The following is a 57,671-nucleotide window of genomic DNA, read 5'->3' as shown; positions in this document are numbered from 1 at the left end:
CCTCCCGCCGCGGTGGGTGGCCAATGCGCTCTTGCATTATTCCAGCAATGAGCGGCAACAAAAAGCTTTCCGTCTTTCCGGAGCCGGTGCCCGACGTCACGACAACGTTACGGTTCCCAAGCTCGTCGCCCTTCGTCGCCGTTTCGAGCGATTGCGCCTGATGCTTGCGCAGCTTAATTCCCTGTCCACCAAAAACAACATCGCCAAGGTACCGCCCAACCTCATCGTCGAGGCCAGCGCGCTTGCACACCTCGGCCATCGGTTCGATCGAGGGATATTGCGGGACCGCCTCGATGAGCGGTTCGCGCGCCATGACCCCGTCCATGAGAAGGATCTCCTCACGCTCCGCCATGACGGCGGGGTCGCGAATCCAGAAGGCGGTGTTGTAGTAGCGACGGTAGCCCTCGCGAACATACTCAATGACGCTGATAGGATTTGCGTTTTTCATTCTCCAGGCGTTCCTCGGGATAAAGAATTTTCAAGACCGATGCGGCGACCTCGCGAGGCACGTCCTTGTAGATAGCCGTGCCGCGCCCGCGAGCCGGAAGCTCACCGGAGCAAGCGACAAGAGCGCGCTCGAGCAGCCCCGGTGGCTCGCATCCGAGGGTCGAGAGGAATTCATGCGTACTCTGGTCGTAGTGGTGGAGCTGCACGCCGGCGGTCCGTGCGGCAAGCAGCTTCGTGACTTGGTAGGGAGCCGCCACGGCGTGCCCCGCCAAGTCAATGTAGGCATAGACTTGCAGGCCGTCATTCCAGCGGTATGCGCCTTCGCCCAAGGCGACTTGCACATCTTTCCAACGCACGGATGCGAAGTCAAAGCGCTGCAGGTTGCGCACGCGCCCCACGGAAATCGGCTGGACGAATTGGCCCATGCCTTCGAGGAGCCCGAATGCAAGGGCAAGCTCCTTACTTGCGCAGGCGTTTACCGTGATTGGCCGCCCGAGCGGATCGCGCACTTCATTCACGGCTTTTGCCGTTGCTTCAGGGTCGAGGCCTTCAATCCAAATACGCGCGGGCTGGCCGGGCACCGCCTCGGTACAAAACTTCGCGAGGGGTTCCACGGCACCTCTGATTGCTAACAAGAGGGAAGGCGAGCGAAAGCCAGAAAGGAACGCCCTTCCCCTCGTCGTGAAGTTCAAGCTTGGCGGAGGCACGCACCATGCCTTTACCGAATTGCTTCCGGGGCGGAGCTCTAAGTCAAGGTAGCCCAGCAAGAATAGCTCGTGCGCCACCTGACGTGGATGCTTTTCGCCCTCGCCCCATGATTCCAAGAGGGATTGGAATCTCCCCCACGAGCCGTGGCCAATGAAGCACAGCGCATCAAGCAGGATGTCGACATCGACCGGGCGAGTCGCACCGCTTGCTGGCGGCGAAAACGGTGAAAGTTGCACGCGCGGAAGCACTGCAGCCTTGTCGCTCGCATCTTTGCACTTAGCGCGATAGATAATCACTTCCCTCCGTTGACAATCGGAGCAAGTGCCCTCGAAGGGCTTACCGGCAGGCGTCTTCGGGGGGACCATCGGGAAGACCGTGACGTGGTAACCTCTTTCAATGCACGTCTTGCTGGAAGCATGCGCTGCAAGTGGCGCTGCGAGCGTTGCCACCTGGCCATCCTCCAAGGCGCCTTCGAGGACCCTGCTACCCGGCATGGGGAGGTCGTGCAGCGCGGCGGGCTGGAGCTTGCCTTTCGTCGTGCAACCCTCAACGCAGGTTGCTGTTCCTGGAATTAATTGGCTTGCGGAAAGCAATGAAAAATATGCAAGCCGGCCTCGGCCATCTTGCCTGGGCGGATGCGGTTGGTCTGCGTTACGGAAAAACAGGTCCCTCGCCACTGGGTTTTCGCTTCCCCGCCATCCACGGACGACGACGCCGCCGCTCGCATCGGCCATTCCTCGCAAGTCCAACGCGCACTCGGACTGCTCGCTCCCCGCGCTGCCAAGGACGCGATCTTCATTGCCTACCGCGATCGCCTCCACGTAGGTGGGGCCAGTCCCCGCGATGAACGTTGCTATGGGGGGCATCCTAGTATGGAAGAAGCCGGGCAGGAGTTGCAGTCCGCCCCTAATCGAAAGCACCCCTTCGTCGCCGAGGGGTACGAGGCATTCGAGCTCCTTCCTTGGCGGCTCGACGAGTTGTCGAACCTGAACGTCTTGATAGAGGACCCAGCCCGGCGGCAGTCCGTCCAGGCCGCTCGATGCCTTCGTTGGCAGCGTGGCGCATGCAGATGCAAGATAGCGATCCACTTGCTGGGGCAGGTTGTTGGCGTCCCGGACCAAGAGCAGGTGGCGAACTGCGAATGCTACGCGTGCAACTTCCATCCAGGCATTCGCCTGCGGGTTCATGGCGAGCGGTATGATGAGTCGTGGTTCCCATGCGATTCCCGGCTCATTGCTGCCTGCGTTGGCTTTGAGCTGCAGGGCACTTGCTAGCTGCCTGTTGCTCTCGCCGAATGGATTCGGCGAGAGCGTCGCGACGTTGCCAAACAGGTCATTGGCTAGGAAAAACCTGCTCGACGTCCCGTGCAGCGAGAAAGGGCCGCGCTCCCCAGGCTCCCCAAGCCGTCCCAAGTGGAGTTCAAGCGAATGACGTGGAAAACTTGGTACTAGGTTGGCGACCAAGGATAGGCGTATCGGGCGGGCGCTCGCTCCATCGCTGGGTCTGCCTTCACGCACGCTCCAGTCGTGGAGTTCAGCGATGGCGGCCTCTGCGACGCGCTCGCGCAGTGTTGGATCGCGCCAGACGCGCTTGAGCCGCGCCGATGGCCCTGATGTCTCCATCCAATGCGCGAGGTAGTGCTCCATGTCCCGGGGTGTGATTGCCTCGCTCCCCGAGAACCCGAATCTTTCGAAGAGGTCGTGGAAATACGGACGGTCGGATGCGCGCACGATTGCTTGCGACATCGCCTTGCCGACATAGCGCCATGCATTCGTTGCCCGTGCCGTGGGCTTGCCCAGCGCGTGGTTGTTCAGTAGCAGCCAATCCGCAAGGCCGTCCCAGAACATGTCAGTAGCGACCCTGCTGCCAGAGAGCACGCCGGGCGGAAGGCCCGTCAGCTGCGAAAGACGCCGGTAGTAATTGTTAGAGGCGAATTCCCCGTCGGCCGCCATGATCGCCGCGGCATGCGAGAGGCAGAAGAGCATCGCCGTGCAAGGCGGCGGCGTTTCCATGCCCGCGCGCTTCCAAGCACGCATGTCCGAGATCAGCCGGGAATACGGATCGTTGCCAGGCCTGAGATAGGATTTGACACAGGCACAAATCTTCTCCTCAACGGCCTCCAGCACGCAGTTAAGCTCGCGAGCAAGGTCGCTCCGCATCTCGTTGTCGAGCGATAGATAGACTGGTTGCCCGCCGAAACGGCCGTCAAAGAATATGGCGTTCAGCCGTGCGTTCACGTGGTAGTATGGATGAAGCGCATCCATAGCGCCTTGCCCCCGTTCCTCACGGGCAAGCCTCGGCCAAATAGCACGAAATGTCTAGGTGAAACCTTGAGTTGATCGCGCCGAGCTAGAGTGACCTGAAGGATTCATAAATACGACGTGCCGTATCTTCCAAATACTTCGGTGCAAGCTCGCATTCCCAAACGATCTTGACGCGCCAACCTAGGTTTTCGAGGGCCTTTTTTACAGCGAGGTCACGCGCAACGTTCCGCTCGAACTTTGCCTCCCAGAATGCGGTGTTGGACTTCGGCATGTTGGCAACCTTGCACCTTTCATGCCGATGCCAGAAGCAGCCATGTACGAACAGAGCGACCTTGTGGCGCGGGAAGACTAGGTCGGGCTTTCCGGGGAGGTCCTTATTGCCGAGCTTATAACGGAGACCAAGCCGGTGGAGTGCTTTGCGTATGGCTATTTCCGGGTTCGTATTTGATGAGCGGATCAACGACATCCGTCTGGAGCGTTGCTGGGGTGTGAGAGTATCAGCCATAGGGGTTCAACACTGTCCGGCATGGCGGGTTCCGTTGTATTGCCTTACGCGAAGAGTTAGGCTTGAGGGTAGGACCGTAGAAATCCCTCAGGTGCATTGCGGACGAACAATCCTCGACGCGAACAGTCTGCCTGCGGGCCACCTTGACTGTTTTTGAGGGAAAGCCGGCGGCCGCTAGTCTACCCTAGTAGTTCCGCTGGAAAAGGGCTTCGTACCCCAGGCGGCCAACGTGCTACCTGCATGCAGCTATGGGATGGTGTTGGCCCTCTTGGCCGAACGCCTCCCTCGCAACCTCAATCTCCTCGAGCGCCCTGCGAAGTGCAGCTCCGATCGCGCGGGCTAGATACGGCGGCACAGCATTACCAACCTGAGTGTATCGTGGACATTCCTTTGTCCGCCGATCGCCGCCCGTCGTAAACTTGCCTTTGAATTGAAACCAGTCGGGAAACGATTGGAGCCGTGCGCTTTCGCGAACTGTAAGGATGCGTGGCTCGGAGTAGTGTAGCACGTCGTCTGGTAGCGTCGTGATGGTTGGCGCGGGGCTAGTCGCTGAAAGCGGATATATGCGGTGCTTCTTCAAACCGTAACCGCGACGCGACTCGTCATCCATGCGAACACCTCGCCGGCATTCCGCAAGGATGCGGGCAAAGCGATCGCGCACATCGTCTCGGTGTCTAGCAAGGCGCATGCTGTTGGGCAACTGGTTGGCGCCGCCGCGCATCAGTCGCTGGTACCCTGTCGTTGCCTCACCGCGGCGCACTTCCAGAAACCCGCGCGGCGATTCGGGATCTTCGCAAGCGTGGAGCGACGCGCCGGTGGTCTCCAGATCTGAAATGGCCTCGGAGGCGGAAATCGTCTCGGCTAGCCCAAGCTCGATAAGCTGCATCTCGCGGGCCTGCTCCAAGAGCGTGAAGACGCGATCAATACCACCATCGAGCCACTGGAGCAGATCTCTCCGCACGCCGATAGCGATGAGTCGCGACCGCTTCTGGGGCACGCCGAAGCGCGACGCATCAAGCAGTACGGCCTGAACGTCATATTCGATCAGGTCCAAGCTTTCCACGAGTTTGTCGTAGAAGGAACGTTTCGTTGGCGCCGGCCCCAACGGAAGTTCCACCACATTAGATGGTCGATGGACGACCCGCATACCGGGTACGTTTTCAAGAATCAGCACATTGGGCCGGATCGCATCAACGGCTTCCACATACTTCTGGAAAAGGAGATTTCTTGGATCATCCGCCACTCGCCGCCCAGCGAAACTGAATCCTTGGCACGGAGGACCACCTGCCAAGACATCAACGATGCCGCGTAATTGCTTAAGCTGGGACAGATGCTCCTCAAGCAACTCCTCAATCCCCCAGGCCCGCTGCTCCAGCCAAGATGGCCATTCGAATTCGAGATCGGCCAGCGGACACTCAGACCTGAAATTTGCTGCAAAGGTTTCAAATGCCATCGCGTCCCGTTCAATGGCAAAAAGGCCTCGCAAGCCGGCTAGGGAGAGTCCCAGCGATAGGCCGCCGCAGCCAGCGAACAAATCTACGAACTTATGAGTCCTCATCCCCCTCACACATCCAAATCCCTGCCCAAACCGCGGCGCGTCAGAAAGGACAAGAGATCCACCCGCCGTTCGTCTATGTGTGGCAACTTACCCATCGCCCTAACTCATATCAACGAACTCCCGTCACTTCGTTGGGGATTGTTGACACTGCTGACTGCGCTCGCGGTGCTGCAAAGACGCGCCCCGCGTAAGGACAGCAAGCTTCTGGGGGCATATCGGTGAGCATGGGAACGACGCCTGAAGGGCGCGCGCAATCGTGGTGACCGGCGCGATCTGAACAAGGAGCTCCGCTGCGGCGGACGAGGACCGGTGCAGACCAAGGACGACGGGACGTACGCTATCTTGCCTGTGGCCGGACGCCGGACGGCGTCACCGGACCACGCCGGAGTGCCTGTGATGCTGCCCCGTGGGTCCGATGGAGAGATGCGCCGCGGCGGCAACGGCGCTGCCAACGAGCAGCCGAAACACCCCGTCGCTGAGCGCGGAGGACTGCACGGCGCACCGGACCTGACGCCGCACACGGACACTCGCGCTGCGGGATGCTGCGAAGTACAATTTAGTAGAAAGAGAAGGAAGCGACGATGCCGAACAGAACTGCGAAAGCACAGCCGATTAGGACTGCAGGATAAAGGGCCGCGAGGTGTGGCTCGGTCGGAGGGCGGGAGAACAAGGCGGCACTGCGAGGTGCACCAAAATAGTGCGAGGTGCACGCGCGTGATTTTCTCAATTCTTCCAAGGAAAGCTGCACATCGCGCGAGATGACCGGCATTCGACTCGGTTGTGGAAATCGATTCGTTAAGCCTTCAGTCTCTGGCGGCATCCCGCTATTTCAGCGTCGCCCGCGCGAGCCCAGCAGGCTGATCTGAAGCCAAGCTGTTCGCGCTTCCCGCCAGTCGTTCTTCAACCCGATGACAGTTTCCAACCATTCGACCTTCTCTCGGATGATCTCCGACTTCGTGCGGTCCCGGGCGGCCATGGTTCTGCCGCCGCGCGAGCTGGAGAATCTACGTCTCTACCTGCTAAGGCTCATCGAAGAGGAGCTGTTGCCGCCGAGGCGCGGGCAGGCGGTCGACTGGGCCCTTGTCGGCGATGAATGCGAGATCGAGCCGAACGTGCTTCTCGCCGCATCCCGGGTCCTGCAGCCAAGCTTCGATGCCATCACGCGTTACCTCGGGCGGCGCCCGAGCAGCGGGAGAACCAGAGCAGCGCCAGCGCGGCACACGAAGAGGGGGCGAGCTAGCGCCCCGGTAGAAGCGCGGCCCGAGGCAAAGCCGGAGAACGTGCGAGCTGATCCGCCTGCCCGCCGCCCCGGCGGCGCGCGCAGAGGCGCGAAGCCGAAACCCATTGTTGAATTCCCAGAGCCGAAGTGGACGAGTTGGCAAGACCCGGAAACGTTTCCTGAAGCCCTGCGGCTACACATGGAACGGCATGGCGACAACTGCTGGTATTTGTACCGGGCCGTGGTGCGCCCCGGGGAATTGTTCGACAGGAAGACGCTGCTGACGTGGATAAGGGGAACTCGGGCGCCGCGGAGCGTTGAGAGCTTGGAGGTGCTCGGCCGGATCGAACGGCGATACCGGCTGCCACCCGGCTATTTCAAGAACAAGCTGCCGAACAAGCAGCACTCCGCATCCGGCCACCAGCCCGCCGGAATCTCCAGCGCTGAGCGGCGGCGGCTGGCGTGGCACCTGCCAGACGATTTCGAGAAGCGATCTTCCGCGGAGCAGGAAGAAATCCTGAACTGGTTCGCTAGGTGATCATCTCGGGTTCGACCGACTACCGCCGCTTCGAGGCAGCGGCCATGAAGCACCGTTTCGCGGTGCGCTTCCCGGGTTTGTTGCAGGACGGACAGGGGCTCGCGCGGAGGCAGGAGCGCTCTGCTCGACCTTGACAACGATGGGGAAACCGACGCGTCGGTCATGACAAGGACGGTCGACGCGCCTGCACGGCTTCGCAGCGAGATGGCGGAGCTGTTGAGCTTCAAGACGGCAACGCTCGCGGCATTCGGGTATCAGCGGCTGGGCGTCTGGGGCCAGGAGACGGCCTCGCAGAAGGTCGAGCATCTCGGCTTGCTCTTTGGTGCCCTGACGGCATCTCCAGGTAGCGCCGTTCGCGGGCGTGGCGTGCCATTGCAATCGCTCACCTTCGGCCTCCTGGTATTCCCGGCCGTATGGGATTGGTATCTGCAGTGGCGGGAGCAGCGGCGCGGCTTCTTCACTGCTTGGGAGGTCGACATGCTGCGGATCGCCATGGCGCTGACGCGGACTGAGACCGGCTGGTTGCGGCAGAGTCCCCATCTCGCCGATCATCTCGTTCCGATTGCAGGGCTGATCTCGCGCGAGGAAATCACGGCCGCCCGGCGTGACTGGAATGCGGCATGCGACGTCTGCCACAAGCATTGCGCCGGCCGCATCAAAGAGGTTCAGCGCGTCGCCAAGGTGCACCGCGATCCGTTCGAGCCGATTCTGGCGGTGCTTGAGGCGGAGAGCCCGGTGGGCGAGTACCGAAAGATCGCGGACGAGATTATGCGATTGATGCCCGACGAGCGGCGCTATCCGCGCAGCGCGGCAGAAGCAATCCGCTCCTTCCTCATGATCCGCCTGGGCCTGCATCTCGGCGTGCGCCAGAAAAACCTCCGGCAGCTGCTGCTATGCCCGAGAGGCGGCACGCCAAGAACGGAACGCCAGCTTATGGACATGAAGCGAGGAGAAATTCGCTGGAGCGAGCGGGAGAGCGGCTGGGAGGTGCTCATCCCGGCAATCGCCTTCAAGAACGCCAATTCATCCTATTTTCGGCAACAAGCCGTTCCGGCTGGTCTTGCCGGATATCGGCGATCTCTACTGCCACCTGGAAGCCTATGTTGATCGCCATCGCGCGCGTCTTCTGGCCGGCGCGGCGGACCCGGGGACCTTCTTCGTGAAGACCGTCAAGACGAGCAGCGCGACGGCTGAGTACGACCAGAACACGTTCTATGAAGCCTGGCGGCTGATCATCCAGCGCTACGGCATCTACAATCCCTATACCGAAAGAGGCGCTATCAAGGGTCTGCTTCCTCATGGGCCACACAACGTGCGCGATGTCCTCGCAACGCACATCCTCAAGAAGACGGGCTCGTACGAGCAGGCCAGCTACGCGATCCAGGACACGCCCGAGACGGTCGCGGAACATTATGGGCGCTTCCTCCCGCAGGACAAAGCTGCGCTCGCGGCCAAAATCCTGAACGAAGTGTGGCTGGCGGCCTAGCAGTGATTTGTTGCTCCCCGTCCAACGACCACATTGTCGATCAGACTGGCCTCTTCAGCCTTACGCCTGGCCCACCGCCGTTTTCTGGAATGAATTCAATTCCAGCATTCTCGAAAGCCAAGCGAATAGCTGAGACTGTGCTCTCCTTCAGGCGCTCACCGCGTTCAAGCCGCGCAATAGTGTCGGGCGAAACATCAGCAAATCGAGCTAGATCTCGCGTCCCCCACCCAAGTGCCACACGTGCCATTTTACATTGGATCGCATTCATTTCGTAGCAGTGATACGATTTCTGTTGATCTAGCCGTCCACTCGGATTACCGTATCTATGATACGATTTGTGCGCGGCTGCTGACGGTGTTGCGACCACCTTCAGCAGCCTGACCACAACCCAAGCTATAAGGAGCTCGGATCAATGGCTGATTCCGACAATACCACGACTTTGCCTTTCGTCACCCGCAGGCGAGTGCTTGCTGGGACGGCAATTGTGCCAATCGTTCTGGCGCCCTCTCATGGCGCGAACGCCAATGCCGTGGCGGAATCAGCCGATCCCGCTGTGGCGCTGTGGCGGCGGTGGGATGCAGCCCAAAAACGGACCGAGCGGCTTTGCCGCAAGCAGCAACGGCTTGAGACCAGGCTTGCAAGAACAATTGGCTTTCCTTGTGCCGTTGTCCGCATTCCCGGCGAAGACGACGTTACGGTGCACTCGCTCGAGGCGCTCAACTGGGTGCTGGGTGATAGGCTGGAAGCCGAAGACATCCGCAACAAGGCGGAGGCGGAGTTTGCGGCACATCAGGCGCGCTGGGATGCCGCCGACCATGAGATCGGTTATTCCGCTGCACTGCAAGCGGAGCTGCGGGCCGGCAAAAGGGCGCAGCATCTGCTGGAAGAGCTGGCTGCGACGGAGGCTCGGTCACTCATGGGGGTGGCGGGCAAGCTCGACGCCGTGCTGCGAACCGGCGAAGCGTGGGAAGAGTGCGACGAATTCCCATGGCCGCTCATCCGTTCCGCACTCGATGACCTGCTGCAGATCGGTGAGAAGACTGCGTCCGCAAATTCCTTCCCGAGCTCCCGGCGCAGACGCACCGCAACATAAGTGGTGGATCTCCCGGCGTGGCAGCCTCTGCTTGCCTCAGGAGGCCGGACGAGAGCCAGCCCGTCAAGGCCGCAGCCGCTTCGCGGTGGCGCGTTCCGCGCCAGCCTTGACCGGCTGCCTCCCGTCCGGCGTATGCTTTGGAAGCAGAAGGTACCGGCGCGAGCGATGTCGCTCCATCTTCGGCGAGCGGTGCCTCCTCGCCTGTTGGCGAGCGAATTGCGCAGGTATTTGCACGCCGCGGTACGACGCGTTGTTTCTGAGACTTCCCGGCCAGCCGCTTTCGCGGCTTCATTCCCGTTCCACCGCAAACGGAAGTGAGGTCGCGATGGAAGAACAGTTGCAGTCCAGTGATGACAGGAACGATCATTCCGACAATACTGCATCAACACCCGGAGAGAAAATCAGGAATGCCGTGCTCGCCCTTGCCCGGCTGATCGGTCGCCGGATCGCGCGCGAGGAGTTCGAGAAGCTTGTCGCCGCAAACGACAACCGGCCAACGCAGCCGCCGGAGGGGCGCCCGCCAGGAACCAACGAGAGCAACACGCACAATACAAGCTAGCCAGACGCAAAGGACGGAACGAGATGCCCGGCGCAGCCCTTTACGCCCGCTACTCCTCGGACAACCAGCGGGAAGCCTCCATCGAGGATCAACTGCGGCTATGTCGCGAGCACGCGGCGCGCGAGGGCTGGCAGGTTGCGGGCACCTATCAGGATGCGGCGATCTCCGGGGCGAGCACAATTCTTCGCCCCGGCATTCAGAAGCTGGTCCGCGACGCGCAGTGCGGGCAGTTCCAGGTCGTGCTGGCCGAAGCGCTCGACCGCATTTCGCGCGATCAGGCAGACGTCGCCACGCTCTTCAAACACCTGAAGTTCGCCGGCGTGACCATCGTCACGCTGGCGGAAGGTGAGATTACCGAGCTGCACGTCGGCCTCAAGGGCACGATGAACGCGCTGTTTCTCAAGGACCTCGCGATGAAGACGCATCGCGGGCTGCGAGGCCGGGTCGAGAAGGGCAAGTCCGGCGGAGGCCTGTGTTACGGCTATCGGGCGATCCATAAGCACGACGCCAACGGCGAACTCATTCGCGGCGATCGCGAGATCGTGCCGGAAGAGGCCGAAATCGTCCGCCGCGTCTTCCGCAAGTTCGCGGCTGGTATGTCACCCCGCGGCATCGCGCGCGAACTCAACGAACAAGGCATCGCCGGCCCTGACGGAAACCTATGGAATGACACAACAATCCGAGGTCATGCCAAGCGCGGAACCGGCTTAATCAACAACGAGCTCTATATCGGCCGGCTGGTCTGGAACCGGCAGCGATATGTGAAGGATCCGGCGACAGGGAAGCGCGTCTCGCGCCTCAATCCTCCGGAGAAGTGGATCGTTACCGAAGTGCCAGCGCTGCGCGTCGTCGATGACGCGCTCTGGCAAGCGGTGAAGGCGAAACAGAACGAGATCGCCGAGAAGCACGCCAAGGTCATCGCCGCGGTACGCGAGCATCACAGGAGGAACCCGCTCGGCAGCATGCAGCGGCCGAAAAGCCTTCTGTCCGGTCTGGTCCATTGTGGTGTCTGCGGCGGGCCATGCTCGTTGCGTGGCCAAGCCCGCTTCGCCTGCTCGGCGCATATCACGAACAGGTCCTGCGGCAACGGCCATACGATCGCTCGCCAAGCCCTGGAAGAGCGCGTGCTCACCGGCCTCAGAGACCGCATCATGGCGCCCGATGCTGCCGAAGCAGCCCTGCGCGCCTATGCCGAAGAGACCAACCAACTTAACCGCGAGCGCCGCGCCAGGCTGGAACGTGCCCGCGCGGAGCTGGCGAAGGTCGATCGGGCAATCAAGGAAATCTTGGATATCATCGAGGGCGGCGGGTATACGCGCCTTCTGATGGATCGTTTACGGGACCTTGAGGTAAAGCAGGACGCGCTGCGCGATGAAATGGCAGGCGCCAGCAATCCACTTCCTGAAATTCATCCAAACGTTGGGCAAATATACCGGCGCAAGGTCGAGCGCCTCGCGGCGGCTCTGCAGCACCCGGAAGATCAGCTGGAAGCGGCCGAGGCGATCCGCGCCCTCATCGAACGCGTGACGCTCATTCCTGGCGCAAAGCGGGGCGAGATGGAGATCACGCTGCACGGCGAGCTTGGCGCGATCCTGGCCTGGCTTGGGGCTGAAGGCGTTGAAAAACCTGGAAACAAGAACATTCCCAGAACAAAACGTTCGGGAGTGTCGGGATCAATGGTTGCGGGGGCAGGATTTCAACCTGTGACCTTCAGGTTATGAGCGTGAAGCCTGCAGCCGTTGCCTCAGCACACAAACTCAGTGGCAGGACTGTATTGGCGGTAGCCCTCCTCCGCTACCACGCGTCCCCCACTATAGCGCGCCTGGGGAAACGCCTTGCCTCCAATCAAGGCGGCTAGCTTGCCTTTGACTTCGATTTCAAAGCCTTCCCGGGCGCCTTTTGGATGTACAGTCACACTATTAACCAATGCCCGAAAGCTCTGGACGAGAGGCCCGCGCTCCTCTGAGGCTGCCGCGTGATCGGCCAATGCCCCGGCAAGCGCATCGACAGTCTCGATGTATCGCTCCAGGGTCGCGGGATGCAGCGTGATCACCGGAGGCTCTGCATCGACTTGGGCGAGCTCCGCGTCGATCTCTTCTCGCTGCTGCTTGAGTTCTGCGATGCGCATTCTGGCATCGTCGTCGCCGATGACACCCCGGATGACGAGATCGACCGTGCGCTGCCGCTCGCCTTCGACGCGTGTCCGCTTCGTCTCCAGCCGTGAACGCCTGTCGGCGGCTTCGCCCGCGAGTCGTCGGCGTTCCTCGTTGTATTTGCGCGCGTAGGCTTCAATCAGGCGGGGGTCCTTGAGCTGCTCCCGCATGCCGTCGAGGACCGCCTTTTCGATTTCCGGGAGATAGATGATCCTGCGATTCGAGCAAGTGCCGCTCTCGCGGACGGCCGAGCAGCGAACCCGTGTCTTGCCGGTCTTGTCGCGATCGTGCACCGACATGCCCGATCCGCAGCAGCCGCAACGCAGCAGCCCCGAGAGGAGGTGCGGTGGCCGGCGCTTCATGTGAGAACCCAGACGTGCTTTCTCGGCCTTGATCTCCTGCGCGCACCGCCAGGTCTCGTCATCGACGATGCGAAGCTGCGGCACCTCGATTACCTGCCACTGATCTTTCGGGTTCGGCCTGGAAAGGCGCTTGCCGGTGTCGGGGTTCTTCACCATCCGCACCTTGTTCCAGACGATGCGCCCGGCATAAAGCTCGTTGAAGATCAGCCCGGCGCCGCGCTGCGCATTACCGTTGATCGTCGAGGCGTTCCAGCGCGCCCCACGCGGCGGCGCGATCCCTTCACGATTGAGCGCCCCGGCGATGTCGCGGGGTGCCTGGCCGGCGGCATAGGCGGAAAAAATGCGCCTGACGACGCGCGCCTCCTCTTCAACAATCTCCAGTTCGCCCGGGCGGCCCGGAACAGGCCGGTAGCCGTAGGCCCTGCCGCCGGCATGTCGCCCGCTGCGCACGACGCCCGCCATACCGCGGCGCACCTTCTTGGCGCCGTCCTCGCGCTGCAACTGGCCGACAAGGCCGCGAAGCCCGACCAAGATCGCATCGGCAGTCCCATCGTGCACGGCCTGGATCTCGATACCGAGGAACGACAGCCGTTTGTGAATGCCGGCCAAATCCTCCATGTCGCGCGACAGGCGATCGAGTGCTTCCACCACCACGACCTCGAAGGCACGCTGGCGCGCCGCCTCCATGAGGCTCATCAGCCCGTCGCGGCCAAAGACGGACGCACCGGAGCGCGCCTTGTCCTCATAGACGGCAACCACATCCAAGCCGCCGCGCCGCGCGTGGGCTCGGCACAGGGCGATCTGGTCCTCGGTGGACTTTTCATTCTGCAGTTCGGTCGAGAACCGGGCATAAATGGCAGCACGTGTCATTTGTCGATCATCTCGCTTGTTTGGCCGGCGCTTTCGGAAGCGGGATCGCGCGGCGCAGGATGGCGGATCGATGCAAGATGATCGCGTCTGGCGTCGGCGACTGCAAGAGCTTCAACGAACGCAAGCATGTCTTTGTCCAACGCGGGCAGCGCGGCGGGTGCCGCAGTGCTGTCCGTCGAACGAGGATCGTTTTTGCCTGACGCCGACTGCATGGCGCCGAGCATGATGATGGCAGAAGGCCAGGGAAGTGGCTCCGCGCCGCCATCGTGGAGCGCGGGTGCTCCGGCGTGCGCAACGGACAACCTGCACGAAGCCACAGAGAGCGTGCTGCCATTGCGGGACCGCAGTGACCACAGCAGTCGCAGAGCGCCGAGGTCGAGAGCGATGCCGCTCGGAGGGGAGCCTTGTCTGCTTCCCCAGCCTTTGCCGGGCCGGAACCAGCCGGTCAAGGCTGGCGCGGCACGCGCCACCGCGAAGCGGCTGCGGCCTTGACGGGCTGGTTCCGGTCCGGCCTGCTGACGGGAAGCAGACAGCGCTCATCCCCGAAGGAGCCCCAGCCTATCCTTCGGAACATTGCCGCGCACGCCGCCTCCGCGCACTGGGAAAGAATTGGCCCGGCGCCAAATGTTCGCCCACGCGAACCAAGTCGTTGAGCGCGGATCTGATTTGTGGCCAGGGAAATTCGGAACAATCCTCCCACGCCTCTCCCGAGCGCAGCACGGCATCCAGCTTGCCGGCAATGCCCGCGAGCGATGTTGCGGGTGTTACTGCCAACGCCTCCAGCAGCTCCGCCGCCTGCTCTCCAGCTTCCCGCTCGGCGCGGAGGGCAGCGGAATAGCCAACCTCCGCGTCGGCGGCGTCCCATCGAGCCTGGTGAGCCGCGAATTCCGCTTCTGCCTTCGCACGGATCGCGTAGAAACCAGGATTCTGGTCAAACAGCTCATCGAGCTCATCGACAGAATGGACGGTGACGCGCTCACCGTCAGGCAGGGAGACGATAACCCGCGGAAAACCGATGCTCCTCGCCAGCTTCGTTTCCAGACGCTGTTGCTTGCGGCAAAGCCGCTCCGCGAGCCTGTGCGCGATCTCCCATTCGCGCCAAAGCGCAAGCGCCGGGTCCAAAAGCTCCTGCTCCACCGCGGAGAAGTGGGCAAGTGCATTGCCCGGAGACGCCCATGTACCGGCCGCGATAACCGATCCAGCAAGCACTCGCCTGCGGGTGACGAAAGACAAACTCGTGGTATTGTCGGAATCAGCCATGATCCGAGCTCCTTGAAGCTTGGTTGTGGTTAAGCTGCTGGCGGTGGTCAGAACACCTTCAGCAGCCTTTTCGCATTATAGGCAGATTTGCGCTTTTTGTGCAAACGAGATCACGTGGACAATGAAAGTGACCCCCGCTCAAATTCGCGCTGCCCGTGCACTTCTCGATATTTCTCAGCAAGAATTGGCGGATCTATCGAAGGTAAGTTTGCGGACTATTGTGCAGGCAGAGCGGGATGCAGGATCGGTATCCGCATCGATCGTCCAGGCCCTTGTGCTTTCTCTCCAGGCGGCTGGTGTCGAGTTCATTCCAGAGAATGGCGGAGGGCCAGGCGTGCGGCTCGCACGCCGAGCGTGAGACAAAGATCCGCCGATCAAGACGGTAACGACCGCTTCGCGCCCGAAGTCAGACACTGATCGGAGCACAACCGCAACCCAGAAGCGGACAAGCGGACGTGCACACACACTGCGGATCCTGCACGTTTGCGCCACAAGCGGACGCCTGTGACCCAGACGGCTTTGCCGACCAAACTATCCCTACTCGGAAGCGAGACCGACGTATTTTAGTAGATGCGATCGCATGTCGGTTGGCGACCAAACAATTTACAGGGCAAACACCGACGCTTCGGTACCGTCGAACCACCCGCGCGAAATGACGGTGTTCACCAGCCCCTGCGGATTCGAGGTGTAGCACACAATGGCAAGGCTCTCTTCGGCACGGCTGCAGGTGACGTAGAAGAGCCGCCGGGTCCGATCGATACTTGTTTCCTCGCCGCTTGCTTCTCGCTTCAGATCGGTAGCGCTTTTTTGCTCGAGGCCGAAAAGCTTATCGTACTTGAACAGGAACCCTCGTGCTTCATCGTCACTGATGACGACCATGACCCGAGGAAACTCCAGCCCCTTGACCCCTTGATGCGTGCCGAATGGCGATCGCCCGCTCACGTACTGGTCATAAGCCTCTATCTGGTCGAACGGCGAAGCCAGCATGCTCCGCCACGCGGCTGTCTCGGAGGTATCAAAGACCTCGGGCGGCCCACCATCGCTCGGCTCTTGATCCACAACTCCGGGATCGTCGGGCTGCGCAAAGGGAAGCAACGCGTCCGGAACGGTGAAGAGACCGGTTCGAGCAACTTCCTGGAGTACGTCTCGGAACGTTGGGTTCTGCGCGCTGTCTACGATGGCTTTCAGGCTACGGGCCGCCTCGTTGGCGCGCTTTAGCTGCTCCATCTGCTTTTCCTGGGTTGCCTTGAGCGCGGCGGGATCGAGCAGTGGCGAAAACTTCCGCACCACCGCTGCCACGGCGAAGTCATCCTCGGCACGGAGCGCCTTGACGAGCGGCAAGACCTCCTTGCTGAAGAAGCGAAGAGTGCCGATGTTCCCTCGAGCAGCGACGTCTGCAGCCTGTCCTCGGCATAGATCGGCTCGAACATCCGGGCAAAGCCGAAGCGGACGGCCGCCATGTGGTGTTCGAGTGTGAGTGTCTTGAAGTCACGCTCCGCTGAGGCCCAGGCCGGGTCGCCAGTCACTTCCGACATCTTCTGGGCGATCAGCCGTTCCGCCATCATCTTGTCCGGAACGGATGCGGGAAGAGCGAATAGCCTGACAAACCCTTCGGGCTTTTCGCGCCGCCCTTCCTGCACGAGGCCATCCGCATCGGCACGAATTCGATTGATGAGCCTGATGACCCGGTGTGGACAGCGATGGTTCATAACCTTCTGGGGAAATACCCAGCCCGGCAGGTTCTTGCCCAGATCGACCTTACCGTCCGCATAGATACGCTGCATGGTGTCACCAAGCAGGCCCAGCGCGAATGTCCGGGTATGCGCGGCCTGTACCGTGAGCAAGGCGTTCATAAGGTGCCGGTTGGTGTCCTGGCTCTCATCGACCAAGAGGAACGGATACCTCGAGATGAGTAGCAACTGCAGGAGCCGCTTATTCGTCAGGAACTCCGAAGTAATCGAGATGACCTCGGCGTGATTGAGCGCGTCGCGCGTCTGGTTGTCACCGGTAGGGCTGTAAATGAACTTTTTCACTCCCGACAGGGCAGCTAGCCTCCGGCGCTTGCTCGCGAGGGAGCGGACGCGGTCCTGGTGCGTCTTTGTGGCTTGATTTTTCGTGCCGGCAATCTGTTGTTCAAGCTCAGCAATCCGGGTTTCGAGATTGGCCTTGACCCACATCCGGATGTCATCGTTGTATCCGCTAATCATCGACCATGCGAAGGCGTGGATGGTCGAGATGTCCACCCGCGCGTCATATTTGAGACGGCTGGCAATCTCGTCGCATGCAGCATTCGTATAGGTGATAACGCCAACCTTCTGCCTCGCCAGTGCTAAGCGCTTGCCGCTCGGGGTCGACAGGACATGATTGACCGCATCGACGAGCGACCGCGTCTTGCCCGAACCCGCGCCTGCGAAAAGGAAGAAGCTTTGCGGCGTGTCCAGGTTTAGGCATCCCCGGATAAGCTCATCCGCCCTCTTGTCCCGCTGACCGTCGTCCAGCTGATCGGCAATCATTTGTCGCCTCCCAGGTCAGTGGACAGCACCTCGATCTGCTTTTTCTCGAGTTGCCCGTTCAGCCACGCAAGTCCGTCGGCGATGTAGGCAGGCACAGCGAGCTTGTCGAAGCCCTCTGCCCCCAGTACGTTGAGCGCGAACTCGGCCTTTACGCCTTTGCGAAGCGCCTGGAAGAGCTTCGCCCCGGTCTCGGCCACACTTGCCGAACCGGATATTGCCTCTCTGAACTTGGCGACAAGGCCGATACCCTCGAGCTCGGAGAAGAACTTCATGTTGGTGAACGCGAGCGCGTCCTCGAAGGTGTAGGGCATAGCCGTCTGGGTTGGTGCGCCTTCGGGCCAGACGACATCGATCGGCGTCTGGTAGGCCACGCGCACTTCATGCAGGGCAGTCTGCTTTAGCACCTTGTCGATACCAGGCGCGAGTAACTCGTCGATCTCGGTTTTCTTGGGCCACCACGATTTGAGCGTATCGTTGTTGGTGACCTGGCCTTCGCCGACCTTCGGCTGCACGGCCTCGCCCAACTGGGCGTCGAGGTCGGTAATGATGAGGGTGGTAATACCGAGAAGATCGATCAGTGGCTTCAACCGATGCGCGTGGCTGCCGCCGACCTCCAGCATGCTCACATAGCCCTGGTTCACGCGGGCATAGTCTCGCGCGATGAAATTGGGCAGGAACATCCGCTCGGCGGAGCCTTCAACCAGTATCACGGCGTCGGCAAAGAACACATCGGAGGCTGCGCCCTAAGGTAGCGCGTGACGAAGCGCTTGGTTTCACTCTCGTCGCCGAACGCATTGGTCAGGTTGATCACCACGGAGGTCGGGATCTGCACCTTGTTCACACCCGCCGGCAGGCGCCGGAAGTAGCGCAAGCAGTCGTAGGAGGTCTCATGGGCGACATGGCTCGAATGCGTGCTGACGACTAGTTGCGTACACAGCGCTGGGTTGTCTCCCAAGTCTACATGCGCTCGCAGAACCTCGTAGGCCTTCTTGATGAAGACTTGCTGGACCTGGGCGTGCAGATGTGCCTCCGGCTCCTCGACCAGAACGAGGTGCAGGGGCTCCAACTGGCCCGCATCCGGTGCCTTGGCAGCTTTCCCCACCCGCATCCAGGCGGCCCGGAAGCTCATCAGCCGGAAGATCATCGAGATGAGGTTTTGGTACCCCAGGCCGTTGTTTCCCTCGGGCAATCGCAGCACCGGCACGACCGCGCCATCCCCCTTCACTACGTCCACCTGGAAAGAAATGGCGGCCTGGTGGTTGAGGCCATCGACGGGTTTCAGCCGGGTTGAGACATGCGGCTTGGGATCGGTGATCCCTGGATAGCCCATCGTTTCAACTTCGGTGAAGGCATCCTTGAAACTCTCCGTAAGCTTCAGGTCGAACGCGTCCTGCGCTTCTTCGATCGCCTGCAGCGCGCCGATATCGGCCGGATCGGGGTGCTCCGATGGATCGAGGTGCCGCCTGTAGTAGGCACGTACCTGATCGGAAAGCCTTTGGCCTCCGGGCGATGATACGCCCTCTTCGTCGTCGCCGCGATGGGCTTCGCCAATTCCCCGCTGCGCGCTGATCTCATCGACCCGGATGAGGCCGGCAAGCGGGTCGCCTTCATGTGGCGGGATGCCGGCAATGAGCTGCTGGGGTTGAGCCAAGGAGTTAATGGGCTCGACAAGTTTATCCGGATCGAGCGTGTAAGCTCGTACCTCGAAATGCGCGTTGAGGCGTCGCTCCAAGAAATCCATCAGCGACCTCGGCCACAGGGTCAGCTTCGGGGCACGTGCGGGAGCCGCGCTGGGCTCGGCGCTCGGGGCTGGGATCGCGGCCTTCATCTTCTGCGCGTTCGCGAACGATTCCATGAATTCCTTATGGAGCGCCGGAATATCCTTCGGCTCGAGCCGCAACCGCACGCCGAGTCTGCCGCCGGTCCAGTCGAGCTTGGGTACCAGCTTGCTTACGAAGTGCAGTTCGTTGGGGGCGACGTTGAACCAGATGTCGAGGACAGGCAGGAACGGTACCCAGGCGTCCATCTCAAGGTCCGGAGGCTCCGCTCCCTCGGCGTCGATCCAAGTTTGTCCAAGGGCGTCGATGCCGGCCCAGTGGCAAAGTGTCAGGTCGTACTTCTCGAAAGTCCTGCCGCGTTTGGTAAGAAAGCGGCGGAGCGCAAGCATGGCCGAGGTCTTTCCGCTGTTGTTTGCGCCAACAAGAAGCGTGGTCTTGTCGGCCAGGTCGATCCGTACCGAAAGCAATTTTCGAAAATTCGCGATTTCAAGATGAGCAATATGCATCTCAGCCCCTCAAACCACAGCTTAGTGTAGCATTTAGCCTGACTCACACGAAAACAGTAGCCCGCCTTAGCTGCTGAAAGTTGCCGGTCCGCAGCCGGCCCCAAAGCGAACGCTGGTCCGCAGGCTAGACCTCGCTTCCGATCGACTTGCTCAACGAGCGTCCGTCTTCAAGGTCATTTGGGTCGCCAAGGGCGTCTTGCGCGCGTCAGTAGCGGTCGGCTCAATATCGGGATGGCCATACCGTCAAGGTGGTCTCTTGTTTCGAAATAGCTGCTGTCAGCTTCTGATCGCTTTCTTAACCGCCTCGGCGAGCGCGCACATTGGATCATGCGACGCTGACGGGTAAAGCGCGCTTCGGACGACCTGAGGAAAGCGGCCGCTCTTCTGCCAAAAACGAACAGGATCGAAGCTGAACTTAGCAATGAGGCGCCGCCCGAAATCCATTTCCGCGTGTGAGTAGAGAAGCTTCTGCTCGGCGCTCGCGCACTCCGGATATTCACCGAGGAGATATCCTTCCTGGATATGCGGACGCACCGCCGACGGCGGGCAGACGCTCGCGAGCCGAACGATCTGTAGACCTGCCTCAGCACTCGCAGTGATCGCACCGCTGATGCTCGGGATGCCGAGGACGAAAACATAAGCTTCGCCTTCGGCATCGAGCGAGGCAAAGGATGCAGCAATGCGCAACGACTGCGTCACATCCAGGAGCGGCGTCTTGCAGATTTCATAGTGCTGCAATATGGCCCAACGAAGGATACGTTGGCGCGCGAGGCGCTCGCGGCCAAGCAACTGTCGCTCTTCATATTCCTCGATCAGCGCTTGCTCGGCAACAATCAGCTTTGCAAAGCGTTTGTCGATCACGGTGTGAGTCGGAACCACGTTCGACTGCGAGCCCCTGAGCAATGTCGGCTTAAGGGAAGTGTATCTGAGGCGGTTCTTATAATCGCCTGATTGGCCGCGGAACATCAGGACAAAATCACGATTTCGAAATTGAAGCTCGGCTACCTTGGTTGCGAGGTCCATATAGTCACGCACGCGGTGAGCCGGCGCTTTCCGAATGGCGCTGCAGGTTAGACTCTCGACATCGCCTCTCGAAAAAGTCCAGATTTCTGAGTGCCGATTATATCCATGCGAAGAGCCTTGATTCGACCATCCAACGGGAAAAGACCTACCATAGAGCGATGCCTACGACTGGTTCGTAGGCACAGTAGGGACCCTTTAGCGCCGAATTTACACCGCAGCGGTTGCCCAGCTGAGCGGCGCTTACCGGGACTTTAACCGAAGAGCAGACCGGCACCTTATGCTCCCGCTCTGCGTCCGGAGCAAAAAGAACGGCAGGTTTTCGGGCTGTGTGAGAAATAACCCAAGCAGCGACAATGAGGTCGCTAGCCGAACGGCAGCTATCTCTTAATCCGAACCAAAACCGGACGGCCTGCATTCGGCCCCGATCCGGAATAAAGCTTCGCCTGGTGATTCCTGCCCTTGGCCCAGGTGTTCACGGACCGAGAGCGAACATGATCGGTCAAACGGTCACGACGATCTTGCCGAGCTGTTCGTTCGACTCCAGGAAGCGGTGCGCCTCGACGATCTGGTCGAAGGGAAAGGTCCTGGCGATGACAGGCTTAAGGGCGCCCGTTTCCAGTCCTTCGAGGATGAAAGCCTTGGCGGCCTCCAGCCGCGTCCGATCGCCGACGACCTCGTGAACGAGGTAACCACGCAACGTCAAAGTCTTGCTCAGCACGGCGAACAGCGGGAAGGGCGTAGGCTCGGCGCTCAAGCCGCCATATTCGATGAGTATGCCACCGCGTGACATCGACGCCGTCAGAGGTTCGAAGATCGGGCCACCCACGGCATCGAACACGACGCGCACACCTTGCGTGCCGGCGATGTCCTTCAGCCGGGCTTCCAAGTCCTCCTCCTCAGAAACGACGACATGGGTAGCGCCGAAATCGAGCAGAGCCTGCTTTTTGGCAGATTTCCGTGTGACTGCGATCGCGGTCGCGCCGATCACATTGGCGATCTGGATCGCGGCAAGACCAACACTGCTGGATGCCGCGGTGATGACAACAAAGTCTTCACCGTGAAGTTTGGCGATATCGATCAATGCGCCGTAGGCGGTGAGATATGGCATCCAGACTGCCGCGGCCTCTTCCCAGGTAAGGGACGGCGGGTGCCTGACGACCAGTTCTGCGGGAAAAGTGGCAAGCTCACCATAGGCCGGCCAGCGAGCCATCGATATCGGCGGCACCACGCTGACGGCGTCGCCGGGCGCGAAACCGCCCACGTTCTCGCCCACCGTTTCGACAACGCCAGCGGCCTCGAGGCCGAGGCCGGACGGGAATGTCGGCGTCTCGATATAGGTCCCCCTTCGCAGCAGAACGTCGGCCCGGTTCAGACCCAGCGCCTTGACCCGGATCTGAACCTCCCCTCGACCGGGCCCTGCGACAGCGATATTTTCAATGCGCAGAACCTCCGGACCACCATGTTCGTGAACGCGAATGACGCGAACCATCGGGCTACAACTCCAAAATGATTGAATTGAATGAACGATCTATGCCGGCAGGAAAAAATCAAATAAACAGCTGAAGCCGCAAGACAGTCGGAACCATTGGTTTTGAATCATGGATCGCCTCGCCAGCATGGCTGTGTTCGTCAAAGCCGCCGACCTCGGCTCGTTCGCGGCGGCTGCGGCGGCGCTCGATTTGTCGGGACCGATGGTCGGCAAGCATGTCCGTTTCCTTGAAGAGCGGCTCGGCATGCGTCTCATCAACCGGACCACGCGCCGGCAAAGCCTCACTGAGTTTGGACGCGCCTACTATGAGCGCTGCCGGGTGGTGCTCGCCGAAGCCGAAGCTGCTGACGCACTCGCGGCCGATCAATTCGCCGCGCCGCGCGGAAAGCTACGTGTCACCATGCCGGTGCACTTCGGCCGGCGCTGCGTTGCCCCCGTCCTGTTGGAACTCGCGCGGCAATATCCTGCACTTGAACTTGACTTGTCCTTCAACGATGGCATCGTCGACCTTGCGGAGGATGGCCAAGATCTTGCCATCCGGACCGGCAGCCTGGAGGACAAGGCTGGGGTGATGGCGCGTCGCGTCGCGCGCCAGTGTATGGTGGTCTGTGCGTCGCCGGCGTATCTTGAGAGGCATGGCCGGCCGCAGCAGATCGAGGACTTAAGCAATCATCATGCTGTCGTCTACCGACGGTCGGGCCCTGTTCCGCCGTGGCTGTTTCCGCGCGACGGCCAGCCTGCGGTGGCGGTTACGCCGCCCAACCGGTTGCGGCTCGACGATCTCGACGCCGTCGCTGATGCCGCAGCTGCCGGTATGGGGTTGGCCTGGCTGCCCTATTGGCTGGCTCGTGAGCGCATTCTGGCTGGCGCGCTGGTCGAACTACTGCCCGAGGAGCCACGATTTCTTTACGATGCCTACGCACTTTGGCTGCAGACAGCTCACTTACCATTGAAGGTCCGCGTTGCCATTGATGCGCTGGCCGCAGCATTGCCCAAGTATATGACGCGAAATTCAGAAGAGCGACCGTCGAGATGACAAGCTCGAAAGGGCAGCTTGGGGGCCGGTAGCGGATGGTCAGCTTCCTGTGGCCGGAACGGGACAGCGGACGTTCGAGCCGCCTTGTGCAGCCCGAATAATCTCCGCCGCATCGCGACCTGCTAGGACGAGCTGGCCGGCGGCGTACCAGGCCAAGCCAGGCGAAGGTCCCTGGCATCGTCTTGCAAGCGACTCGGCGGCCCTGCCGGTGTTCGGCATTGTTGCGGCCGGCGAGGTTGCGTTGAGAAGGAACTTGCTTTCGTTTTCCCATGATTGAAATATTTCATTGAAGGATGACCGCGCTGCCGCTAGACGTGCCGAAAATGAGCAATTGCGTAGATGACCAGACGTCGTAGCGACAAGAAGGGTTCCCGAAGGGGCGAATGGGGCGATGAAGGCGTCGGCGACTTCCCGGAGCCCAGCTTCTTCAGCCACCGGCTAGAATCGGCTCGGTCGGTAGCAGCCCAGCCAGATCCTGTTGAAGCTGACGTACTTTGGTTCAACGCCCCAAAGGGATTTGGTTTTGTTCAGCCACTGGGCGGCGACAAGGCCTTCCTTCACGTCAAGCAGTTGGAAGCTGCCGGCATCAGCGACATCGCTGAAGGCGCTCGACTTCGCGTCGTCATCGAACCCGGCCCGAAAGGGTTGAGCGTCACCAGAGTTATGGAAATCCTGTCAACGCCTGCCGCCCCTGCCGGGCAGGAACGAAACCGGAGTTTCGCCAGCCACAATGGCACGGAAGGGGAGGCTTCTGGCACGGTCAAATGGTACAACGCCGAGAAGGGATTTGGCTTCATCGGACGCTCCGACGGGGGGCCGGACATCTTCGTTCATGCAACGGCGCTGAGCCGATCGGGCATCACCACCCTGGAAGAAGGCCAAGCGGTGACTGTCCGTTATGTCGAAGGGAAGAAGGGGCCGGAGGCGAGGGCGCTAGACCTGACCTAGTCCTGCTGAGCTCATCAACTAAGCGGTTGGACCTGTTAGCCCCACATCCATCTTGAAGCTTCAACGGACGTTGTATGATGGCCGTTCCGCATTCCAGCTTAAGCTTCCAAAAGCCATTCACGACTTTTCCAGCTTGGGGCCGTTTGCGGTCAGTCCGCTACCAGCCGGCATTGGCTGAAGCTGCCATTCCGCTCCCGGCCCCGATCCGGCCGGACGGCAACGCGCCCTCGTTTCGGCCGGAAAGGCCGGTGGGGTCACTTCCCAAGAGCAGACGTTCCCCGAGGCGAGTTTCCCGACCTGCGCTACTCGCCTATGCTGAAAGCAACTCGTCGAGCTGCTCCAGCTGCTCCGGCAATGCAGCCGCCCCGCCCTGTAGTGCTTCCTCAAGCGCCTCCTTGGACGGATAGACTTCGTGGAAGTTCAGCAGTGTCCTCCCGCCCTGATCCTCGAAGGTCACGGTCGTGACCGCGCCCTCTTCGCCCTCGTCGTTGGTCCAGACGATGCGCTCGTTCGGCACCACCTCGAGATACTTGCCGTAGAAGGCCATAGTGTCCGAACCGCCGGCGCTGAATTCCAGCCGATATTTGCCGCCGGTACGGACGTCCATATCGCACGATACGAGCGAAACGCCGGTTACCGATTTTGGCACCCACCAGCGCCGAAACAGCTCGGGCTGGCTCCACGCCCTGTAAACCGTGCTCGGCGGCGCATTGAATGTCCGCGTTATGACGAGTTCGCGATCCCCTCTGCGCTCGACTGACGTGCGGTTCTGCGCACCACCTGCACTGTCAACTTGCTGATTCATCGCTTCCCTCCTGTTTCATTTCGCTGATAATTTCGTCCAATGCTTCGAAGCGGGCCTCGAAGAACCTGCGATGCGCCTCGATCCACTCGGCCTCCGCCTGGAGGCCGCGCTTCCCAAGCTTGCATGTTCTCACCCGTCCGACCTTCTGTGTGACGACTAGCCCCGCCCGCTCGAGAACCTGGACGTGCTTCTTCATGCCGGTCAGCGTCATCTGGAACTTGTCCGCGAGACTGGTGATCGACGCGTCCCCTCGCCCAAGCTCATCGATGATCCCGCGGCGGGTCGCATCGGACAGCGCCGCGAATGAGAGATCGAGGAGAGGACCAACACACTGAACCATCTAGTTCAGTGTGTAACCTGCTCGCGCAGGAAGCGCAAGCGTCCCGAACTTCCATGCCGTAGACCGCATTGAGGTTATGCAGCGCGGCGGCGGCAGCAAAAATCGTCTGCTGCGGGTCAAGTCAGGACATCGGATCCCGGAGATTAGCGTTCGCTATTGTTCTTCCCTGCACGAAAAGCGGACCGACTGCTCCCGGCCCCGGAACAGACCGTCCGTAGGGAGCCGAATGAATGGCAAGTTTCGGGCGGCGACGGAAGCACCCCGAACGGCGACAATGAGGTCGTTGGCCGAACGTCGGCTTTCTTAGTATTTCAGCCAGAACCGGACAGTCCGTAGTCGGCCCCACCCTTGCCGTTCAACACACATCAGGTCGCGGGATGACTGACATGGCCTTTAGCCGCAAGCTGTTTGGGTGATCACAGGCCGATCCCGCGCTTCCTGCCGAAGCTCCATTCGATCCCACCCCCGTCGCGCATGACACCAGTGATATGCTGCCCGATGCGGTTGTCCAGCAAAGGCTGCCAAGGCACGAGCTGGAACCCGAGACCGTCGTCGAGCATGGCAAAGCGGCCGGAGGCGAGACTAACGGCACCGGAGAGCCGGCCGCTGACATACTCGCCCGGTTTGGCTTCGATGAAGGTGAGGCCACGCTCGGCCGCCATTGCACGGCCGACGCGCGCAATCTCAGCCTGCTCCAGCCGTTGGAGAATATCGCGCGGCGCGCGCACGGAGCCGTCGGGTAGCCGGGTGGCGTAGCCCATGTCCACGAGGCTCTGCCGGCGTCGGTCGATCGCCTCCGTCACCTCGCGGCCGAAGCCGACTTCGGCCAGCGGCATTCTTTTGGATAAAGCCAGTTCCCGGTCGAGCCAGGTCGCCCCATCGCTCGTAATCTGCCGGTCGAGATCGATGAAGGAGAGCATGCGCACGGCGAAGTCCTTACCGCGATTGCGCGCGTCGTATGCAGCGCCGCGCTCGACGATATCGTCTGGGATTGTCCAATGGTCGGCATCGATCCGCTCGACGATGCCGGCCCGCCGCAACGCTTCCAGGCGGCGAATGTGCGAACTGATGAAGGCATCGGGATCGCCGCCGATGCGGTCGATCTGCCGCTGTGCCGTTTCCAGGTGCTCGCTCGGCCGATAGATGCCGCCATTTGAGACCGCGATGTCGCGGATGTTGAGATCGGCGGCGCGCGGTTCGGCCTTGGACGGGATCGGATCGAGGGCGACGATTTGGCCGCGCCTCACCTCCTCCAGCTTCGCCGCGTCGGCGGTCTCGACATAGTGGGTGCGACCGTCGACACCGTCGACAACGAGATAGAGCCTGTCGTCCATCTCGTCGCCCGCAAGCCCCTTGGCGAGTATGCGCCCGACAACAGGCTTGGCAAGTTCCCTTCCGTGGTTCACGTACTGGGTCGGGCCGCGCTCGTCGGCAATGCCGTGCTCGGCGAGCGCCCGGTGCATGGTTTTGATGATGTCATTGCGTATGCCGAGGTCGTGCAGGACGCGCTCGGCATTCTCGGCCAGTGTCCAGCGGCCAGGGTCGATCTCGGAGGCAAGGCCATATCGCTGCAGCCGCTTGGCCCGATCGATCAGCAGGTGGCGATTGGCGCGCACTGTGTAGCTGTCGCCGGCATGCGGACACAGATCGATGATCCCGTGCTCCTCGCTCTCGGCGATCAGCATCCGGTCGAGACGGGTCAGCCGCTCCGCCTCCACCTCGACGCTGAGCTTGCGGGTAAGATCGGCCTCGGTCTGGGGACCCAGCTCCAGCGTCACCAACTCGCTCGCGCGATGGCGGATACCGTGGGCGATGTAGTCGCCGGCAATGTTGAGCACCCTCCCTTCCTCGGTGACGCCGCGCACCAGGATGTGCGTGTGTGGATGGCCTGTGTTGTGATGATCGATAGCGATCCAATCCAACCGGGTGCCGAGATCATCTTCCATCTGCCGCATGAGATCACGCGTGAAGGATCGTAGGTCGCGCATCTCGACGGCATCCTCCGGCGTGACGATGAAGCGAAACTGGTGCCGATCGTTCCGTCCGCGCACGAGGAAAGCTTTGCCATCTGCCTCGCCCTCGACGGCGGAATAGACTCGGCCCTTCTCGCCGTCGCGCGTCACACCATCCCGTTCCAGATAGCGCAGGTGTGCATCGACCGCGCCGCGACTGACGGCGAACTTCGGACCACGGCCACGGCGCCCAGGGTTGAGCTTCACCACCCGTGCCTTCACCACCACCCGGCGCGATCGGCTATCGGTTCCGTTTCGGCTCAAGCCGCCACTCTCGCGTGGCAAGCCGGCCATGATCTTCGCACCCCGGCCGCGAGCATTGAATCGGCCACTCCCCTGCCCTCCCGAGCCAGCGATGCGGTCCGGGTTGCCGCCTGCCTTCTGCACGGCGATCTTCACCTGGGTGACGAACGGCAGTGAGCGAGTGTTGACCCGCGTGCCACGGCTACGCACCCGGCCCGGCCTGACACGAAAATTCTCGGCATCGCGATCCGCCATGGCGGCAAGATCGAAAGCCGATTCTGCCTTGGCAAGAGGCCTTTGCAGCGTATCGCGCTAAAGTGCAGAAAGACCTACCTCGGCGTGCACAATGCGGAGCGCACATCGCACCAACGCCAAGGATGGCTGAGCCACCGCCAAAATTGCACCTCACGCCACCGTGGCTCAAGGGCGTTTTCGCGCAGCGAAAACAATGTGCAGACAATCACTTGGCGGGCATAGCTCGCCGCGAGCGCAGACTCGCTTTATCTTGCAGTCCTAGTCGCCAGGCCCAGGCGCCAACACAAAGACGGGCGTTTGCCTGTCGCGCCAAAGGCAGATCGGAGCTTGCCACCGTGCGGAAGAGCAATGGCTCGTAGCTAGGAGGCATTCGTGCTCTCCTGATGCTGAGCAGGCGCTGATCCTATTGTTGATGGCTTCGATCGTGCTCTCGAGGCGCTCGATGCGATCTTCCTTGAACATTTGTTCGGGGCCGGTTGGTGCAAGGTCTGTGAATGGCGCCTGATACAGCATCGCTGGGTCCATCGAGCCCTTTTCCCGTCAGATGTTCGATCACCAAGCTGATGAATTCGATCTGCTGATGTGTCGCCGCGTCGTGAGAGATGAACTCTGCGAAGGCATCGTTGATGGCTTTCCGATCCAATCCGACGAGCGAGCGGACGAAGCGTCCGAAGCCGTGGCTCGTCTCTTTGACGCGCTCGATTTCTGCAGGTCCCGCGATACCAGAGTCCACGAGCAACCGCTCAAGTTCCGTCATATCATATGCCGTCAACGGCCGTCCCTGGCGCAGCTTGTCGAGCACCTGATTGCCGCTCAGGCTGCGCAAGAAATGCCGCGCCTTTGCCTTGAAGCGCACGAAATCCGCTTCGCCCACCTGCGGCAGGTGGACCTCTTTACCAGTGCCAATCTCGTCGGCGAAGTGGGACTAGACGATCTCCTTAGGGCCTTTTTCGATGTGCTGGACGAGATCGCGCAGCCGCAGCCGGACGAGCTCCAAGAGCGGCACCGTCACGCCTTCCCAGCACTCAGCGGTCCGTTATTTTCTTAGATCAAGACTGCGCGCGCGGCGATGCCAGGACTCGCGGTCTGGCTGTGGGCGGATAGATCGCGCAATCCGCGCTCTGGAGCGGCTCCTGGCGAGGCTGAACGATTCACGGCAGGAGAGCGAGTTCTCCATCGCCCATCTTCACAGCTCGGCGCGCAGCTCCTGACCTATGTGATCGAACCGTAGCGCGATCGTCAACTACGGCAAGCGCTACCTAGCCGGCCTTCGCGCCGCATGCTGGCTGAGCAGCGGTGAATTCACTCGTCGGCAAGCGGACGGTCAAGAAACAGCAGATACGCTGGTCGCTTCAGGCGCTCACATGCTCATGCAGGTCCGGACAGCAGAGATCAACGGCGAACTTCGCGATTGATTGCGGCGCCGTTCCGACAGCCAGAGCCGAATGTCACATCACTATTCAAGCCCAAACCGCCTCTCCTGCGCGCCGGCTAACCCGGAGAAGTTACCGTCTCGGCACGTCTGCTACTTTCAGCAGATGAAATTGCAAGTGAGCTGCGTTGTGCGCGGCCTATCTCCATGCAAACATCACTTCAACATCAACTGGTAGCCATGGCAACGGTTAACCCCGGCGCCTCTGGCGGCAGCGATGGCTGGTTTTGCCGTGGCGCGAGTTGGGGGTCTAAATAGAGCGGAAGTGGATTCCTCGAAAAGCAGCACGGAGGAAGAACAGGCGGTAAACGTCACGCGCTCGTTCCGCTGCCGACCGCGTGAAGGGTCCGAACTGCGTCGGGATTATCACCATGCTCTGCTGACCCAGGGTGCCAATTCGCTGACTCCGACAAACCGCCCCTGCAGATAGATCAGTGTCTCCAATCTCGGTGAGGAGTCAGATGGACTACATCGAAGTTAACGGAACTTCCCTCCGATATCATCTGCACGGAACGAGTGGACCGATACTCGTGATGATCCACGAGATGGGCGGTTTGATCGAGAACTGGGACGAGGTCATGCCGCGGTTCTACGACGGCTTCAGAGTTCTGCGCTACGATGCGCGCGGCTGCGGCCTGTCAGAGAAGGTACGCGGCGAGCTGTCCGTCGAATTGTTGAGCGACGATTTACTCGCGCTGCTCGACGCGCTTGACCTCAAGGAGCCTGTGGCACTTGCAGCTTGCGCCCTGGGCGCCGCGACGGCTTTTGCTTTTGCTGCCCGCTTTCCCGAGCGGACATCGGCCGTAATCGCGATGAGCCCTGCGATCGATATGAAGCCTGAAGATCGGCCCGCGAGACGCGCCATGCTCGAGAATGTTTTGCGCGACGGAATGAAATCCATCGTGGACGGCGCCATGGCAAGCGGATATCCGCCGGAGCTGCGCGCACGCAACCCCGAACGGTTCCGTGCTTTCCGGGCGCGCTGGCTCGGAAACGATCCGGCGAGTTTCGTCGCGCAGTATCGGCTGCTTATCGACATGGACATCGAGCAATTCGTCAAAGCGGTGCAATGTCCAGCCCTCGGCATCGGCGGAACGCTGGATGTGTTCCGCTCCCCCGAATATGTGCGCAGGGTAATGAGTCCGATTCCGGACGTCGACTTCGTCACTATCGAGACAAGCCATCACCAGACCGTAGAAACGCCCGAAGAGATCGCTGAGGCCATCCACACCTTCCTCACCCGTCGGGTGCTGAGCATGGAAGCCTGACCGACCAAAGGGGTGAACTTATGAAGCTCTATTATTCCCACCGCTCACCTTACGTGCGACTCGTCATGGTAGCGGTACACTGGGCGGGTCTGGCTGGACGCATCGAACTTGAGAATACGGTTGTCGATATCTACCGTCCGCTGCCGAACCTCATGCGAGACAATCCACTCACCAAGATTCCGACGCTGGTGTTGGATGATGGTAGCGCACTTTACGATTCGCGCGTCATCTGTGAATATCTTGATGGCTGCCATGATGGCCCGCGGCTCTTTCCTGAAAATGGGGAAGCGCGACTTGAGACCTTGCGCCGCTTGGCACTCGGTGTTGGCACCATTGACCTGCTGCTCGGCTGGTTCACAGAAAGAAACAGGCCAGGCGCCTTAAGGTCTTCGGAATTCATTACCGCCATGGAGGCTAAATACCTGAACGTTGTCGACCGGATGAACGCCAACGTTCCGAATCTTATCGATATCCCCTTCACAATCGGCCATGCGGCAATAGGCACGGCTCTCTCCTATTCCGATTTTCGATTTGGCGCACTCGATTGGCGCGCGGGACGCAAGGCGCTTGCTGATTGGCATGCAGATTTTCTGAAAATACCCGCGGTCGCGGCGGATCCGTTTTTCGACGATCTTGCCGCCGCTGCAAGCCGTTGATGCTATGGCCAAAGCATTGAAATGATCGTTTCCACCAGCTTGATCCGCCGTCGCGGCGACGTTTCCCTTCCGGCCTTCAGGGAGCATTGGCTTGATCCTCACGGTCCGTTGACCGCCAAGCTGCCGGGCACCCGCAAATACGATCAAAATCATGTAGTGCCTGATGCGCAGGGAACGAACTCTGTTGCACGTCGAATGCGCATCGATGGCTTTCCCATGCTTACATTCGACAATCCCGAAAGCCGGCGCGCCGCACACCATTCAGAAGAGATGGCAGCCTGCAACAAGGATTCGCTTCTATTCATCGGCGCCGTGTCGCGCGTTATCAGCGACGTCGGCGATGCGCGAGAACCTGCTGGAGCCGGGGCTGCTATCAAGCAAATCCTTCTGGTTCTGCAGATGGTAGAATACGTCGATTTGCCCGCCGTCGTGGACGGTCTCGACGGGATCGTCGGCGCCATCAATCATCGCATCCTCGAACAAGGAGCGGCTCCAAACAGCGCAGTGCCGTTTATCGGTGTGGAAGTTGCCGCTCTAGCGGAGGTATGGACTCGGGATGAACGCGCTGTAGCTGCAAACGCGGACCGCCTGCAGCGTGAGGCGCCCGAGATTGCAACATTTGCCGTCTATGTCCACAGCTTCCTGTAAAGCTGCACGATCACAGCGCTATACGATATCGGTCACTCAAGAACGACGACATCACTTGGCTGGACGCGCAAAGTGATCGGGCGGCCGCGCTCGGTTGCGCGGAAATCCCGGGTTGTCAGCCGGCGCACATTAATGGTCTCGGCATTGTCCAGGCGAACTTGAATGTCGACCACACCGCCAGCGAGCGTTATGTCTTCGACCAGGCCCGTCAGCGTATTGGGTTCCTTGTTTCCGTCCTCTGCCACGATGAGAGACTCAGGGCGGATCATCACCTTCGCCACAGGTGCGGACAGGGACGTTTGCACTCCCTCAATCTGAAAACCACTGCGCGTGGTAAGTTTGGCTTGCTTTCCGTTTGATACCACGGAAACATCAAGGATGTTGGAATCCCCCAGGAAATCGGCTGCAAATACCGTTCGCGGCCTGAAATACAGTTCGTCCGGGGTTCCGATCTGCTCGACCTTGCCGCTGTTCATGAGACAGATCCGATCCGACAGGACCAGCGCCTCGCTTTGGTCATGCGTGACGTAAAGAAGGGTCACACCCAGGGTCCGGTGAATTCGTCTGATTTCAAGTTGCAGTTGATCGCGCAGCTTCTTGTCGAGCGCGCCCAACGGTTCGTCCATCAGGATCAGATCAGGATTGTAGACAAGGCACCTGGCTATCGCCACGCGTTGTTGCTGACCGCCAGACAGCTCCTTCGGCTTGCGGTTTGCGTATCCTTCAAGCCGGATCACCTCGAGGACCTCGTGGACCTTCTTCCTGATTTCGGCTTCAGAGTATTGTCTCACCCTGAGAGGAAAACCTATATTCTCGAAAACGCTCATATGGGGCATCAAAGCATAGTTCTGAAACACCATGCCCAGCTCGCGGCGATTGGACGGCAGGTGCGTGACATCGCGCCCCCCGATCCAGATTTTCCCACCGGTGGCAGCGACCGAACCCGATATCAGGTTTAGTATCGTGGTCTTGCCGGAGCCGCTCGGCCCCAGCAATGTCAGGAATTCACCCCTGGCGATCTCAAGCGAGGTCGGAGCTAGTGCGTGCACTGCGCCGTAGCTCTTCTCGACAGCCTCCAGCCGGACCATTGTCTCTGTCATTGATCGTTCCTCTGCAACAAGGACATGGCCACGCAGGCGCCAAAGGACAGCACCGTCAATAGGCTGGAAATCGCGGCCAGAACCGGAGAAATTTCCCAGTGTATGCTGCTGTACATTTTCACCGGCAGTGTTTCGGATTGTACGCTTGAAATGAAATAGGAGATCACGACCTCGTCGAATGACAAAAGGAACGCAAACAGACTCGCCACGATGATCGACGGCACGATCAGGGGCAACACCACCTTCCAGATGATACGAAGTCTGCCTGCGCCCATCGTCGCAGCGGCGAGTTCGAGGTTCCGGTCCACGTAGCGAAGGCCGGCGAATGCCGTGACTATGACAAAGGGCACCGTGACCAGCGTGTGGGCTGCCACAAGGCCGAATGTGGTGCCAACCAGCCCTAGCCGCGAAAGGTAGAGATACATTGCAAGTGCCATGGCTATGTGCGGCATGAACATCGGGCTGAGCAGAAATACCGTCAGCAGACCCTTCCCTCTGAAATTGGTCCTACTGATTCCGTACGCAGCAGAAAATCCGAACACCAGCGAGACTGCCATCGTGGCTAGACCTACCTTTACACTCTGGCCGGTGACGGCCATCCAGGTCGATTCCTGGAAATACTGCCGGTAAAGCTCGAGAGAATAGGATCGGGGCGGGAATACCAATTCGCTTCCCGTGCCGAATGACATCGGGATTACGATCAGACTCGGCAAAACGAGGAAAACATAGCCGAAAATGGCTGCAACAATCCCCAATGCCGGGAACCAGTGTTCCGCCAAGGAAGGCCTCTTCAGCGTGCGCTTACCCATGGCTGCCAAGACCACCTCCCCGGACATGAGAAATGATGGCACTCAGCGCTCCGGTCATAATGATGAGCAGGACCGTGAGGGCGGCGGCCAGGCCCCAGTCCAGTGTCTGACGAACATGCATCTCCACAAGGTTCGCCAGCATCATATCCTTGGGGCCTCCAAGCAGCGCTGGGGTCACGAACATGCCGAGTGACAAAACCAGGCAGATGAGGCAGCCTGCAACGATGCCGGGCATGCTCAGCGGCAACGTAATGCTCCTGAATATCTTGAGCCGGCCGGCGCCCATGACTTCCGCTGCCCGCCGCAAATCGCGATTTTGTGCCAGGAGGCTTGTGAGTATGGCAAAGATCATGAACGGCAGAAGGTAGTGCGCCATGCCTATTATGACGCCCGGACGATTGAACAGGAGCTTCAAGGCGGTGTCCTGGCCGAACAATGCACGGGCAATATTGTTGATGATGCCGTCCTGACCCAGCAGCACGGTAAATGCGAAGCTCTTGACCAGAATGCTTGTCCAGAACGGCAGCAGTACCAGCGTCATCAACAATGTGCGCCGCCGCGGCGGCTGTTTATAAAGGTGATAAGCCACCGGGTAGGCGATCAGCAGCGTGGCGACGGTCGACAGGCCGCTGATCTCGAGCGTCGAACGCAGGACCCGAAGATACAAGGGCGATGTGAACAGTTCTTGATAGTTCGATCCGGTCAGTACCGGATCGAACAAGCTGGCCAGAACGACCAGCGCCAGTGGCAGCACGAAAAAAACGGCAAAGAAAACTGCAAGAGGAACTATGAATGCAATCATCCAGCCGCACTCTCCCGAACGCTGCTCACCACCCGGACACCCAAGGGCTTCAAGTCAGCCGCCACTCCAGGAACCGGCGGTTGATCTCCGCGTAATTTTTCGCCCACCAGTCGACGTCGACGAACATAACCTCGGGATCGTCGAACTTCGGCTGATTTGCGCGGACTTCTTCCGTCATGAGCGGAATCGCCTCAGGGTTTATCGGCGTCGATCCGGTCTGATTGCAGAATTCGGCTTGCAGGTCCGGTCGAAGAAAATGGCCCATCAACTGCATCGCCGCATCCCGCTTTTTCGTCCCCTTGGGGATTACGTGGGTGCCAGGAGTCAGGAAATTTGGTCCATATACAAAATCAACGGATGATCCCTGTTTCCGAGCAGCTTCGATCCGCGAGCTGTATGTGAATACGAAGTCGACCTCGTTGTTCTGCAAGAGAGAGACTGTTTGGGGGGTTTCCGTGATCCAGTGCGCAACACTTTGCTTGATCTTATCGAGCGAGGCAAAGGCGCGGTCGACATCGATGGGATAAACTTCCCGGGCGGGCACGCCATCGGCAATCAGCGCCATTTCCAGGTTGTCTTCCGGTCGAGCGCGCAGGCCGCGCCTGCCGGGAAAACGCTCCACGTCCCAGAACTCCGCCCATCCGGTCGGATGCTTTCCCGCCGGGAATTTCTCTGGATTGAAGCCGATGCCGCCTCGCGAGAAATAGTAGGTGTTAAAGAACTTCGACTGGCCGCGCTCAACTGGCCCGTGTCTGTGAACCACCGAGTAGTCTATCTCCTCCAACAGCCCGTCGGTTCCGGCTGCCGACGCCTGCGGCCCGATGAGATTAAGAAGATCCCATTCGATATTTCCAGTCTGCACTTGCGCCCGCAATTTCGCGAGGTCAGCGCCAGGACTGGAGATGATTTTTATTCCCGTTTCCTTTGTGAAGGATTCAATAAATACCTTGTTGATTACATCCTGCGTCGAGCCGCCATATCCGATGTAGACCAAGGTTTCTTCAGCCCAAGAGCGAGTGGTCCAGACCGCGGGGGCGGCCAAACCCAAACTCACTGCTGCGGAATTCGTTAGAAATCGCCTGCGCGTAAAACCACTGCGCCTCGCATTCTTCGTCTCTGTCGACATTGCATTCCTCCCGGTGACAAGAATACGCTAGAAAGCTCCCCCTGATTGTTTGAGGATCATATCAAGCGGTATAGTTTCACCGCGCGCAAATCTGGTCGATTTCAAACATTGAAATTTGACGGGCTAAGCGCAGTTTGGGACAAGGCGTGGCTTTCAACGCCTGACGTTATCCAACTCGGCCAATGCGCCGCGTCGTGATCAAAGCGGGATCTCGTGCAGCGGCTTCGACTTCCATGACGCAGTTTCGCCATGAAACTGTCCCGTCGGCGCTTTGCTGACCTCAGCGATTATTCAGCAAGCCCATATCGCCGGCTATATCATGGACAAGGAGCTTTTTGCTGAACAGCCATTGCCCATCGATGCGTTTAAAGAGATCCTTGTAGGTGCCGCCCATTACCGGAATGAGTCCGGACTCTGACTCTCGTATGATTAGATAATCTGAAACAGCGTATGCTTCATCGCACGATAGTTCTATCACAGTATTGCAGATGTAGTGCTTTCTCTGGGGCCCGTTTCCCCTGGTAGGGACAACGGTTGCCAGGAATGCCGCAATTTCGGCGCGGCCCTTGGCATTTCCATAATCGGTGCCCCACTCACCATCCTCTGCAAACAGGGCGGCCACGCCCGAAAAATCACAGGCGTCCAGTGCGTGGCAGTATTTTGCCATGGTTTCACGAATGGCATCCTTTGCCAAAAGGACGTCAAGTGTGCTCATTTCAATTCTCCACCGGTGGCCTCTAAAGAGCTGCCCCATTCCCGACGTGACTAGGAGCCTCAGTCAGTGGATCAGCCGATTCCAACTGTAAGCGCAGATGCGACAACTTCTGGTCAATCCGCTCTATGGCATCCGCGCCGAGGATAAGGTGCGAAGGTGGATCATCCATTTTCGACAACTGCCAAACCGCTGCCGCGACTGCCTCTACATCGCTACCCCTCACCCCGGCATTTCGCTTAAGTTCGTCCGTGCGCGTGCCTGCTGTCGAGTGGTAGGCTTCAATTCGCACGCCAGCCTGCCATATCGAGGAATTGTTGAACCCCGTCCGCATTCCGCCAGGAGCGATCATGGCCACTTTGATGCCCATGCCTTCAACTTCTTTGCGGAGCGCCTCGGTCAGAGCCTCCAGTGCGAATTTCGTGGCGCAATAGGCTCCGGTTCCAGGATTGGCAACGAACCCCCCGACGGAACCTATGTTAATGATCAGCCCGCGGCCACGTGCACGCATAGACGGCAATACTCCCCGGATTGTCGCTGCGACTCCAAAGAAGTTCACGTCGAACAAGGCGCGGAGATCTTTATCGGACGTTTCTTCTATTGCGCCATGTATGCCTTGCCCGGCATTGTTCACCAGAACGTCGATCGGTCCGCCCCACCCCTCCACCTTGCAAATCGCGTCACCGATACTCAGAGGGTCGACAACATCCAGTGTGATGGGCAGAGCGGCGTCCGGGAACTCGGAGAATATTGGGTCGGCAGGAGACATGTAGCGTGAGGCGAGTGCAACGCGGTCACCACGCATCAGCGCGGCGCGCGCGATAGCCGCGCCCAGTCCCTTGCTGGCGCCTGTCACTAACCACGTACGCATGCTGCCTCCAAAGGTTCAAAGCCGAGGAAAGGACAAGGCATCTCGTAGGCCCAAGCCCGCGAACAGCTCAGGACAATCGATATCGCTTTACAGCCGCGGCATCGATCTCGAGGCCCAAGCCGGGCGCCTTTCCCGGTTGTAGAAAGCCTTGCCTTGGCCATGGCACTTCCTTGAACATGGCAATCGACCAAGGCATGTATTCGACCGTATGACCATTGGGAGCCGCCGCGATCAGATGAACCTGCACTTCGGGCGCAAGGTGGCTGACGACGGGCCTGCCGCGCGCGTGCGCGAGTTCCGCAATCCTGAGCCAAGGAGTAATCCCGCCGGCCCGGAAGGGATCGATCATAACGAAATGAGGAGCCGCCGCATCCAACAGCTGCGAGAAGCCACCGAGGCCATAAATATACTCGCCGGTCGCGATCGGCACAGGCTGCTCTCGCGCAACCGTCGCTTGCCCTGGCAAATCATCGTGGGCAACGGGGTCTTCCAGCCAGCAAAGACCAAATCCCGCGATAGCCTGTCCCATCTCGACGGCCTGCTGAACAGTCCAGCGCTGGTTCACGTCGCACATTAGGCCAATGTCGTCTCCCAATGCGGCGCGAATGTCGCCAATGCGTTGGATTTCCCTTTCGCGATTGTACTCCCCAGGCAAAGCAAGCTGCATCTTCACGTGCCGATGGCCGGCCTCGACCAGACGCCGGCATGCCATTGGAACCACTTCATCGTCGAATTCCCGCATCAACGCGCCGCTTGCGTAGGTGGGCACCGGCTTGTCCTTGCCGCCGAGCAATCGCCATAGCGGCTGTCCCGAAACCTTCCCCCTGATATCCCAGAGGGCGATATCGATCGCCGCCAGTGCGAGTGTGTAAATGCCGGCCGGCCCCGAACCTCCCGCAAGGGCGCTGATCTTCGCGACCAGCGGTTCCGGGTCGAGGGGATCATGGCCGATGCACATCTCCGCCATGTCTTCGACCGCCACCTTCAGAGCGCGGGACAGCGCCGCACCAAGAAACGTGAACCCGATGCCCTCGACGCCTTCGTCGGTGCGCAGCAGGAGCAAGATTGTCGGCCTGTTCCTGCTGGGGTCGGATGGTCCACCTGCAAGGGGTTCGTCGACCGGCAGACCAAGCAGGATTACCTCATGGCCCGTGATGACCATGGCCGTTCAGTCCGCCAGCGAGTGGGTGACGAACTTCGAAACCAGATAGGGTTCCATTGCCTCAGACCCGCCTTCAGACCCGTAACCGCTGTCCTTGACGCCACCGAAGGGCGTTTCCGGGAGTCCGAGCCCATGATGATTGATCGAAACCATTCCGCTTTCCATCGCCTCGCTCACCATGGCTGCCGTACGTGCGGAGCGCGTGTAGGCATATGCCGCGAGACCGTAAGGAAGCCTGTTGGCTTCCTTCACCATGCTTTCAAAGTCGGTGAAGCGCTGCAGAATCATGACAGGGCCGAACGGTTCCTCGTTCATTATCCGCGCAGTCTGGGGAACGTCCTCGATAATCGTGGGCTCGAAAAAATTCCCCTGATTGCCGATGCGGCGGCCTCCCGTGGCGAGAGAAGCATTGTGGGCAATGGCGTCCTGGACGAACGCTTCCATCGCCTGCACCCGCCGAGGATTTGCCAAAGGACCCATGTGAGTTGACTCATCCGACCCATTGCCGACGTTCAACCTGGCCGCCCTATCCACGATCTTCGATTTGAACTCGCCATAGACCGTGTCCTGAACGAGAATGCGCGTTGGCGAGGTGCATACCTGGCCGGCATTCCGGAACTTGAAAGCCGTCAGCAGGTCGGCTGCGCGCTCCAGATTCGCATCCTCGAAAACAAGCGTGGGCGAATGTCCGCCCAACTCCATGGTTGCGCGCTTCATATGCGCTCCCGCCAATGCGGCGAGCTGTTTGCCGACAGCGGTCGAGCCGGTGAAGGAAATCTTGCGAATGAGCGGATGCGGGATTAGATAGGATGATATGTCGCCCGGCACGCCGTAGACGAGATTGACGACACCGTCGGGTATCCCTGTGTCATGCAACGCGCCAACAAGACGGGCGAGCGCTTCAGGTGTTTCCTCGGGTCCTTTCAGTATGACGGAACATCCACTCGCGAGGGCTGCACCGATCTTGCGAGCCGCCTGGGCAAGAGGGAAGTTCCAGGGACTGAAGGACGCTACCGGCCCGACTGGCTCGCGGATTACGGACAGCCTCACATCCTGCGCGCGCGAAGGAATGATCCGGCCGTAGGTCCTGCGCCCTTCCTCGGCGAACCATTCGAATATCTCGGCGGAAGATTCGACTTCTTGTCTGGCCTGAGTGATCGGCTTGCCCTGTTCGCGGGTTAAAAGCGGCGCAATCTCGGCGCTACGCTCGCGGAGCAGCGCAGCCGCCTTGCGCAGAAATGCGCTGCGTTCCACCGCCGACTTGGCTCGCCACTGACGGAAACCCTTGTCTGCAGCACGGCAAGCGTCTTCAAGATCGCCGCGCTCCGCAACAGCAACCCGGCCTGCTGTCTGACCCGTCGCCGGATCCCAGAAATCCAAAGTCTCGCCGGACGCTCCGTCGCGCCACGCGCCGTCTATGTAGAGTTGAACCGTGTTAGCCATCTTACTAGCCTTCAGTCTGCGGCCGCCTACGACGCCGTTATTGGATCAATTTGCTGAGGGCCTTAAATTGGGGCGCAGCGGATGTTCGAACCATCTCGAACACAACCATCTCAGTGGTGACGAGCGAAATGCCCGCGGCATTCATTCGGTCACGGGCCACTTCCTTGCTGGATTGAGAACGCGAACCGGTCGCATCGACGGCAACGAAGACCTCGAACCCTCGCTGCTGGAGTTCCAAGGCAGTCTGGAGAACACATATATGCGCTTCCACACCGCATAGGATCGCCTGCTTCCGGCCGAACTGTTCCATGAGCTTCATCAGCGCGGGGTCCCGTGCGCAGGAGAATTCCATCTTCGGGATTATGGCGTCGCCTTTGACCAGGTCAGCCAATCCCGGCACGGTCTTGCCAAGCCCCTTGGGATATTGCTCCGAAACGACAGTCGGAACGTTCATCTGACCCGCAGCTTGGATGAGGATGGAGCAGTTGCGTTCGACAGCTTCATTATCCGCGATGACCGGAAGCAGCCGCTCCTGCACGTCTATCACCGCCAAGAAAGCTTTCGCAGCATCAATAAGCATTCAATTCTCCCAGGATCATCCGGCCAAGACCACATTGGGATTGGAAATCGTCGCACGCTCATTCTTGATCAGGTCCGCCATCCGTTCGGCCACCATGATCGTAGGCAAATTTGTGTTGGCGCAAGGAATTGATGGCATCAACGATGCGTCGCATACGCGAAGCCGATTTACGCCATAAACGCGACCGCTGCTGTCGGTCACCGCCAGAGGATCATTTTTCTCACCCATCCGGCAGGTTCCGACCGGGTGCCAGACGCCGGTGACACAATTCGTCAGATAATTTTCGAGCACCACATCGTCACGAATGATTTCCGAAAGCGTAGCGCCTTCCGTGACGAACTTCTTAAGAAGCCAGGGTCTCATCGCCGGAAGGGCGTCAAGCATTGACGCAAATATCTGCATGATGACATGGTTGCCCAATCCGGGCGCAGAATAGCGGCGAACCCGGTCTGAGTAATTGGCCGGAAAAGCCGTGCTTGAAATCCGCGACACGGATTCGGACTGAGCGAGCGACACGACATAGCGGAACGCCTCCCTTAGCCTGCGCATGTCGCGTTCGTCGGACAGCATCCGAAAATCGATAACGGGTTCGACGTCGGCGCTGCCCGTGGACAGCCGCACGCTTCCCTGCGAGTACGACTTGTTCACCCAGACATAGAGCGTGCCTATGCGATAGCCCATCGCGTGCCAGCCCGATCGCGCGATGATGGCAAGGCTCATATCCCCTTCGGGACACTCCTCCACACCGGAAGAATACCTGAAGTGAGCCTGCGTGTGATGGCGAGCTGGATTGTGCATGCGAGCCGAGCGGTCGAGCAGGCACGATACGGAAATGACGGGATGCTCGATCAGGTTGCGCCCAACGCCGCGCCGGTCGGCTATGCATTCGATACCGAGCGCGGAAAGCTCGGAAGTTGGCCCCACCCCGCTGCGCATCAACATCGCGGGACTGTGTATCGTCCCGCAGCTCAACACCGTCTCCCGCGCGCCGACCGAGCGAGTAGCCCCGCTGCCATCACGTAAGATCGCGCCTGTCGCTTCCTTTCCCGCAAAGGTGATCCGCTCGACCAGCGTTTCCGTCAGGACCGTGAGATTGCGGCGAGAGCGCACCTCCGAAGTCAGGTATGCATAGGCACACGAGACACGGTGGCCGTTTTCGTCCACTGATGCGGTCACCGGCATGTAGCCGTCCTGCCATATGCCGTTCTGGTCCTCAATGAACTGATAGCCCTGCCGGTCCAACTCGGTCGTCACCGCGCGGACGAAACCCGTCCAGTCGTCTTTCGGAAAGCGGCTGATGGCGATAGGACCCTCGGTCCCATGCAGGTCTCCGCTGAAGTTGAGATCGCGCTCGAGCTTGCGAAAATAGGGCAGGACCGTTTGCCAATCCCATCCCGTCGCACCGAGGCGGCCCCATTCATCATAGTCGTATGGCGCGCCGCGGTTGGCGCAGAGACCGTTGATCGTCGACCCACCTCCCAGGAGCCTAGCCTGCTCGTAACGGGCAATGCGACCGGCTTCCGGGTCGTTTCTGCGGCCGCCGCCAAGGCGCGCCTTCAAGCCGCGCCATGTGTAATCCGGATTGAAATACGCCTTTCCCGGATAGTTGGAGAGTACATCCGCGGAAGCGTTCTCACGCGTCACGTCTTTTCCCGCTTCCACCAGCACAACGGACACGTTCGGATCTTCGGTCAGCCTGGACGCAAGGGTGCATCCGGCCGTACCCCCGCCGATAATCAAATAATCGTACATCTCTCCTGTCCTGGCCGGCTGGTGATCGGAGGACATCAGCGCTTCTCCTGAGCGCCACCTAGGACAAGCGGAGACGCGGCATCATCGCGCTCAAAGATCCAGCTTATGATACGCTCCTTGAAGCGCCAACGGCCGTCGTCACCGCGCTCGTAAATGTCATCGTAGTCGGCGACGACCATGGGGTCCGCGGGATGAGGAGGCAATCCATCCCGGGCATAGAGCGTGAGGATGCACGTGCCCTTGACCCGCCCGTCATCAACGGGCGTTAGCCGCAGATTGGTGAAAACATGTCTTGCCGTACGCGGTCCGCCGCTTTTGCGACGCTTGTAGCTCTCGCGGATCGCCTCCCGCCCCACACTCCGCCCGCCGGTTGACCGGCCGTACACGCCATCCACCGTGAAGAGGTCGGCAACCCCTTCTGATAGATCGTGGTCGATCAGATATGCGAACTCCGCATTTAGCGCCTCGATTTCCAAGCGCAGAAGGAGGAGTTCTTTAAAATCGAGGCCCATTGTCTGCCTAGCCGATCGCCGAAACAGTGTTTGAAAGCGTGCCGATCCTTTCGATCGAAACGGAGATAGGCCCCCCCAGCAGACGGAGGTCGACATTCTGCACGGCCTTACCCTTTTCCGTCACCGGTTTCAGCGCGGTTCCCATCGAAATGATATCTCCCGGCAGCATAGTCATATAGCCAGTGATGAACTCTAGGACCTGTGGGATCTTATGGGTAAGATTCAGCGTGCTGTCTTCGGTGACGAGCTCGCCCTTGTGGTCACATCTGACGGCGAGCGCGTGCGGATCAGGCACATGATCGCGCAATATAATCCACGGGCCCATCGGCGAGAAGGTGTCACTGCATTTGTATCGCCCCGAATACGATGTAAACGTATCGACATACTCGATTACGTTGCCATCGTCCTTCCGCGGATGAATCGCACGATAATGAAAAGTGTCTTCGCCTCTCATGGTCGGCGAAGTGATGTCATTGTGGATGGTGTAGCCAAACACGTAATCCATGGCGTTTGCGGCCTTCACGTCCTTTGCCGTCTTGGCGATGATCACCGCCAGTTCCGGCTCGGGGTGAACACGCCCATAGTGCTCCTTGATGATTATCGGTTCATCGTGTCCGGCAAGGGCATTGGCTCCTTTGACGAAAATCGCCGGGTGCTTAGGACCCGACATTATTCGCTCTGAGTTCGCGCTGTTGTTGAGTGCCAAGCAGCAGATCTTGGATGGCCGCCGCACGGGCGGATACCACTGGATAGTCTCGGGCGCGATGGCGCTAACCGCATCCGGATCAGCCTGCAACGCCTTATGAACTTTCTCCAGGAGTTCTACCGCAGCCGGCCCGGCTTCGATCAACGAGAGCATGTCCCTGACCCAGGAATGCGGACCTTCCGTGAAGGCCTGGAGCGCTTCCGGCAAGCTTACGATCTTTTCTCCAGGCGCCTCGGCAATCAGGAGATCTTCATCCCTTACCCTAACACTTGCGATCTTCAAGTCCGCGCACCTTTCTCGATATTGGCGGCGCGCCTGAACAGCGACCGCGTCGGCACCGGCAGTTCCGCCGATGGCCCTGCGGGCCGGCGCCCGCTGAAACTCTGGCCGGGATATTCAGCCAAGACAACGTCACAAGGCAAACGGCTTGCTTTGTAATTTCGATGATTGAAACTCAAATGCACAAACTCAGCCGGCCAGGCGGCGGTGTGCTAGGAAGCACCTGTCATGAGGAGGATACTTTGAAGATCGAAGCCGTAGACAGCTTCCTGCTTTCCCTGCCTTACCGAACAAGCGGGGGCTTCCACTACATCGCTGGCAGGCCTTCGAACACTCTCTCGATGCTGCTGGTCAGGATCAGGACAACCGACGGTCTCACGGGTTGGGGCGAAGCATTTGGGCATGCAGGCGCAGTCGCGACCAAGGCGATGATTGACAGTTTGGTGGGGCCACTGATTGTCGGCGAGGATGCAGATGATATTGCCGCGCTCACCGAGACTGTCCGGCGCAAGGTGCACCTGTTTGGGCTCAGCGGACCGGCTGTCTACGCAATTTCAGGAATAGACATCGCCTTGTGGGATCTTCGGGGGAAGCGGGAAGGAAGATCAGTGTCTGATCTGATCGGACGCCGCCGCGGGGATCTGCCGGTCTACGCCAGCTTCCTGCGTTGTTCGTCGGAGGAGGCAGTGGAGAAAACCTGCGTCTCGGCGCTGGAACACGGCTATGAAACGGTAAAGCTGCACGAGATCACGGTCGAACGGATGCAGCTGGCCCGCCGCAGCCTCGGCCCTTCGACCGCGCTGGCCGTCGATACAAATTGTCCCTGGACCGTCGAGCAGGCGAAGAGAGTGCTTTCGGACGTAGGAGACCTCAATCTCCGGTGGATAGAAGAGCCCGTTTGGCCGCCCGATGACTATGAAGGCCTTGCACGCCTGCGAAACGCCGGAACGCCGATCTCGGCCGGTGAGAACACGGCATCCGTAAACGACTTTCGCCGTCTTCTCGCAGCTGGCGCCGTGGACGTTTTGCAGCCGAGCGTCTCAAAGGTCGGAGGCATTACGACGTTGCTTGAGATTCTGGCGATGGCGAACGACAATGGCGTAGAGGCCATCCCGCACTGTGGCTATATGGGCCCTGGTTATTTGGCCAACCTCCATATAGGCGCCTCGATCGAACCGGCAGTACCGATGGAGCGGCTTTACATCGAGCTTGAGGAAACGCCCTTTCCGACCATGCCGGCCGTGATCGGAGGGCGGACCGCCGTACCACATGGACCGGGGCTGGGATGCGAGCCCGATATGCGCGTTGTGGAAAGATGGCAGGTCACTTAAGTTCAGCTTCCATGACTACGCTGACACATTCGACACAGAATAGCGGTGATGAGCCTGCCCCCTTTACGAAGCCGCGCAGCTATGCGGATGTGACCCTTGTCCAGCGAACGCTCGCAGTAGTGGAGTGTGCCAATCGGATCGAGTTGATTACGGTGCGCAGGATCAGTGAAGAGTGCGCAATCCCACCCAGTAGCGTTGTGCGCATTCTCGAGACCCTTTGCGCAGAAGGGTACCTCACTCATATTTCGCGGCGCGGTGGCTATTCGTTAACTTCCAAAGTCAAAGCACTCAGCGCTGGCTACCATGGCAAATCGCTCATTGTAGAAGTGCTGAGGCCAGTGCTGGATGCACTTACAAAGGAATATCTCTGGCCGTTCGCCGCGGCGACGCTCGACCACAACGCGATGGTCGTGCAGTATTCATCGATCCCGCTTAGCCCCCTCGCCCATGTTCGAAGCACGCTGCATAAGCGGGCTTCCCTCATCAGCCGGGCACATGGGCTGGCCTACATGGCATTTTGCAACAGCCGTGAGCGGACGCTGCTGCTGAGGCTTGCCCTTGAGCGCGATTTTCAGGAAGACCGAATCGTCAGCACCAACTACCAGTGGCGAAAAGCGCTCCGCGCGACACGCAAGGCGGGTTATGCAAGTCGTCTATCAAAGGCCGACCCGTTCACAAACTCTCTTGCAGTACCGGTTCTCATTGAACCCGGTCATGTGGCAGCGACCATCGGAGTCACCTATTTCCGAAGGGTGGTGAAACGGTCGCAAATCACACGCATGGTCGAAGCGCTCCAGCGGGAAGCGGTAGCGGCTGCGATTTCGATCCGGGAACGGATGTAGCTTCCGGTCCGTAATTTCGACTACTGAAAGCAGAGATAGTAAAAATTGCACCTGAAGTGCATCCGGCAATATTGAACTGTGCAACGCTGAATGCTGCCTCAGGAAAAGGCGAATGACGACAAAATTCTATCCGCCGCGGACTGCGACGGACGTCGAGCACGCGATCGTGTATCGGCGTGAAAACGAATTTGCCACTCATCCCTACTCCCGCGGATTTTGGGAGACTGCTTCCGGCCATCTGATCTGCAATTTTTCTGTGGCCAGAGCTGATTATTCCGGAGAACCGCGACGTCTCGCTCATCACAATCTAATCAAGAGTCCAGGCGGCCGGCGTGGAGTTACTGTAAGATCGGAAGATCGCGGCCGGACTTGGCATGTCTTCAATGAGGACAAGACCCGACCCGGCATGGATGTAAAAGCGCCGGATCCCAAATTAGATGGAAAGCCAGGTCCTCTCAATGAGATGGCGCCTGTGGATTTCACCGATAGAGACGTGCTGGTCTCGAATTTCTACTACCAGTACATGCAGGAAGACCCCCAACTTAGGGAGTTTTTGCCGACCGTGACGACAGAGTTCGGTCCACCGGAGAACCAGGTGTTTTTCCGAATATCCAAGGATGCCGGCCATAGCTGGTCACGGTCTGCCATGCTGCCGCTTGATGGCCTATACTCATTGAGCGCGGTGGAATCGTCGCTCGTGCGGCCCGACGGGCGGTGCCTCCTCTTCCTGACTGGCGGCGTCAACAAGGAAGGCCAGCACAATCGCTTTCCAGCGGGGCCAGAACATGGCGAACCCAATCGGCCACTCGTCTATCGCAGCACCGAAGACGGCACGACCTTCCATTTTCTGTCGTTCATAACGCCTAAGGACGATCCCAACTTCAGCGGCCTTCAGCAGATGTATCCACGGGGGTTGATGCTCCCCAATGGCAGGATGATCTGCACATTGCGCATCGACAGGGACTGGGCGGGCGACATGTGGACCGAACTGTTCAAGAGTGATGATGGCGGCCGGACGTGGCAGTTCCTATCAAGGGCGACGGACTTCGGTGCGCCAGGAACGCCTGTGCTGATGAGCGATGGCAGGCTGGTGCTTGTCTACACGTATCGGCTGCCGCCTTACGGCATGCGCGCCGTCGTGAGCGAAGATGGAGGCAGCACATGGGGACCGGAAATCATCATCCGCGGCGACGGAGGGAGCTGGGATATCGGCTATCCCCGGGCATGGGAGGTCGAGCCCGGCAGGATCGGCACGATCTATCACTACAATGACAAGGATGATCCTGTTCAGGTGAAACCTTCGGGCACTTTATGGGGCGCGGGCGGCGTACGTTACATCGCGCGCAGCATCTTCTCGGTGGATTGAGCCACACCTTCGGTCGGAAGGTCCGTTGCAGACTGTCGTGCAATGGACAACTGGCATGACATAGTCCTCATCGCGGGAGGTCATGTCATGTTCAAATGGAAAACCCACGATCCAGCTGCAATTGTGCAGAACGCTGCTTATTCAAGGATCAGCGGCGCAGAGGCGGAGTCCATAAGTGGGCGGCGGACAGTGGCGGCGATATCGGCCACCATAGCAACACGCTCGGCATTGCTGATGGCGGGCTTTCCGCTTGCCTCGACGATCGCATTTTCAAAACCTACGCGCACATGCCCGCCCAGTTCCATAGCGGCTCGGAGGCAGGCCATTTCGCCGCGGCCGAAGGCGCAGACCATCCATTTGTTGCCCGATGCCAGACCTTCAGTCCGTAACACCCCGTAAAGTTCATCTACGATCTCAACTGTGGCGTGGTCCACAACCCCATACCGTCCCGCAACGAGCAGGATGCTGGGTTCCTGATTGTCGTCTGGCAGCAGGCTGCGTATTCGGGACAGGGTGCGAATATCATCGGTTGAATAGAGGATATATTGGATGGCCGTGCCCCTGGCGAATGCGCGCCGACGATCTCGACGCCCCTGGCTTCGCCGTCGCGGAAGATCTCAGCGATCGAAACCGATGCGTAGCGCGGCACCATCTCAGCGAGAAGCCGTTCCTGATCGTCAACGGTACAGATGGAGGCAGCTTCGGTGGTAACCTGGACGGCGAGGCCAGGGACTGCCGACACGACCGCCTCTACTGCTTCGACGTTCCGCGAAACGCTAAGACAGTGCCTGCCATTATCGTCGCGCACATGCAGATGCATCGCGGCAGCGCCCGCGGCTGTGCATTCCGCGGCAGTGCGCGCCAGTTCGGCAGGCGAAATCGGCAGCGCCGGATGATCAGCCTTGGTGCGCCGCGCTCAATTCGGAGCAACCATTATAAATACCGGCTTCGCCAAGAAGCGCCTCCGGAGATATGCAGCAGCTTCAGGACTTCCGTCCGGTTCATTCCGGTATGGAAAGCCAGGCCGTGGTTTTGCCCCAAAGGAAGCTCGCGGTGCGTCCTGAGGCTATTCATCGATAATGCGCGCATTACGCCTCTTCAGTATCATGGCGGACACACCGCCACGCAGGGACAGGGCGAGGACCAGCACACTCATCACGATAAATGTCGCGCTGATGGGCCCTTGGAGAAAAACGAAATAGTCGCCGTTGGAAATCAGTAGCGAGCGCCGCAGGTGTTCCTCGAGAATCGGAGACAAGATGACACCGAGGATGAGGAGTGCCGAGGAATAGCCGAAAGAGGTGCAAATGTACCCAATTACCCCGAAGATCATCATCGTATAGATGTCAAAGACATTATTGTTAACGCTGTAAACCCCTATGCACAGCATCAGAAGTACAACGGGGCTCAGAATACTGGAGGGCACCGACAGGAGCCGAACCCACAATCCGATGAGAGGAATGTTGAGGATCAGGAGCATCACGTTTCCGACCCACATGCTGGCGACGACACCCCAGAAAACATCCGGGTGCTGTATCATCATCAGGGGGCCTGGCTGGATCCCGTGAACCATCATGGCTCCCATCAGGACCGCCATCACGGCTCCGCTCGGGATCCCGATGCCGAGCATGGGGATGAACGACGCCTGCACCGTCGCGTTGTTGCATGCCTCGGGCGCCGCAATACCTTCTATCGTACCTTTGCCGAATTTCTCGGGATGTGAGGATATCCGCTTTTCGAACGAGTATGCGAGAAACGTTCCCAAGGTGGCGCCCATGCCGGGCAGCAGTCCGATGAACGAGCCGAGGCCGGATCCGCGCAATGTTGGCATTGCCGCCTCGCGCGCTTCCTGCCGGGTCGGGATCAGCGAGCGCAGCGTGACATTCTTAGGCGGGGGCGTGTCATCATCGTTCAGATAGGTGGAAACTACTTCGGATACACCGAAAAGGCCCATCAGCATGGCCGTGAGGTCGATGCCGTCCAGGAGGGAAGGGATGCCCAGCGTGAAGCGGGCTTGTCCGGTTGTCACATCCGTTCCCACCATGCCAATGAGCAGTCCTATGGCGACCATGCAAAAGCCCTTCAGCGGAGAGCCGAGACCTAGCATCGATGCGCCGATCAGGCAGAACAGGATGAGCGCGAAATAGTCGGCAGATGAAAATTGCAGTGCAAGGCCTGCAAGATATGGCGTAAAGCATATCAGCAGTACGAGCGCCAGCGATCCCCCCACAAACGAAGCTATTGCTGCGATGAACAGGGCCGCGCCAGCGCGCCCCTTCTTGGCCATTGGATGTGCATCCAGACAGGTAATCGCTGTCGAAGGCTCGCCGGGCAGATTCAGCAGAATGGCTGTGATGGAGCCACCATACTGCGTGCCGTAAAAGATGCCCGAGAGCATGATAAGGGCAAGCAGTGGCTCGACGTAGTAGGTAAGCGGCAAGATGAGGGAAATCGCTGCAAGCGTGCCTATGCCTGGAAGAACACCGACCAGGGTGCCGATTGTCACTCCTATCAGGCAGAAGAGAAGCGCGTCCAGCGTCAGAGCATGGCCGAAGCCATTCATAAGATTCGTCAGGGCATCGGTCATGGCGTCACCACGCTATGGCCCGCAGCGGAATGGAAAATCCCTCGAGGAATATCAGCACTGACGCCGCCGATGCGACAAACGCAGTGATGATGACAGAACGCAAGTTGGATTTTCTTCTCCCTAAGGATGCGATGATGACCAGCAGCACAGAACTGGGAAAGAGACCGACGCGCTCTACCAGCAGCGCCCAAACGAGAATGGCCGAAAATACGCAAACGGCGGCACGCCAGGGTACTTCAGGAGGCGGGCTTTCTGAGCGGGCCACATCCAGCAATGTGGCAGCGCCAAAGAAGACAGTTACCAAGCCGAGGAGGACCGGAAAGTACCCGGTCCCCATTTCTCCGAGAGAGCCGATGCCATAGAGGCTCCCCCAATACGACATGACAGCGCCGAAGAGAGCGATCAATGCCGCAACGGCGCATTCCGTCTTGTTGATTTTCATCTCAAGCTCGTTGGAGGCCCGCCGGGGACCGCGACCCGGCGGCAGTGCAAATATATTAGAAAATCTTTTTATAGATCTCCTCTTGCTTTGCGAGGTATTCGGAAAACTCCGATGAATTCATGTATTCCACGTTGGCCCCGATTTTTTTCATGGCCGCGAGGAAGGTGTCGGCTTTCGCTGCGGTCGCCACTGCATCGGAAATCTTGGCCACGATCTCCGGGGGAGTATCCTTGGGCATACCCACTCCGCGCCACGTCGCGATATCGAGCGGATAGCCAAGTTCACCCGACGTGGGAACGTCGGGAAGTTCCGGGTAGCGTTTCGGGCCGGAGACCGCCAACATGCGCAGTTGCCCCGACTGGATATAAGGCAGCGTCTCAGTAATGCCGTTGATGGTGCTGTCGATATGCCCGCCGAGCAATTGGACGATGGCGGCCGGCCCTCCATCGAACGGAACGTGCTTGACCTGGACGCCGGCGGCTTCCTCCAAATTGCGAGCAAGCATGTGAAAACTTCCGCCCTGGCTGCCATTGCCTACCGTTATGGTGCCTGGACTGGCTTTGGCATCGTCCAGAAATTCCGCGAGCGTCTTCCATTTGGCATCGGCCTGTACTGACAAGCCGGCGTAATCGATGGACAGCATCGCAACCGGAGCGAAGTCCTTGTACGAGGTCTGCATCACTCCGCGAAGGTTTGCGGTGATAATCTGGGCAGTAAGAATTCCGAGCGTGTGACCGTCCGGCTTTGCTGATTTGATTTCCTCAAAGCCGACGACGCCGCCCCCGCCCGCACGGTTCACGACCTGCACCGGCACCTTGAATTGTTTAGACAATTCATCAGCCAAAGCCCGGGCCAACAGATCTGTCCCTCCACCGGGCGCAAAGGGGACGACGAGTTCAATCGGGCGCGAGGGCCATTCCTGCGCCATCAAGTTTGTTGGAGCGAGCATCGTAAGCGCCGCGGCCGCGCAGCCCGCAATTACGCTGCGTCGCGTCGGCTCTTTACGTCCCATCGCACGCAATCCGATTCCTTTGTTCATAACCATCATCTCCTCCACCTTTGAACGTTTCGATGTTGCCGTTCCTTCGTCAAGGGCGCGAGGCCGACCCCATCGAGCCTATTCGCGACCTCGTCAGGTTCGATAAGCGGTAAAGCTCGCGGTGGTGGACAGCGCCCGCCAATCCGTCACTACGTTGATTACCGCTGTCTTGCCGCTAGTGACTGCTGCAGCGCCCCTTTCCAGGGCCGGCCTGATGTCTTCGGGCCGTTCGACATATTCCCCATGACAGCCGAGAGCTTCCGCCATCTTTTCGTAGTGAGTATAACCAAGGTCCCGGCCTGGCTTCAGTTTCTCCGGGTCCGCAGTCCAGCCGCCGTTTAGGCTGATGATCACGAGCACCGGGAGGTCGTGACGAACGGCAGTATCGAGTTCCATTGCGTTGAGGCCGAAGGATCCGTCGCCATGCAGTACGACGACCTGCGCGTCAGGGCGCGCGGCCTTGGCACCTACGCCGAACGGCATCCCCACACCCATTGTCCCAAAAGGCCCGGAGTTAAGCCTGTGGCCAGGCATGAAGCTCGGTATCGTCTGGCGTCCGAAATTAAGGATTTCCTGGCCGTCGACCACCAGTATTGCATCGCGGTCGATGAAATCACGAACTTCCTTGCAAAGGCGCAACGGGTGGATCGGCATCTGATCCGTTGCGATGGCCTCCTCGTGCCTTGGAACACGTTTGCTCTCCACCGCCGCGAGTTGGCTCCGCCATTCTGCATACCTGTCCGGCTTCAGGGACGTTCTCAACATACCGAGGAGTTGTTCCAGCACTGTGGCAGCATCCGCGATGACTGGAATATCGACCCTATCGTTTGCTCCGACGCCATCGGCATCCGTGTCGACCTGAACGATCGTGGCGGTTGCCGAGAAACGCGGCGGACGGGCATGGGAAATCACGTAGTTGAGCCGGGTCCCTATAATCAGTACCAGATCGGCTTCCTTGAAGGCGGTGGACCGCGCGTGAGCGAACAAATATGGGTGATCCTCAGGGATTACGCCCCTGCCCTGCGGAGTCGTATAGAATGGAATGCCCGTGGCATCGACGAATGCCGAAAGCTGGTCGGAAGCCTGTGACCACAGGATACCACTCCCGGTTATGATGATCGGACGCTCCGCCTTTGAAAGCGCTTCGGACACTTCAGATAGGGTGGCCGCGTCAGCGGCCGGCCTGCTCCGCGCCTTATTGGCGGGCACCCTTGGCCACACGACTTCCGACTCGTCCACCTCTGCATAAAGGACATCCCCCGGCAGATCGATATAGACGGGACCGGGTTTGCCTGACATGGCACGGCGAAAGGCAATGTTGACATATTCGGGAATGCGCCGCGCCTCGTAGACGCGCTCGGCCCATTTCGTGACCGGGCGCATGATGGCCAACTGGTCAATCTCCTGAAACGAACCTTGCAAATACTGGGCGACGGGACTGGCGCCGCCGAAGGCTACGACCGGCGCGCAGTCAATCAGCGCGTTGGCCAATCCGAGAGTAAGATTGATCGCGCCGGGGCCAGAAGCGCCCATGCAGAGCCCCGGTTTGCCCTTCACCCGCGCATAGGCCTGCGCCGCGAACGCGGCAGCCTGTTCATGTCGCGTATCCACCATGCGGACACCGCCAGCGATAGCGGCCTTGACCGCATCATTTATTGGTCCGCCCATGATGTAGAACCCGGTGTCTACGCCTTCATTCGCGAGAGCTTCGCCAAACAACGTGTATCCGCGGACCATCTTCTATTCTTATCCTTTGAGTGGCAGGGGAGGACAGTTCAGCAGTCTAGATCTCGCCCATCTCTTGTAGTCTTTCGATTTCATTCCGGGAAAGTCCAAGCAATCCCCCATAGACCTCATGATTGTCCGCCCCGAGCTCAGGGGCAGGTTTGACCGGCACGTGACTGGCCGATAGCTTGATCATGGAACCGGGGAGAACAAACTCTCCGCGCACCGGATGATCCACCGTCACGAAGGTTCCGCGCTCGCGCAGTTCCGGATCTTTGGAGAGCTCGACCGTATCGAAGGTGGCGCTGGCAGGAATTCCTGCCTCGCCGAGAACCTGCATGACGGTGTATTTGTCATGCTGGATGGTCCAGGCGGAGATGATCTCATCGACGCTGCGGAAATTCGCCGCTCGAGACTTGGCGTCAATGAAACGAGGGTCATCCAGCAGATCGTTGCGGCCGATCACTTCAAGCAGGCGGTGCCAATGCGCATTGCTGGCGCGCGTCGTATAAACGTAGCAATAGTCGTTTGGACCGCCACCCTTGCAGGGATAGACTTCGCTAGGCGAGGTGCCAGCGATAATGCTCTGATTTCCGCATCGCGGCGCAGGCGCGTCGAACATGTATTGCGCCGCATATGCGATGCGGCCGAAATTGATAACCGCATCCTGCATCGTGACTTCGACCCGCTGGCCCTCATTCGTGGCGTGACGCTGATGCAGCGCCGCGAGAATGCCGATCGCGCAATGCAGGCCTGCTCCGGTGTCACCAATGTTCGGCCCCGGCTTCAGTGGGCGGCCTCCCTCCTCGCCGGTAATGGAGAGCGCTCCGCCTGCTGCCTGCGCGATCGGGTCGAATGCGAGGAAGTTCTTGAAGCGCCCTTCGGGTGGGAAACCCTTTATTTGAGCGTAGATCACGCAAGGATTTATGGCGCGCACGCGTTCATAGTCGAAGCCGAGCCGTTCAATGGCGCCTGGCGCGAAGTTCTCTATGAAAACATCCGCACGCGTAATCAGCTTCTCCAGGAGTTCGCGGCCGCCCTGTGATTTCAGATTGCATGTCACACTGCGCTTATTGGCGTTGAGCAGCAGGAAATACGGAGAGTCTGACCCCGGCTTGTCGGTGGTTGCACCTCGACCCTGCTCGCCGCGTTTTGGAGGCTCCACCTTGATGACATCTGCACCCAGCCATGCCAGCGTTTCGGTGCATGACGTTCCCGCTTCGAACTGAGTAAGGTCGACAATCCGGATGCCTGCAAGAGCCGGCTTGGAATTTCCACCTGCGGCAGCCGAAGGATTAGATGCTGTACTGGTCGAACTCATTACTCCTCCAGGCAAATATCATCAGGAGACAGGCGAAGTTCAGCTGAGCCAACTACCGCTCGGGCCAGATTATCTGACGGGAAGCTATAGTTCTAACAGTGCACCTGCCGATGAACGCCGTGCCTCCTCTTGCACAGTTTGGATACCGCCATCTGCGCCTCACGAGCAATGTAGACTGTCCGAACTTTCACCAAGTGAAATTAAAACCGCCTCTCCTGCGCGCCGCCTGACCCCAGAGAAGTTACCGGTCTCGCAAAACGTCATGGCTGACTAGTTCGGCATTGAAATGGTCCATATGATGCGGAGACGACAGGCGAGGTACGGGCACAATCCAGCACCGTCACTTGTCGAACAGTTTTAAATCCTGCCGCGTTAAAACTGAGCAGAAGGCCCTTCCGCATCTCAACTTCGAGCCTGCGACAGAGCCGATTGGAAAGCCGCTCGACCTCTACGAATCTCCGGCCAACAGGTTCGTTGCCGGCTTTATCGGTTCTTCCGCCATGAACTTAAAGAGGATGTGATTGCGCGCGAGAACGGGCGACCGCCGTCCGTATCCGGCGCCACCCCGCCGAGACACAAGGGCGATCCTGCGGAGGACGCGCCATGACTTGCGGGGTGCGTCCGGAACATTCGAGGTGGCAGAGCTCGGCTCTCCGGAAGCGGTTCAGGCTAAGATCGCCGGGGTTGAGCCGACAGGGGCCGAAACCATGGTTTTCGCCAGGATAGGCGATGACCCTCGTTATGACCGTTTTCCCCGAGTGCCGCGCCGGCAGGCCGGGCGACGACATCGCCCTGCGGATCAGGGCGGACAAGGTGCATCTACGAAATTCGCGCTGCAGCGCGTCGTTCGCGGTCGTTGCGAGGTAGCGCATTCTTGTTCAGAGCGACGAACCGCCACGCCTTAGATCATAGCAGAGTGTACATGGCACCTATGTACGAGAGCGCCCCGCAGCCCACACTCGGCACAACCTATTTGCCGCATGCAACGTTATACTGAACTTCCAGAGAGTTACGACAGAAGTGGTTGCGGGACAGGATTTAAACCTGAACGCCTTTTCAATGATATTAACACAGGAACTCGGTTGCAGGACTGTATTGGCGGCAGCACTCCTCCGCTACCACCAATTTCTTTAGCATTTTCAAGGGGATGAGGGAACGCGACTGGCTGGGAGCCTAGCTCTTTGTGTCGCGCCATGTTGCAAACCAGTTCCCTTGATTTCTAACGGTTTCCTGCGACACTCGGCTACTCCACGCGACATGGACGCGACATGGGGACGGCTCATACAACGCCTTTGAGAACAGCACGTGCGCGGAAAATATGTCAGCCCGTCTACTGCGCTAACAGCATTCAATTGCCCGCGTTGTGGAACGTTGACTTCGCAATCCTGGCATCACGTCTATTTGAGAAAAGGCGACAGTTCAGGAGTTTGGTCACCGGAGGCAGCCGAGGAGCATGCTCGAGAATTGGAGAGCAACTCCAAAATCCCAGAAGACGGCGTTAAACGTTTAGCCGATTATCTTCGGAGAGTCGGCTCGGGAGAACTGTTCATCGAGAAGAGCGACCGGTTTTCCGATTGGCACCTCGCAAATCTAAACCTCTCACTGTGCGAAGAGTGCAGACAAGTCGCCATCTGGCTTCACACAAAGATGCTCTGGCCCCTGAGCATCGATGCGCCAGCCCCATCGGAAGACATGCCGATTTCGGTCAGGAAGGATTACCTGGAAGCAGGAGTAGTCCTTCCCCATTCTCCAAGGGCGGCTGCAGCGTTGCTGCGCCTTGCAATTCAGCGCCTGTGCAGAGAACTGGGACAGGAGGGCGAGAACATCAACGATGACATCGCAGCCCTGGTTAAAGAAGGGACTCGACCCTCAAGTTCAGAAAGCGTTGGACATTGTACGAGTTACTGCAAACAACGCCGTTCATCCTGGCCAAGATGTCACAAGAAGATGTCGAGGAAACTGCGTTGAAGCTTTTCGGCCTCGTCAATATCATATGCGAACACATGATCACACGGCCGAATCACATCAATGAACTTTTTCGAGGATTGCCTCCAGGAGCCCGAGGTCAGATTCAACGAAGGGATGGAGGACGCGCTGATGATGAGAACAGCTCTGGTAAATAGTTCGATGGCAAGCGGTGGCTAAAGGGCCGTTAGAGCCAGCTGGCTACTCGGCGCGACATGCAACATGGGAGGGGACCATGGGGCTTCTCAATTGGATTTTCGGCGCGCGCCTGCGGCGTCTGCCCTCAGGGAAGTTCGGGCAAGATCGTTACAAGCCTGATGGAAAATGGGTGCAGACAACAACCGCAGTGAAGGTAGTGGGGCTCCAACATAGGCAAGATGCCGTTCGCTCCTTCGTGATGGCGGTCGCACTGGCCGAGGGCGAAGGACAGCGGTATGGAGTTCGACTGCGCCCTGATCCCGCCAACCCCCATGACAAGAACGCGATCGCCGTCGACGGGTACGTAAGCATGGACCGCTGGCACATCGGCTTTCTCGATCGGGTCACGGCGAAGGAGTTGCACCGGGATCTCATCTCGGTGGGCATACCCATTGAAGCGGAGCTCTACAGCCTGTGGCGCGGTGACGATGGATATATCGACGTGAATCTCATTGTCCTTGCCCCGCCGGGTCATTCCATGAAGAAACGACTTCGCGGCTAAGCCGCCATCCTGCACACGTAGTCGAAGACGGGCACTCCCAAGGGGAGTGAAAATTGTCAGCGGTTTCAATGCGCCAACGGTGGGGCAATTTGCGCGCCGTTGCTTTTAAAGGGTTTTTGGACGGCATGTCCCACTGTCGCCCCCGCCGTTGCGAACATTCCATTCTTTTTGATCCGGCACCACCGACGCAGCATTGATCAGCCGCACGAGGGGAAGACTCTCGCTCAAGGTCAGTCAGTTGCACCCGCCAGGGCGTTGCTGCAACAAGATGACGGCGAAACCAGAAGGTCTGCTCCAGGGGCTTGCCTGGCTAAAAGCCCAAGCCGAAAGGCCCTCAAAGCAGTCGATCACTGAGCTATCACGGCCTATCGGCGACCTTCAAATGGACGCGTTCAACAATCCAGCCAAGCGGCGAGACCATCCAGCGTCTGCAGCCCGTATTCCACGGCACCGAAGTCAATGACTGCCTTCCGCCGCTCGCGGCTGGGATGAAGCTGGCGCATGGTCAGCACGGTCTTGCCGTCC

At 59.6% G+C, this 57,671-nt stretch carries 49 protein-coding genes and 5 pseudogenes (1 of these 54 running past the window's edge); 16 read left to right on the top strand and 38 right to left on the bottom strand.

Annotation, left to right across the window (positions count from 1 at the left end; all coding sequences use genetic code 11):
* The 4 genes from RIN79_RS16565 to RIN79_RS16550 form a co-directional block, all read right to left on the bottom strand.
* Positions 1-448, bottom strand: partial view of a DEAD/DEAH box helicase gene (locus RIN79_RS16565; protein ID WP_309085783.1) — the beginning only. The gene continues 5,033 nt to the left of window position 1, outside the view; the window shows 448 of its 5,481 coding nt (coding positions 1-448); the start codon lies at positions 446-448; its stop codon lies off the left edge, out of view.
* On the bottom strand, positions 417-3,419 hold the full coding sequence (locus RIN79_RS16560; RefSeq protein WP_309085782.1) for a hypothetical protein: 3,003 nt from the start codon (positions 3,417-3,419) through the stop codon (positions 417-419). Before RIN79_RS16560 ends, RIN79_RS16565 begins: the two co-directional genes overlap by 32 nt.
* Before the next feature lie 85 nt (positions 3,420-3,504).
* Positions 3,505-3,924, bottom strand: a complete 420-nt coding sequence (locus tag RIN79_RS16555) for a very short patch repair endonuclease (RefSeq protein ID WP_309085781.1) — start codon at positions 3,922-3,924, stop codon at positions 3,505-3,507.
* 232 nt (positions 3,925-4,156) lie between these two features.
* Positions 4,157-5,482, bottom strand: coding sequence for a DNA cytosine methyltransferase (locus RIN79_RS16550; protein WP_309085780.1), 1,326 nt, complete (start codon positions 5,480-5,482; stop codon positions 4,157-4,159).
* A 941-nt stretch (positions 5,483-6,423) separates the two neighbouring features.
* Between RIN79_RS16550 and RIN79_RS16545 the strand changes: the two are divergent.
* Positions 6,424-8,725, top strand: a pseudogene (locus tag RIN79_RS16545) (hypothetical protein).
* A 40-nt stretch (positions 8,726-8,765) separates the two neighbouring features.
* Here RIN79_RS16545 and RIN79_RS16540 read toward each other — a convergent pair.
* Positions 8,766-8,993, bottom strand: a complete 228-nt coding sequence (locus tag RIN79_RS16540; RefSeq protein WP_309085778.1) for a helix-turn-helix transcriptional regulator — start codon at positions 8,991-8,993, stop codon at positions 8,766-8,768.
* Positions 8,994-9,137: 144 nt separating this feature from the next.
* Between RIN79_RS16540 and RIN79_RS16535 the strand changes: the two genes are divergently transcribed.
* The 3 genes from RIN79_RS16535 to RIN79_RS16525 all read left to right on the top strand — a co-directional run bounded on the left by RIN79_RS16535 (position 9,138) and on the right by RIN79_RS16525 (position 12,098).
* The gene (locus RIN79_RS16535) at positions 9,138-9,818 is read left to right on the top strand and encodes a hypothetical protein (protein ID WP_309085776.1); all 681 of its coding nucleotides are present in this window, start codon (positions 9,138-9,140) and stop codon (positions 9,816-9,818) included.
* A gap of 325 nt (positions 9,819-10,143) precedes the next feature.
* On the top strand, positions 10,144-10,377 hold the full coding sequence (locus tag RIN79_RS16530) for a hypothetical protein (protein ID WP_309085775.1): 234 nt from the start codon (positions 10,144-10,146) through the stop codon (positions 10,375-10,377).
* Between the two features lie 23 nt (positions 10,378-10,400).
* Positions 10,401-12,098: a recombinase family protein gene (locus tag RIN79_RS16525; RefSeq protein ID WP_309085774.1), complete on the top strand. Its 1,698-nt coding sequence runs from the start codon at positions 10,401-10,403 to the stop codon at positions 12,096-12,098.
* A 23-nt stretch (positions 12,099-12,121) separates the two neighbouring features.
* Here RIN79_RS16525 and RIN79_RS16520 read toward each other — a convergent pair whose 3' ends face one another.
* The 3 genes from RIN79_RS16520 to RIN79_RS16510 form a co-directional block, all read right to left on the bottom strand.
* A complete protein-coding gene (locus RIN79_RS16520; RefSeq protein ID WP_309085773.1) occupies positions 12,122-13,762 on the bottom strand; it encodes a recombinase family protein in 1,641 nt (546 codons plus the stop codon).
* Entirely contained in the window at positions 13,759-13,986 is a 228-nt protein-coding gene (locus RIN79_RS16515; protein WP_309085772.1) for a hypothetical protein, read from the bottom strand. The genes RIN79_RS16520 and RIN79_RS16515 overlap by 4 nt, the downstream gene beginning before the upstream one ends.
* 334 nt (positions 13,987-14,320) lie before the next feature.
* Positions 14,321-15,022, bottom strand: coding sequence for a hypothetical protein (locus RIN79_RS16510; protein WP_309085771.1), 702 nt, complete (start codon positions 15,020-15,022; stop codon positions 14,321-14,323).
* Between the two features lie 121 nt (positions 15,023-15,143).
* Between RIN79_RS16510 and RIN79_RS16505 the strand changes: the two genes are divergently transcribed.
* Positions 15,144-15,380, top strand: coding sequence for a helix-turn-helix transcriptional regulator (locus tag RIN79_RS16505; RefSeq protein WP_309085797.1), 237 nt, complete (start codon positions 15,144-15,146; stop codon positions 15,378-15,380).
* Between the two features lie 245 nt (positions 15,381-15,625).
* Here RIN79_RS16505 and RIN79_RS16500 read toward each other — a convergent pair whose 3' ends face one another.
* The 6 genes from RIN79_RS16500 to RIN79_RS16475 all read right to left on the bottom strand — a co-directional run bounded on the left by RIN79_RS16500 (position 15,626) and on the right by RIN79_RS16475 (position 22,331).
* Positions 15,626-16,249, bottom strand: coding sequence for a hypothetical protein (locus tag RIN79_RS16500; protein ID WP_309085770.1), 624 nt, complete (start codon positions 16,247-16,249; stop codon positions 15,626-15,628).
* Complete coding sequence (locus tag RIN79_RS16495; protein ID WP_309085769.1) at positions 16,237-17,535, bottom strand: UvrD-helicase domain-containing protein; 1,299 nt, start codon at positions 17,533-17,535, stop codon at positions 16,237-16,239. The genes RIN79_RS16500 and RIN79_RS16495 overlap by 13 nt, the downstream gene beginning before the upstream one ends.
* The gene (locus RIN79_RS16490) at positions 17,532-18,263 is read right to left on the bottom strand and encodes an ATP-dependent endonuclease (RefSeq protein WP_309085768.1); all 732 of its coding nucleotides are present in this window, start codon (positions 18,261-18,263) and stop codon (positions 17,532-17,534) included. Before RIN79_RS16490 ends, RIN79_RS16495 begins: the two co-directional genes overlap by 4 nt.
* Positions 18,242-19,819 carry an ATP-binding protein gene (locus tag RIN79_RS16485; protein WP_309085767.1) on the bottom strand — a complete coding sequence of 526 codons (1,578 nt, stop codon included), beginning with the start codon at positions 19,817-19,819 and terminating at the stop codon, positions 18,242-18,244. Before RIN79_RS16485 ends, RIN79_RS16490 begins: the two co-directional genes overlap by 22 nt.
* Before the next feature lie 276 nt (positions 19,820-20,095).
* Entirely contained in the window at positions 20,096-20,854 is a 759-nt protein-coding gene (locus tag RIN79_RS16480) for an FRG domain-containing protein (protein WP_309085765.1), read from the bottom strand.
* Positions 20,855-21,341: 487 nt separating this feature from the next.
* A complete protein-coding gene (locus RIN79_RS16475; protein WP_309085764.1) occupies positions 21,342-22,331 on the bottom strand; it encodes a zinc-dependent alcohol dehydrogenase family protein in 990 nt (329 codons plus the stop codon).
* Between the two features lie 109 nt (positions 22,332-22,440).
* Here RIN79_RS16475 and RIN79_RS16470 point away from each other — a divergent pair, with 109 nt between their 5' ends.
* Complete coding sequence (locus tag RIN79_RS16470) at positions 22,441-23,367, top strand: LysR family transcriptional regulator (protein ID WP_309085763.1); 927 nt, start codon at positions 22,441-22,443, stop codon at positions 23,365-23,367.
* A 339-nt stretch (positions 23,368-23,706) separates the two neighbouring features.
* Positions 23,707-24,315: a cold-shock protein gene (locus RIN79_RS16465; protein ID WP_309085762.1), complete on the top strand. Its 609-nt coding sequence runs from the start codon at positions 23,707-23,709 to the stop codon at positions 24,313-24,315.
* Positions 24,316-24,625: 310 nt separating this feature from the next.
* Here RIN79_RS16465 and RIN79_RS16460 read toward each other — a convergent pair whose 3' ends face one another.
* The 4 genes from RIN79_RS16460 to RIN79_RS21625 form a co-directional block, all read right to left on the bottom strand.
* Entirely contained in the window at positions 24,626-25,120 is a 495-nt protein-coding gene (locus tag RIN79_RS16460) for an SRPBCC family protein (protein ID WP_309085761.1), read from the bottom strand.
* Positions 25,104-25,460, bottom strand: coding sequence for a metalloregulator ArsR/SmtB family transcription factor (locus RIN79_RS16455; RefSeq protein ID WP_309085760.1), 357 nt, complete (start codon positions 25,458-25,460; stop codon positions 25,104-25,106). Before RIN79_RS16455 ends, RIN79_RS16460 begins: the two co-directional genes overlap by 17 nt.
* A gap of 416 nt (positions 25,461-25,876) precedes the next feature.
* Positions 25,877-27,970 (bottom strand): DUF3363 domain-containing protein, encoded by a 2,094-nt coding sequence (locus tag RIN79_RS16450; protein ID WP_309085759.1) that lies wholly within the window; start codon positions 27,968-27,970, stop codon positions 25,877-25,879.
* 403 nt (positions 27,971-28,373) lie between these two features.
* Positions 28,374-28,772, bottom strand: coding sequence for a type I restriction-modification enzyme R subunit C-terminal domain-containing protein (locus tag RIN79_RS21625; RefSeq protein WP_375165956.1), 399 nt, complete (start codon positions 28,770-28,772; stop codon positions 28,374-28,376).
* 1,091 nt (positions 28,773-29,863) lie between these two features.
* Here RIN79_RS21625 and RIN79_RS16440 point away from each other — a divergent pair.
* The 3 genes from RIN79_RS16440 to RIN79_RS16430 are packed head-to-tail and all read left to right on the top strand — an operon-like array spanning position 29,864 to position 31,974.
* The gene (locus RIN79_RS16440) at positions 29,864-30,670 is read left to right on the top strand and encodes an alpha/beta hydrolase (RefSeq protein WP_309085757.1); all 807 of its coding nucleotides are present in this window, start codon (positions 29,864-29,866) and stop codon (positions 30,668-30,670) included.
* 20 nt (positions 30,671-30,690) lie between these two features.
* A complete protein-coding gene (locus RIN79_RS16435; RefSeq protein ID WP_309085756.1) occupies positions 30,691-31,326 on the top strand; it encodes a glutathione S-transferase N-terminal domain-containing protein in 636 nt (211 codons plus the stop codon).
* Positions 31,327-31,347: 21 nt separating this feature from the next.
* A complete protein-coding gene (locus RIN79_RS16430; protein WP_309085755.1) occupies positions 31,348-31,974 on the top strand; it encodes an EthD family reductase in 627 nt (208 codons plus the stop codon).
* Between the two features lie 32 nt (positions 31,975-32,006).
* Here the strand turns inward: RIN79_RS16430 and RIN79_RS16425 are convergent, their stop codons facing one another.
* The 12 genes from RIN79_RS16425 to RIN79_RS16370 form a co-directional block, all read right to left on the bottom strand.
* Positions 32,007-33,074 (bottom strand): ABC transporter ATP-binding protein, encoded by a 1,068-nt coding sequence (locus RIN79_RS16425; RefSeq protein WP_309085754.1) that lies wholly within the window; start codon positions 33,072-33,074, stop codon positions 32,007-32,009.
* Positions 33,071-33,883, bottom strand: coding sequence for an ABC transporter permease (locus tag RIN79_RS16420; RefSeq protein ID WP_309085796.1), 813 nt, complete (start codon positions 33,881-33,883; stop codon positions 33,071-33,073). Before RIN79_RS16420 ends, RIN79_RS16425 begins: the two co-directional genes overlap by 4 nt.
* Entirely contained in the window at positions 33,876-34,685 is an 810-nt protein-coding gene (locus RIN79_RS16415; RefSeq protein ID WP_309085753.1) for an ABC transporter permease, read from the bottom strand. The genes RIN79_RS16420 and RIN79_RS16415 overlap by 8 nt, the downstream gene beginning before the upstream one ends.
* A 49-nt stretch (positions 34,686-34,734) precedes the next feature.
* Positions 34,735-35,811 carry an ABC transporter substrate-binding protein gene (locus tag RIN79_RS16410; protein ID WP_309085752.1) on the bottom strand — a complete coding sequence of 359 codons (1,077 nt, stop codon included), beginning with the start codon at positions 35,809-35,811 and terminating at the stop codon, positions 34,735-34,737.
* 280 nt (positions 35,812-36,091) lie between these two features.
* The gene (locus RIN79_RS16405) at positions 36,092-36,526 is read right to left on the bottom strand and encodes a nuclear transport factor 2 family protein (RefSeq protein ID WP_309085751.1); all 435 of its coding nucleotides are present in this window, start codon (positions 36,524-36,526) and stop codon (positions 36,092-36,094) included.
* A 22-nt stretch (positions 36,527-36,548) separates the two neighbouring features.
* Positions 36,549-37,394: an SDR family NAD(P)-dependent oxidoreductase gene (locus RIN79_RS16400; protein ID WP_309085750.1), complete on the bottom strand. Its 846-nt coding sequence runs from the start codon at positions 37,392-37,394 to the stop codon at positions 36,549-36,551.
* Between the two features lie 67 nt (positions 37,395-37,461).
* Positions 37,462-38,556, bottom strand: coding sequence for a mandelate racemase/muconate lactonizing enzyme family protein (locus tag RIN79_RS16395; RefSeq protein WP_309085749.1), 1,095 nt, complete (start codon positions 38,554-38,556; stop codon positions 37,462-37,464).
* Between the two features lie 6 nt (positions 38,557-38,562).
* On the bottom strand, positions 38,563-39,999 hold the full coding sequence (locus tag RIN79_RS16390; protein WP_309085748.1) for an NAD-dependent succinate-semialdehyde dehydrogenase: 1,437 nt from the start codon (positions 39,997-39,999) through the stop codon (positions 38,563-38,565).
* A 37-nt stretch (positions 40,000-40,036) separates the two neighbouring features.
* Positions 40,037-40,579 (bottom strand): hydrolase, encoded by a 543-nt coding sequence (locus RIN79_RS16385; RefSeq protein ID WP_309085747.1) that lies wholly within the window; start codon positions 40,577-40,579, stop codon positions 40,037-40,039.
* A 15-nt stretch (positions 40,580-40,594) separates the two neighbouring features.
* Entirely contained in the window at positions 40,595-42,367 is a 1,773-nt protein-coding gene (locus RIN79_RS16380; RefSeq protein ID WP_309085746.1) for a GMC family oxidoreductase N-terminal domain-containing protein, read from the bottom strand.
* Positions 42,367-42,843, bottom strand: a complete 477-nt coding sequence (locus RIN79_RS16375) for a nuclear transport factor 2 family protein (RefSeq protein ID WP_309085745.1) — start codon at positions 42,841-42,843, stop codon at positions 42,367-42,369. Before RIN79_RS16375 ends, RIN79_RS16380 begins: the two co-directional genes overlap by 1 nt.
* A 7-nt stretch (positions 42,844-42,850) precedes the next feature.
* Positions 42,851-43,831 (bottom strand): fumarylacetoacetate hydrolase family protein, encoded by a 981-nt coding sequence (locus RIN79_RS16370; protein WP_309085744.1) that lies wholly within the window; start codon positions 43,829-43,831, stop codon positions 42,851-42,853.
* 239 nt (positions 43,832-44,070) lie between these two features.
* On the opposite strand from RIN79_RS16370, the gene RIN79_RS16365 reads away from it, so the two are divergent.
* The 3 genes from RIN79_RS16365 (at position 44,071) to RIN79_RS16355 (ending at position 47,367) form a co-directional block, all read left to right on the top strand.
* Entirely contained in the window at positions 44,071-45,159 is a 1,089-nt protein-coding gene (locus tag RIN79_RS16365) for a mandelate racemase/muconate lactonizing enzyme family protein (RefSeq protein ID WP_309085743.1), read from the top strand.
* Positions 45,160-45,170: 11 nt separating this feature from the next.
* Positions 45,171-46,001 (top strand): IclR family transcriptional regulator C-terminal domain-containing protein, encoded by an 831-nt coding sequence (locus RIN79_RS16360; RefSeq protein ID WP_309085742.1) that lies wholly within the window; start codon positions 45,171-45,173, stop codon positions 45,999-46,001.
* Positions 46,002-46,113: 112 nt separating this feature from the next.
* Complete coding sequence (locus RIN79_RS16355; protein WP_309085741.1) at positions 46,114-47,367, top strand: sialidase family protein; 1,254 nt, start codon at positions 46,114-46,116, stop codon at positions 47,365-47,367.
* A 137-nt stretch (positions 47,368-47,504) separates the two neighbouring features.
* Here the strand turns inward: RIN79_RS16355 and RIN79_RS16350 are convergent.
* The 7 genes and pseudogenes from RIN79_RS16350 to RIN79_RS16325 all read right to left on the bottom strand — a co-directional run.
* Positions 47,505-47,927, bottom strand: a pseudogene (locus RIN79_RS16350) (3-keto-5-aminohexanoate cleavage protein); the annotation flags it as partial.
* 65 nt (positions 47,928-47,992) lie between these two features.
* Positions 47,993-48,268: pseudogene (locus RIN79_RS21620) on the bottom strand (3-keto-5-aminohexanoate cleavage protein); the annotation flags it as partial.
* 165 nt (positions 48,269-48,433) lie between these two features.
* Complete coding sequence (locus RIN79_RS16345; RefSeq protein ID WP_309085740.1) at positions 48,434-49,954, bottom strand: tripartite tricarboxylate transporter permease; 1,521 nt, start codon at positions 49,952-49,954, stop codon at positions 48,434-48,436.
* Between the two features lie 4 nt (positions 49,955-49,958).
* Positions 49,959-50,396, bottom strand: a complete 438-nt coding sequence (locus tag RIN79_RS16340) for a tripartite tricarboxylate transporter TctB family protein (RefSeq protein WP_309085739.1) — start codon at positions 50,394-50,396, stop codon at positions 49,959-49,961.
* 55 nt (positions 50,397-50,451) lie between these two features.
* Positions 50,452-51,435 (bottom strand): tripartite tricarboxylate transporter substrate binding protein, encoded by a 984-nt coding sequence (locus RIN79_RS16335; RefSeq protein ID WP_309085738.1) that lies wholly within the window; start codon positions 51,433-51,435, stop codon positions 50,452-50,454.
* A gap of 93 nt (positions 51,436-51,528) precedes the next feature.
* A complete protein-coding gene (locus tag RIN79_RS16330) occupies positions 51,529-53,172 on the bottom strand; it encodes a thiamine pyrophosphate-binding protein (RefSeq protein ID WP_309085737.1) in 1,644 nt (547 codons plus the stop codon).
* Positions 53,173-53,218: 46 nt separating this feature from the next.
* Positions 53,219-54,481 (bottom strand): CoA transferase, encoded by a 1,263-nt coding sequence (locus RIN79_RS16325; RefSeq protein ID WP_309085736.1) that lies wholly within the window; start codon positions 54,479-54,481, stop codon positions 53,219-53,221.
* 277 nt (positions 54,482-54,758) lie between these two features.
* On the opposite strand from RIN79_RS16325, the pseudogene RIN79_RS16320 reads away from it, so the two are divergent.
* The 3 genes and pseudogenes from RIN79_RS16320 to RIN79_RS16315 all read left to right on the top strand — a co-directional run.
* Positions 54,759-54,842 (top strand): annotated as a pseudogene (locus RIN79_RS16320) (IS6 family transposase); the annotation flags it as partial.
* A gap of 1,286 nt (positions 54,843-56,128) precedes the next feature.
* A complete protein-coding gene (locus RIN79_RS21615) occupies positions 56,129-56,449 on the top strand; it encodes a DUF4145 domain-containing protein (protein ID WP_375165955.1) in 321 nt (106 codons plus the stop codon).
* Positions 56,450-56,681: 232 nt separating this feature from the next.
* Positions 56,682-57,146 carry an HIRAN domain-containing protein gene (locus tag RIN79_RS16315; RefSeq protein ID WP_309085735.1) on the top strand — a complete coding sequence of 155 codons (465 nt, stop codon included), beginning with the start codon at positions 56,682-56,684 and terminating at the stop codon, positions 57,144-57,146.
* 392 nt (positions 57,147-57,538) lie between these two features.
* Here RIN79_RS16315 and RIN79_RS16310 read toward each other — a convergent pair.
* Positions 57,539-57,671: pseudogene (locus RIN79_RS16310) on the bottom strand (ATPase); the annotation flags it as partial.

Origin of the sequence: Chelativorans sp. (assembly GCF_031180965.1) — a bacterium.
In the GTDB taxonomy this organism is placed as follows: Bacteria; Pseudomonadota; Alphaproteobacteria; order Rhizobiales; family Rhizobiaceae; genus Chelativorans.
The sequence above is the reverse complement of the archived record's forward strand: the minus strand, read 5'-3'. Positions and strand labels throughout refer to the sequence as shown.

Excerpts from the sequence above, each read along its gene's own strand:
- RIN79_RS16560 (WP_309085782.1), bottom strand. The coding sequence starts at position 3,419 with ATGGATGCGCTTCATCCATACTACCACGTGAACGCACGGCTGAACGCC.
- RIN79_RS16555 (WP_309085781.1), bottom strand. The coding sequence starts at position 3,924 with ATGGCTGATACTCTCACACCCCAGCAACGCTCCAGACGGATGTCGTTG.
- RIN79_RS16550 (WP_309085780.1), bottom strand. The coding sequence starts at position 5,482 with ATGAGGACTCATAAGTTCGTAGATTTGTTCGCTGGCTGCGGCGGCCTA.
- RIN79_RS16540 (WP_309085778.1), bottom strand. The coding sequence starts at position 8,993 with ATGAATGCGATCCAATGTAAAATGGCACGTGTGGCACTTGGGTGGGGG.
- RIN79_RS16535 (WP_309085776.1), top strand. The coding sequence starts at position 9,138 with ATGGCTGATTCCGACAATACCACGACTTTGCCTTTCGTCACCCGCAGG.
- RIN79_RS16530 (WP_309085775.1), top strand. The coding sequence starts at position 10,144 with ATGGAAGAACAGTTGCAGTCCAGTGATGACAGGAACGATCATTCCGAC.
- RIN79_RS16525 (WP_309085774.1), top strand. The coding sequence starts at position 10,401 with ATGCCCGGCGCAGCCCTTTACGCCCGCTACTCCTCGGACAACCAGCGG.
- RIN79_RS16520 (WP_309085773.1), bottom strand. The coding sequence starts at position 13,762 with ATGACACGTGCTGCCATTTATGCCCGGTTCTCGACCGAACTGCAGAAT.
- RIN79_RS16515 (WP_309085772.1), bottom strand. The coding sequence starts at position 13,986 with ATGCTCGGCGCCATGCAGTCGGCGTCAGGCAAAAACGATCCTCGTTCG.
- RIN79_RS16510 (WP_309085771.1), bottom strand. The coding sequence starts at position 15,022 with ATGGCTGATTCCGACAATACCACGAGTTTGTCTTTCGTCACCCGCAGG.
- RIN79_RS16505 (WP_309085797.1), top strand. The coding sequence starts at position 15,144 with ATGAAAGTGACCCCCGCTCAAATTCGCGCTGCCCGTGCACTTCTCGAT.
- RIN79_RS16500 (WP_309085770.1), bottom strand. The coding sequence starts at position 16,249 with ATGGAGCAGCTAAAGCGCGCCAACGAGGCGGCCCGTAGCCTGAAAGCC.
- RIN79_RS16495 (WP_309085769.1), bottom strand. The coding sequence starts at position 17,535 with ATGATTGCCGATCAGCTGGACGACGGTCAGCGGGACAAGAGGGCGGAT.
- RIN79_RS16485 (WP_309085767.1), bottom strand. The coding sequence starts at position 19,819 with ATGCATATTGCTCATCTTGAAATCGCGAATTTTCGAAAATTGCTTTCG.
- RIN79_RS16475 (WP_309085764.1), bottom strand. The coding sequence starts at position 22,331 with ATGGTTCGCGTCATTCGCGTTCACGAACATGGTGGTCCGGAGGTTCTG.
- RIN79_RS16470 (WP_309085763.1), top strand. The coding sequence starts at position 22,441 with ATGGATCGCCTCGCCAGCATGGCTGTGTTCGTCAAAGCCGCCGACCTC.
- RIN79_RS16465 (WP_309085762.1), top strand. The coding sequence starts at position 23,707 with ATGACCAGACGTCGTAGCGACAAGAAGGGTTCCCGAAGGGGCGAATGG.
- RIN79_RS16460 (WP_309085761.1), bottom strand. The coding sequence starts at position 25,120 with ATGAATCAGCAAGTTGACAGTGCAGGTGGTGCGCAGAACCGCACGTCA.
- RIN79_RS16455 (WP_309085760.1), bottom strand. The coding sequence starts at position 25,460 with ATGGTTCAGTGTGTTGGTCCTCTCCTCGATCTCTCATTCGCGGCGCTG.
- RIN79_RS16450 (WP_309085759.1), bottom strand. The coding sequence starts at position 27,970 with ATGGCGGATCGCGATGCCGAGAATTTTCGTGTCAGGCCGGGCCGGGTG.
- RIN79_RS16440 (WP_309085757.1), top strand. The coding sequence starts at position 29,864 with ATGGACTACATCGAAGTTAACGGAACTTCCCTCCGATATCATCTGCAC.
- RIN79_RS16435 (WP_309085756.1), top strand. The coding sequence starts at position 30,691 with ATGAAGCTCTATTATTCCCACCGCTCACCTTACGTGCGACTCGTCATG.
- RIN79_RS16430 (WP_309085755.1), top strand. The coding sequence starts at position 31,348 with ATGATCGTTTCCACCAGCTTGATCCGCCGTCGCGGCGACGTTTCCCTT.
- RIN79_RS16425 (WP_309085754.1), bottom strand. The coding sequence starts at position 33,074 with ATGACAGAGACAATGGTCCGGCTGGAGGCTGTCGAGAAGAGCTACGGC.
- RIN79_RS16420 (WP_309085796.1), bottom strand. The coding sequence starts at position 33,883 with ATGGGTAAGCGCACGCTGAAGAGGCCTTCCTTGGCGGAACACTGGTTC.
- RIN79_RS16415 (WP_309085753.1), bottom strand. The coding sequence starts at position 34,685 with ATGATTGCATTCATAGTTCCTCTTGCAGTTTTCTTTGCCGTTTTTTTC.
- RIN79_RS16410 (WP_309085752.1), bottom strand. The coding sequence starts at position 35,811 with ATGTCGACAGAGACGAAGAATGCGAGGCGCAGTGGTTTTACGCGCAGG.
- RIN79_RS16405 (WP_309085751.1), bottom strand. The coding sequence starts at position 36,526 with ATGAGCACACTTGACGTCCTTTTGGCAAAGGATGCCATTCGTGAAACC.
- RIN79_RS16400 (WP_309085750.1), bottom strand. The coding sequence starts at position 37,394 with ATGCGTACGTGGTTAGTGACAGGCGCCAGCAAGGGACTGGGCGCGGCT.
- RIN79_RS16395 (WP_309085749.1), bottom strand. The coding sequence starts at position 38,556 with ATGGTCATCACGGGCCATGAGGTAATCCTGCTTGGTCTGCCGGTCGAC.
- RIN79_RS16390 (WP_309085748.1), bottom strand. The coding sequence starts at position 39,999 with ATGGCTAACACGGTTCAACTCTACATAGACGGCGCGTGGCGCGACGGA.
- RIN79_RS16385 (WP_309085747.1), bottom strand. The coding sequence starts at position 40,579 with ATGCTTATTGATGCTGCGAAAGCTTTCTTGGCGGTGATAGACGTGCAG.
- RIN79_RS16380 (WP_309085746.1), bottom strand. The coding sequence starts at position 42,367 with ATGTCCTCCGATCACCAGCCGGCCAGGACAGGAGAGATGTACGATTAT.
- RIN79_RS16375 (WP_309085745.1), bottom strand. The coding sequence starts at position 42,843 with ATGGGCCTCGATTTTAAAGAACTCCTCCTTCTGCGCTTGGAAATCGAG.
- RIN79_RS16360 (WP_309085742.1), top strand. The coding sequence starts at position 45,171 with ATGACTACGCTGACACATTCGACACAGAATAGCGGTGATGAGCCTGCC.
- RIN79_RS16355 (WP_309085741.1), top strand. The coding sequence starts at position 46,114 with ATGACGACAAAATTCTATCCGCCGCGGACTGCGACGGACGTCGAGCAC.
- RIN79_RS16345 (WP_309085740.1), bottom strand. The coding sequence starts at position 49,954 with ATGACCGATGCCCTGACGAATCTTATGAATGGCTTCGGCCATGCTCTG.
- RIN79_RS16340 (WP_309085739.1), bottom strand. The coding sequence starts at position 50,396 with ATGAAAATCAACAAGACGGAATGCGCCGTTGCGGCATTGATCGCTCTC.
- RIN79_RS16335 (WP_309085738.1), bottom strand. The coding sequence starts at position 51,435 with ATGAACAAAGGAATCGGATTGCGTGCGATGGGACGTAAAGAGCCGACG.
- RIN79_RS16330 (WP_309085737.1), bottom strand. The coding sequence starts at position 53,172 with ATGGTCCGCGGATACACGTTGTTTGGCGAAGCTCTCGCGAATGAAGGC.
- RIN79_RS16325 (WP_309085736.1), bottom strand. The coding sequence starts at position 54,481 with ATGAGTTCGACCAGTACAGCATCTAATCCTTCGGCTGCCGCAGGTGGA.
- RIN79_RS21615 (WP_375165955.1), top strand. The coding sequence starts at position 56,129 with ATGCTCTGGCCCCTGAGCATCGATGCGCCAGCCCCATCGGAAGACATG.
- RIN79_RS16315 (WP_309085735.1), top strand. The coding sequence starts at position 56,682 with ATGGGGCTTCTCAATTGGATTTTCGGCGCGCGCCTGCGGCGTCTGCCC.